At 69.6% G+C, this 57,671-nt stretch carries 45 protein-coding genes, 2 pseudogenes and 1 riboswitch (1 of these 48 cut by a window edge); of the genes and pseudogenes, 23 read left to right on the top strand and 24 right to left on the bottom strand.

What is annotated here, in order from left to right:
- Nucleotides 1-34: 34 nt before the first annotated feature.
- The 5 genes from C1A33_RS00680 to C1A33_RS00660 form a co-directional block, all read right to left on the bottom strand.
- Nucleotides 35-805: an SDR family NAD(P)-dependent oxidoreductase gene (locus C1A33_RS00680; RefSeq protein ID WP_101829573.1), complete on the bottom strand. Its 771-nt coding sequence runs from the start codon at nucleotides 803-805 to the stop codon at nucleotides 35-37.
- Between the two features lie 45 nt (nucleotides 806-850).
- Nucleotides 851-2,362: an aldehyde dehydrogenase family protein gene (locus C1A33_RS00675; RefSeq protein ID WP_101829572.1), complete on the bottom strand. Its 1,512-nt coding sequence runs from the start codon at nucleotides 2,360-2,362 to the stop codon at nucleotides 851-853.
- Between the two features lie 110 nt (nucleotides 2,363-2,472).
- Nucleotides 2,473-3,669 (bottom strand): NAD(P)/FAD-dependent oxidoreductase, encoded by a 1,197-nt coding sequence (locus tag C1A33_RS00670; protein WP_101829571.1) that lies wholly within the window; start codon nucleotides 3,667-3,669, stop codon nucleotides 2,473-2,475.
- Nucleotides 3,669-4,571: an HpcH/HpaI aldolase/citrate lyase family protein gene (locus C1A33_RS00665; RefSeq protein WP_101829570.1), complete on the bottom strand. Its 903-nt coding sequence runs from the start codon at nucleotides 4,569-4,571 to the stop codon at nucleotides 3,669-3,671. The genes C1A33_RS00670 and C1A33_RS00665 overlap by 1 nt, the downstream gene beginning before the upstream one ends.
- Nucleotides 4,568-5,407 (bottom strand): alpha/beta fold hydrolase, encoded by an 840-nt coding sequence (locus tag C1A33_RS00660; RefSeq protein ID WP_101829569.1) that lies wholly within the window; start codon nucleotides 5,405-5,407, stop codon nucleotides 4,568-4,570. The genes C1A33_RS00665 and C1A33_RS00660 overlap by 4 nt, the downstream gene beginning before the upstream one ends.
- A gap of 249 nt (nucleotides 5,408-5,656) precedes the next feature.
- On the opposite strand from C1A33_RS00660, the gene C1A33_RS00655 reads away from it, so the two are divergent.
- A complete protein-coding gene (locus C1A33_RS00655; protein ID WP_101829568.1) occupies nucleotides 5,657-6,856 on the top strand; it encodes a CaiB/BaiF CoA transferase family protein in 1,200 nt (399 codons plus the stop codon).
- 54 nt (nucleotides 6,857-6,910) lie between these two features.
- Here the strand turns inward: C1A33_RS00655 and C1A33_RS00650 are convergent, their stop codons facing one another.
- Nucleotides 6,911-8,125 carry an acetyl-CoA hydrolase/transferase C-terminal domain-containing protein gene (locus C1A33_RS00650; protein ID WP_101829567.1) on the bottom strand — a complete coding sequence of 405 codons (1,215 nt, stop codon included), beginning with the start codon at nucleotides 8,123-8,125 and terminating at the stop codon, nucleotides 6,911-6,913.
- An 82-nt stretch (nucleotides 8,126-8,207) separates the two neighbouring features.
- On the opposite strand from C1A33_RS00650, the gene C1A33_RS00645 reads away from it, so the two are divergent.
- The 7 genes from C1A33_RS00645 (at nucleotide 8,208) to C1A33_RS33975 (ending at nucleotide 13,579) form a co-directional block, all read left to right on the top strand.
- On the top strand, nucleotides 8,208-9,041 hold the full coding sequence (locus tag C1A33_RS00645; RefSeq protein WP_101829566.1) for an HpcH/HpaI aldolase/citrate lyase family protein: 834 nt from the start codon (nucleotides 8,208-8,210) through the stop codon (nucleotides 9,039-9,041).
- A gap of 52 nt (nucleotides 9,042-9,093) precedes the next feature.
- Nucleotides 9,094-10,266, top strand: coding sequence for an acyl-CoA dehydrogenase family protein (locus C1A33_RS00640; protein WP_243407038.1), 1,173 nt, complete (start codon nucleotides 9,094-9,096; stop codon nucleotides 10,264-10,266).
- Nucleotide 10,267: 1 nt separating this feature from the next.
- On the top strand, nucleotides 10,268-10,789 hold the full coding sequence (locus C1A33_RS00635) for a MaoC family dehydratase (protein WP_101829565.1): 522 nt from the start codon (nucleotides 10,268-10,270) through the stop codon (nucleotides 10,787-10,789).
- Between the two features lie 143 nt (nucleotides 10,790-10,932).
- Nucleotides 10,933-11,733 (top strand): FadR/GntR family transcriptional regulator, encoded by an 801-nt coding sequence (locus tag C1A33_RS00630; protein ID WP_101829564.1) that lies wholly within the window; start codon nucleotides 10,933-10,935, stop codon nucleotides 11,731-11,733.
- 87 nt (nucleotides 11,734-11,820) lie between these two features.
- The gene (locus tag C1A33_RS36085; RefSeq protein ID WP_243407037.1) at nucleotides 11,821-12,324 is read left to right on the top strand and encodes a hypothetical protein; all 504 of its coding nucleotides are present in this window, start codon (nucleotides 11,821-11,823) and stop codon (nucleotides 12,322-12,324) included.
- A gap of 154 nt (nucleotides 12,325-12,478) precedes the next feature.
- A complete protein-coding gene (locus C1A33_RS00620; protein WP_243407036.1) occupies nucleotides 12,479-12,733 on the top strand; it encodes a hypothetical protein in 255 nt (84 codons plus the stop codon).
- 321 nt (nucleotides 12,734-13,054) lie between these two features.
- Entirely contained in the window at nucleotides 13,055-13,579 is a 525-nt protein-coding gene (locus C1A33_RS33975) for a hypothetical protein (RefSeq protein ID WP_133150529.1), read from the top strand.
- A gap of 168 nt (nucleotides 13,580-13,747) precedes the next feature.
- On the opposite strand, the gene C1A33_RS36080 is transcribed toward C1A33_RS33975, so the two are convergent.
- Nucleotides 13,748-14,422, bottom strand: a complete 675-nt coding sequence (locus tag C1A33_RS36080) for a toll/interleukin-1 receptor domain-containing protein (protein WP_243407035.1) — start codon at nucleotides 14,420-14,422, stop codon at nucleotides 13,748-13,750.
- Between the two features lie 116 nt (nucleotides 14,423-14,538).
- On the opposite strand from C1A33_RS36080, the gene C1A33_RS00610 reads away from it, so the two are divergent.
- Nucleotides 14,539-16,374: a hypothetical protein gene (locus tag C1A33_RS00610; protein ID WP_133150528.1), complete on the top strand. Its 1,836-nt coding sequence runs from the start codon at nucleotides 14,539-14,541 to the stop codon at nucleotides 16,372-16,374.
- Here C1A33_RS00610 and C1A33_RS00605 read toward each other — a convergent pair.
- Nucleotides 16,362-18,749: a PEP/pyruvate-binding domain-containing protein gene (locus C1A33_RS00605; RefSeq protein ID WP_101829561.1), complete on the bottom strand. Its 2,388-nt coding sequence runs from the start codon at nucleotides 18,747-18,749 to the stop codon at nucleotides 16,362-16,364. The genes C1A33_RS00610 and C1A33_RS00605 overlap by 13 nt on opposite strands.
- A complete protein-coding gene (locus tag C1A33_RS00600; protein ID WP_101829560.1) occupies nucleotides 18,746-20,341 on the bottom strand; it encodes an MBL fold metallo-hydrolase in 1,596 nt (531 codons plus the stop codon). Before C1A33_RS00600 ends, C1A33_RS00605 begins: the two co-directional genes overlap by 4 nt.
- A gap of 133 nt (nucleotides 20,342-20,474) precedes the next feature.
- On the opposite strand from C1A33_RS00600, the gene C1A33_RS00595 reads away from it, so the two are divergent.
- The 5 genes from C1A33_RS00595 (at nucleotide 20,475) to C1A33_RS00575 (ending at nucleotide 35,609) form a co-directional block, all read left to right on the top strand.
- Nucleotides 20,475-27,452: a non-ribosomal peptide synthetase gene (locus tag C1A33_RS00595; RefSeq protein ID WP_101829559.1), complete on the top strand. Its 6,978-nt coding sequence runs from the start codon at nucleotides 20,475-20,477 to the stop codon at nucleotides 27,450-27,452.
- An 81-nt stretch (nucleotides 27,453-27,533) separates the two neighbouring features.
- A complete protein-coding gene (locus C1A33_RS00590) occupies nucleotides 27,534-28,250 on the top strand; it encodes a phenylalanine 4-monooxygenase (protein WP_133150527.1) in 717 nt (238 codons plus the stop codon).
- An 8-nt stretch (nucleotides 28,251-28,258) separates the two neighbouring features.
- Nucleotides 28,259-29,890 (top strand): MBL fold metallo-hydrolase, encoded by a 1,632-nt coding sequence (locus C1A33_RS00585; RefSeq protein WP_101829557.1) that lies wholly within the window; start codon nucleotides 28,259-28,261, stop codon nucleotides 29,888-29,890.
- Entirely contained in the window at nucleotides 29,887-33,804 is a 3,918-nt protein-coding gene (locus C1A33_RS00580) for a non-ribosomal peptide synthetase (RefSeq protein WP_101829556.1), read from the top strand. Before C1A33_RS00585 ends, C1A33_RS00580 begins: the two co-directional genes overlap by 4 nt.
- Before the next feature lie 17 nt (nucleotides 33,805-33,821).
- Nucleotides 33,822-35,609 (top strand): NAD(P)/FAD-dependent oxidoreductase, encoded by a 1,788-nt coding sequence (locus C1A33_RS00575; protein WP_133150526.1) that lies wholly within the window; start codon nucleotides 33,822-33,824, stop codon nucleotides 35,607-35,609.
- On the opposite strand, the gene C1A33_RS00570 is transcribed toward C1A33_RS00575, so the two are convergent.
- The 8 genes and pseudogenes from C1A33_RS00570 to C1A33_RS00535 form a co-directional block, all read right to left on the bottom strand.
- On the bottom strand, nucleotides 35,537-36,895 hold the full coding sequence (locus tag C1A33_RS00570) for a diaminopimelate decarboxylase family protein (protein WP_101829554.1): 1,359 nt from the start codon (nucleotides 36,893-36,895) through the stop codon (nucleotides 35,537-35,539). The two genes, C1A33_RS00575 and C1A33_RS00570, sit on opposite strands and share 73 nt — an antisense overlap.
- 24 nt (nucleotides 36,896-36,919) lie before the next feature.
- Nucleotides 36,920-37,849, bottom strand: a complete 930-nt coding sequence (locus tag C1A33_RS00565) for a 2-oxoglutarate and iron-dependent oxygenase domain-containing protein (RefSeq protein WP_165818172.1) — start codon at nucleotides 37,847-37,849, stop codon at nucleotides 36,920-36,922.
- A 328-nt stretch (nucleotides 37,850-38,177) separates the two neighbouring features.
- Nucleotides 38,178-38,318, bottom strand: a complete 141-nt coding sequence (locus tag C1A33_RS34480; RefSeq protein WP_165818171.1) for a hypothetical protein — start codon at nucleotides 38,316-38,318, stop codon at nucleotides 38,178-38,180.
- A 466-nt stretch (nucleotides 38,319-38,784) separates the two neighbouring features.
- Nucleotides 38,785-38,868 (bottom strand): annotated as a pseudogene (locus C1A33_RS36075) (IS6 family transposase); the annotation flags it as partial.
- Between the two features lie 74 nt (nucleotides 38,869-38,942).
- Nucleotides 38,943-39,713, bottom strand: a complete 771-nt coding sequence (locus C1A33_RS00550) for an SAM-dependent methyltransferase (RefSeq protein WP_207770093.1) — start codon at nucleotides 39,711-39,713, stop codon at nucleotides 38,943-38,945.
- A gap of 122 nt (nucleotides 39,714-39,835) precedes the next feature.
- The gene (locus C1A33_RS00545; protein ID WP_101829551.1) at nucleotides 39,836-41,041 is read right to left on the bottom strand and encodes an ISAs1 family transposase; all 1,206 of its coding nucleotides are present in this window, start codon (nucleotides 41,039-41,041) and stop codon (nucleotides 39,836-39,838) included.
- Nucleotides 41,042-41,238: 197 nt separating this feature from the next.
- Entirely contained in the window at nucleotides 41,239-42,042 is an 804-nt protein-coding gene (locus tag C1A33_RS37790) for a reverse transcriptase domain-containing protein (RefSeq protein WP_165818170.1), read from the bottom strand.
- 103 nt (nucleotides 42,043-42,145) lie between these two features.
- Nucleotides 42,146-43,027, bottom strand: a complete 882-nt coding sequence (locus tag C1A33_RS00535) for a DUF6444 domain-containing protein (RefSeq protein WP_101829550.1) — start codon at nucleotides 43,025-43,027, stop codon at nucleotides 42,146-42,148.
- Nucleotides 43,028-43,349: 322 nt separating this feature from the next.
- On the opposite strand from C1A33_RS00535, the gene C1A33_RS00530 reads away from it, so the two are divergent.
- Nucleotides 43,350-43,655 carry a hypothetical protein gene (locus tag C1A33_RS00530; protein ID WP_101829549.1) on the top strand — a complete coding sequence of 102 codons (306 nt, stop codon included), beginning with the start codon at nucleotides 43,350-43,352 and terminating at the stop codon, nucleotides 43,653-43,655.
- Between the two features lie 97 nt (nucleotides 43,656-43,752).
- On the opposite strand, the gene C1A33_RS34470 is transcribed toward C1A33_RS00530, so the two are convergent.
- From C1A33_RS34470 to C1A33_RS00520, 3 genes are all read right to left on the bottom strand, one after another.
- The gene (locus C1A33_RS34470; RefSeq protein WP_165818169.1) at nucleotides 43,753-43,917 is read right to left on the bottom strand and encodes a hypothetical protein; all 165 of its coding nucleotides are present in this window, start codon (nucleotides 43,915-43,917) and stop codon (nucleotides 43,753-43,755) included.
- 126 nt (nucleotides 43,918-44,043) lie between these two features.
- The gene (locus tag C1A33_RS36070; protein ID WP_243407044.1) at nucleotides 44,044-44,709 is read right to left on the bottom strand and encodes a hypothetical protein; all 666 of its coding nucleotides are present in this window, start codon (nucleotides 44,707-44,709) and stop codon (nucleotides 44,044-44,046) included.
- Between the two features lie 942 nt (nucleotides 44,710-45,651).
- Nucleotides 45,652-46,125, bottom strand: a complete 474-nt coding sequence (locus C1A33_RS00520) for a hypothetical protein (protein ID WP_101829548.1) — start codon at nucleotides 46,123-46,125, stop codon at nucleotides 45,652-45,654.
- A gap of 1,227 nt (nucleotides 46,126-47,352) precedes the next feature.
- Here C1A33_RS00520 and C1A33_RS00515 point away from each other — a divergent pair.
- Nucleotides 47,353-47,565: pseudogene (locus C1A33_RS00515) on the top strand (DUF6444 domain-containing protein); the annotation flags it as partial.
- 370 nt (nucleotides 47,566-47,935) lie between these two features.
- Here C1A33_RS00515 and C1A33_RS00510 read toward each other — a convergent pair.
- A complete protein-coding gene (locus C1A33_RS00510) occupies nucleotides 47,936-48,901 on the bottom strand; it encodes a C40 family peptidase (RefSeq protein ID WP_101829546.1) in 966 nt (321 codons plus the stop codon).
- A 417-nt stretch (nucleotides 48,902-49,318) separates the two neighbouring features.
- On the opposite strand from C1A33_RS00510, the gene C1A33_RS00505 reads away from it, so the two are divergent.
- The 3 genes from C1A33_RS00505 to C1A33_RS00495 all read left to right on the top strand — a co-directional run bounded on the left by C1A33_RS00505 (nucleotide 49,319) and on the right by C1A33_RS00495 (nucleotide 52,126).
- Nucleotides 49,319-49,708, top strand: a complete 390-nt coding sequence (locus C1A33_RS00505) for a BlaI/MecI/CopY family transcriptional regulator (protein WP_480014300.1) — start codon at nucleotides 49,319-49,321, stop codon at nucleotides 49,706-49,708.
- On the top strand, nucleotides 49,705-50,631 hold the full coding sequence (locus C1A33_RS00500) for a M56 family metallopeptidase (RefSeq protein ID WP_101829545.1): 927 nt from the start codon (nucleotides 49,705-49,707) through the stop codon (nucleotides 50,629-50,631). The genes C1A33_RS00505 and C1A33_RS00500 overlap by 4 nt, the downstream gene beginning before the upstream one ends.
- A gap of 232 nt (nucleotides 50,632-50,863) precedes the next feature.
- Nucleotides 50,864-51,020, top strand: a riboswitch (cyclic di-AMP (ydaO/yuaA leader).
- 143 nt (nucleotides 51,021-51,163) lie between these two features.
- A complete protein-coding gene (locus C1A33_RS00495; protein WP_101829544.1) occupies nucleotides 51,164-52,126 on the top strand; it encodes a C40 family peptidase in 963 nt (320 codons plus the stop codon).
- Nucleotides 52,127-52,396: 270 nt separating this feature from the next.
- On the opposite strand, the gene C1A33_RS34465 is transcribed toward C1A33_RS00495, so the two are convergent.
- Entirely contained in the window at nucleotides 52,397-52,558 is a 162-nt protein-coding gene (locus C1A33_RS34465; RefSeq protein ID WP_165818168.1) for a hypothetical protein, read from the bottom strand.
- Nucleotides 52,559-53,031: 473 nt separating this feature from the next.
- On the opposite strand from C1A33_RS34465, the gene C1A33_RS00485 reads away from it, so the two are divergent.
- The 3 genes from C1A33_RS00485 (at nucleotide 53,032) to C1A33_RS00475 (ending at nucleotide 55,503) form a co-directional block, all read left to right on the top strand.
- Complete coding sequence (locus C1A33_RS00485; RefSeq protein WP_133150524.1) at nucleotides 53,032-53,460, top strand: hypothetical protein; 429 nt, start codon at nucleotides 53,032-53,034, stop codon at nucleotides 53,458-53,460.
- Between the two features lie 214 nt (nucleotides 53,461-53,674).
- Nucleotides 53,675-54,862, top strand: a complete 1,188-nt coding sequence (locus C1A33_RS00480) for a PLP-dependent cysteine synthase family protein (RefSeq protein WP_101829541.1) — start codon at nucleotides 53,675-53,677, stop codon at nucleotides 54,860-54,862.
- Nucleotides 54,760-55,503, top strand: a complete 744-nt coding sequence (locus C1A33_RS00475; protein ID WP_133150523.1) for a hypothetical protein — start codon at nucleotides 54,760-54,762, stop codon at nucleotides 55,501-55,503. Before C1A33_RS00480 ends, C1A33_RS00475 begins: the two co-directional genes overlap by 103 nt.
- Before the next feature lie 2 nt (nucleotides 55,504-55,505).
- On the opposite strand, the gene C1A33_RS00470 is transcribed toward C1A33_RS00475, so the two are convergent.
- Nucleotides 55,506-55,790, bottom strand: a complete 285-nt coding sequence (locus tag C1A33_RS00470) for a hypothetical protein (RefSeq protein WP_207770087.1) — start codon at nucleotides 55,788-55,790, stop codon at nucleotides 55,506-55,508.
- Between the two features lie 208 nt (nucleotides 55,791-55,998).
- Here C1A33_RS00470 and C1A33_RS00465 point away from each other — a divergent pair, with 208 nt between their 5' ends.
- Nucleotides 55,999-57,012, top strand: coding sequence for a ferritin-like domain-containing protein (locus C1A33_RS00465; RefSeq protein WP_133150522.1), 1,014 nt, complete (start codon nucleotides 55,999-56,001; stop codon nucleotides 57,010-57,012).
- Nucleotides 57,013-57,459: 447 nt separating this feature from the next.
- On the opposite strand, the gene C1A33_RS00455 is transcribed toward C1A33_RS00465, so the two are convergent.
- Nucleotides 57,460-57,671, bottom strand: partial view of a tyrosine-type recombinase/integrase gene (locus tag C1A33_RS00455; protein WP_243407034.1) — the 3' portion only. It continues 409 nt past the right edge of the window; the window shows 212 of its 621 coding nt (coding positions 410-621); the start codon falls outside the window, past its right edge; it ends in the stop codon at nucleotides 57,460-57,462.

Genomic DNA, 57,671 nt, shown 5'->3' with positions numbered 1-57,671 from the left:
TGCCCCGGGTCAGCTCCGGTCGGCACGCACGGTGTCACTTCGCGACGAAACCGCCGTCGACGGGCAGGGCGACACCGGTGATGAAGCTCGCCCGGTCGCTGGCCAGGAAGAGCGCGGCCTGCGCGATCTCCTCCGGTCGGCCACGCCGACCGAGTGGGATGTCCTTGGCGAGCCAGGCGTTCATGCGATCGTCCAAGCCCTCCGTGGTCTCCCTGGACCAGAACTTCGGCAGCATAGGAGTGTCGATCGGCCCCGGGCAGATCACGTTCACCCGGATCTTCGGGGCAAGCGCCAGCGCCAACGATTTCCCCAGCATCACGACCCCACCTTTGGAGGCAGAGTAGAGCGGGCTCAGGTGGGAGCCTACGAGGCCGGCGGTCGAGCTGGTAAAGATGATCGAACCGACGTTCGCGGATGCCTGCAGCAGCGGGATCGCCTGCTGCGCGGCGAAATAGGCGCCGGTGAGGTTCACTGCGACGGAGATGTCGTACTGCTCACGCGTCACGTTGTTGCCGGTGGCGCCAGGTGTGCCCGCATTCGCGTAGACGATGTCCAGCCGGCCGTACCGCTCGCCGATGACGTCATAGCAGCGCTGGATGGCCGCGTCGTCCGTGACGTCGACCTGGAGGGCGAGCGCGGTCCCGCCGGCGGTCTCGATCTCGGCGGCGACCGCCTTGGCCTGCCCCTCGTCGAGGTCACCGATGACGACCGTGGCCCCCTCCCCCGCCATCGCAAGCGCGCTGGCGCGCCCCATGCCCGACGCGCCGCCGGTGATGAACGCGATGCGGTCCTGCAGCTCTGCCATTCTCAGCTCCATTCTGACTGCGACCGGGACCCTGCCGTTGGCAGATCAACCGGTCGTCTCGAATGCACGCAGCTCGATGTACTCGTCGAGGCTCCAGCGACCCCATTCCCGTCCGACACCGGTCTGCTTGAATCCCCCGTGCGGGCCCGCGGTGACGTTGGCCAGGCAGTTGACCCCGACGTTCCCGGTGCGAATCGCACCGGCCACCCGCCAGGCCTTCTCCAGGTCCTGGCTCCAGACCGCGGCGTTGATGCCGTAAATCGAGTCCTCGGTGATTCTCACGGCGTCGGTCTCGTCATCGAACGGGATGGCGACAAGGACCGGGCCGAATATCTCCTCCTGGGCGATACGCATCCTGTTGTTGACGTCGGTGAACAGCGTGGCCTCGATGAAGAAACCGGTGGGGTCGGCAACGGCACCGCCGGCCGCGAGGGTCGCACCCTCCTCCCTGCCGACGCGGATGTAGTCAAGGACCCGGTCGAACTGCGCCGCGTTGGCCACCGGACTCAGCTCGGTGCCGCTGTCCAGCGGCTCCCCTGGCCGCAACGTCGCCATACGCTCAGCCAGCCGCGCCGTCACCTTCTCGTAGATCGGACGCTCGACGAGCAGGCGGGTGAGCTGGCCGCAGCCCTGGCCGGCATGCTTGAGATTGGCCGGGTCCGTGGCGAAGAACGCATCGAGGTCCGCGTCCGCGAAGACGATGTTGGCGGACTTGCCGCCGAGCTCAAGCACGCACTTCTTGACCGTCCGCGCGGCGAGCTCCATGATTCGCCGCCCGGTGGCCGTCGAACCGGTGAAGCTGACCATGTCGACCCGGGGGTCGCCGACCAGCGCCTCACCGGTCTCGGGGCCGGCGCCGAGCAGGATGTTCAGCACACCCTCGGGCAGTCCGGCCTGCACCGCGAGCCGCGCCATGAGCGCGGCATCCCAGGACGTGGTCGGGTGCGGCTTGAGGATGACCGTGCAGCCGACCGCAAGCGCCGGAAAGACCTTCTGCACGTTGACGCGGAAGGGGTAGTTGAACGGGGTGATCGCGGTGACGACGCCCGCCGGGACGCGCTGCACGACCCGTACCCGCCGTACACCCGTCTGGCCGGACATCGGCGGGCCGCTGATGTCAGTGGACTCGGTCTCGGCGAAGCTAGCGGCGGCGTCGGCATATCCGTGGGCCGCTACGAGCGGCGCGCCGGTCTGCCATCCCTCGGCCAGCGGCAGCAGCGCGCCGGCCTGATCGATCGCGATCCGCACGAGCTCGTCGCGGTGCTCAGCGAGCAGGTCGGCGTACCGGTGCAGGACGGCAGCCCGCTCGGCCGGCAACATCCGCGGCCAGGGGCCCTCATCGAACGCCCGGCGCGCGGCCGCGATCGCGCGCTCGGCCTCGTCGGCTCCGGCCACCGGCGTCTCGGCGACCACCTGCCTGGTCCAGGGCGAAACGATCACGAAGCGTCCGGTCCCCGTCTCGAGCCGGCCGTCGATCAGGTGCCGGAGGCCCCGCGCGACGGGGGCGGGCTCAGCGACACCCGCCCCGGCCCGCACGGTCTGTGACTGACCGATCATGATCTGTCCCGCCCTCTCACAGTGCCTGGCCCCACGCGTCGGACCCTACAGCGCCGAATCCTGTTCACGTTGATAATTCGTTTCATAATCATAGATTCCGCTCATCGTAATTACACTGCGCATTCCAGGTCTTCAATCGAGATTCTGGACAAAACCTGCGAACGGTGGCCCATGACGGCTGCACTGGCGTGGATCCCCGCCACACTTAGAAGGCGGCCCGCGCGGGCATAGGCGACTACGAGCTTTGGCCCGTCGCTCTCGAGCGTCAGGGCCGCATCGTGGCCTAAGGACGAGCCAATGCTCTGCAACCTGGCGCCGTACTGATCGGACCAGAAGTAGGGCGCGCTCACGAATCCCGCTGGATCGTGCAGCCCGAGCAGCCGCCGGGCCGCATAGGCACCCTGCTCGACGGCGTTTGTCCAGTGCTCTACTCGCATGAGCCTGCTGTACAGCGGATTCCACCAGGCAGCGACATCGCCGGCCGCGACCACCCCGTCGGCGCCCGCAACCGCGCACGTACGGTCACATCGAACGCCGTCAGTGACGTCTAGTCCGCTGTCGATCAACCAGTCGACTCCCGGTAACGAGCCGATCGCGACGAGGACGACGTCCGCCGCGAGCGGCTCACCGCCGACCAGACGGACACCGGCGACCCGCCCCGACGGACCTGGGACGAGACCGGCCACCGAACCGCCGGTCACGATGCGTACACCATGCGAACGGTGCAACGCGGTCACGTAGGCGCCGAAGGAGGCACCGAGCACGCTGCCGAGCGGTACCTTGTCCTTCTCGACAACGGTGACGTCCTGACCGAGCTCGGCGGCGACGGCGGCCACCTCGAGGCCGATGAAGCCACCGCCCACGATCACCACACGTCGCGCCTCCCGAAGGTCCTTTCTCAGCCCGCGCGCGTCCTCGACGGACCGCAGCGTGTGGACTCCGGGCAGGCGCGGGCCGAACGGAACAGGCCTGGCCCGCGCTCCCGTCGCGATCACCAGACCGTCGAAAGGAACCTGGACGTCGCCACCATCCGCCCGGATAGCCTCGACCTGGCGACGCCCGAGGTCAAGGCGGACGAGGCGATGACCCATCAGCCGCTCGACCTCGAGGTTCCCCGGCCACTCGATGGCGACGCGTCCCTCATCGAGCTTGCCGCTCAGCAGGCCCTTCGAGACCTCCGGCCGCCGATACGGGGACTGCGCATCGGCGTCGAGAAGCACGACCCGCCCGTCGAAGCCGGCCCGACGCAGCTCGCGGGCGGCGCTCAGGCCGGCGTTGGAGCCGCCGGCGATCACGATCTGGCGCATCACGGGTGCCCCACCGGCTCTCCGGCCCGAGCCAGGACCAGGCCGGCGACCCGGTAGTCCGGCCTCGTCACCACCCGACCGTCGAGGAGGACCGCCGCCTCGCCTCGCAGCAACGCCTCCTCGTACCGCCGGCAGATCACGCGGGCATACTCGACCTCGGCCGGCGACGGCGTCATGATCTCGTTCACGATCGGCAGGTGACGGGGCGCCAGCGCGATACACGCGGTGTAGCCGACATCCCGCCAGGTGCGCACGAATCTGCGCACGACGTCGAGATCCTGGTAGTTCGGAACGAGGCTTCCCCCGGTCGCGAACAGCCCGTGTGCGGCCGCCGCGATCGCCACCGTCGAGCGCACCTGGCTGCCGGGCAGGTAGAGATCGTCACCCGCGTCGTCGAACGGCCGCGAGCCGACGTCCGCCGCGAAGTCGACATAGCCGAAATGCAGCCCCTGCACCGTCTCGACGGCCGAGATCGCGTCCAGTTCCTGGACGGCACCCGCGGTCTCGATCATGACGTGCAGGCCGAGCGGGCGCGCGTCCCGATGCTCGCGCAGGATGCCGGCCACGGCCACCACCTCGTCGGCCGAGCGCGCCTTCGGGTAGCTGACGAGGAAGTCGCCGTCAGCGTGGGCCAGAGCCACCAGGTCGCCCCTGGCCCACGGCGTCTCGAGGTTGTTCACCCGTACGACGACCTCGCGGGCGCCGAAATGCGATCGGTCGCCTAATGCCTCGACCACCCGCGCGCGGGCCCGCTCCTTGTCCGCGGGCGCCGCCGAGTCCTCTAGATCGATCATGATCGCGTCGGCCTGAACCGTGGGCACCTTGTCCCAGTACCGCTCGACCAGGATGGGGACCTCGAGCAGGCTGCGGACGTGCGCGTAGCGCTCCCGGCCGGCCGTCATGACACCTCCAGGAACGACCGCAGCACCTCGAGGAACTCCTCCGGCGCCTCCCGCGGGACGTAGTGGCCGGTGTCGAACCACCGCACCGTTGCCGCCGGCATCGCCGCAAGCATGCGGTCGACGACCTCCTCGTCGAGCACGTTGCTGCGCCGGCCGACCAGGAGCAGCGTCGGCATCGTGAGGTCCTTCGAGCGCTGCCACAGGTACTCGACATCCGGCAGGCTCACCGAGCCGGTGATCCACTGGACGTCCGGGTCCGCCTTGGGGACCAGTTTGCCGGCCCAGTTCCTGCGCAGCTGGTGCCGGACGTGCAAGTCGATGAAGTCCTTGCGCCATTCGGGATGCAGGCCCAGGTAGAAGGCCTCCGCCTCCGCTTCGTCGCGGAATCCGCGCAGGTTCGTCGTGGCCCGGATGAAGTCGCGCATCGCGATCGCGCCGGACCGGGAGTTGGCTGGTCCGGCGTCCGAGAGCGCGAGCCGGCGCACCGTCTCCGGCCGCTCGCCGGCCACCGCGATCGCGACCCGGACCCCGGCCGAGTGCCCGACAAGGTCGACGGGTCCAAGACCGAGCTGGTCGATGAGCCCGTGGACGTCACGGGCCATGGAACGCACTCGGTACCCAGCGGGGCACCAGTCGCTGTCCCCGTGCCCACGCAGGTCCATCGCGATCACATGCCGGTCGGGAAGGAGCCCACGGATGATCGGGTCCCAGGTGTGGCACTGGACATTGAGCCCGTGGAGCATCACGATCGGCGGCGCCGTGACCGGACCCCACTCCGTGTAGTGGAGCCGCAGCCCGTCAACCTCGACGAAGCCATCCGCATACTCGTGCAACATCCGCTACCCCTGACCTCTCAAACCGTTCAGGACCGGTGCATGATTATCATGCGCATGAATCGCCGTCAAGGGCGGACGTGAGCGCTCAGCCGTCTGTCTCCGCTGGTCACCCCCCCAGGACAGTCGACTGGGACCCCGCGCGGCCCGGATGCGGCCAGGCTCGCGCGGCCAGCTTCCGTTGACATCCACACCCACCGCTGGCTACTTTCATGCGAACTATCCGTATGAATTTGGCCGCGAAGGACATCGATGCAGAGCTCCCAGGCAGCCCTGGCCGGCCTCAAGGTCGTCGAGTTCGCCCACGTCATCGCCGGACCGCTCGCCGGCACGCTGCTGGCCGATCTCGGCGCGGAGGTCGTGCACGTTGAGGATCCGGGCCGTGGCGACCCACAGCGAGCGGCCGGTCCGCAGCGCAACGGTGCGCACCTGTGGTGGAAGGTCTCCGCCCGCAACAAACGATCGGTGACGCTCGACCTGCGCAGCCCCGAGGGCCGAGAGGTCGCGCGTGACCTGGTCGCCTGGGCGGACGTGGTCATCACGAACTTCCGGGTGTCCACGCTCGAGAGATGGGGGCTCGACTTCGCGTCGATCAACGCGGTGAGCCCGAAGATCATCGTGCTCCAGGTGACCGGCTACGGCGCGCGCTCCTCGCGACGCAACCAGCCCGGCTTCGGCAAGGTCGGCGAGGCGATGAGCGGCGTGGTCAACCTGACCGGGTTCCCCGACGGGCCTCCGGTGCACACCGGCTTCTCCCACGGCGACTCGGTCACCGGTCTCATGGGTGCCTTCGCGATCCAGGCAGCGCTCTACCGTCGGGCCACCGACCCGGACTTCGCCGGCGAATGGATCGACCTGGCGCTGTACGAGACTCTCTTCCGGCTCGTCGAGTGGCAGGTGGTATTCCGCGACCAGTCCGGCCAGGTCCCGCAGCGTGCCGGCAACCGCCTCGCCGCCGCCCCGGCCGCCGTGATCAACACTTTCCGGACCCTCGACGCCCGCTGGATCACCGTCACCTCGGGGACGCCCCGATCAGTGCAGAACGTCGCCCGTCTGGTCGGCGAAGACGTCGCCGACTACGCGACACCGGCGATGCAGGAGGAACGTCGTGCACGACTCGACGGCATACTGCGCGACTGGATCAGCCAGCGCCCGCTCGACGATTGTTTGAAGATCATGCAGGAGCTCGAGGTCGTGGCGTCGACGATCTACACCGTGGACGACATCCTGGCCGATCCGACCTACCGGGAGAACGGCAACATCGTCACCGTCGAGGACCAGGACCTCGGACCGGTACGTATGCAGGGCGTGGTGCCGCGACTCGTGAAGCACCCAGGCACGGTGTGGCGCAGCGCGCCCCCGCTTGGCGCGGACAACGACATTGTCTATGGCGACTATCTCGGCAAGAGTGAGGCCGAGGTGGCTCGGCTGCGCGAGCGCGGCATCATCTGACGCCAGGACTCGCCGGACCCGGCCGGGGCCGGGGCCGGGCAACCACCGGCCAGGTCAGAGGCCGGCCGCAAGACTCGGGCGGTCGTCCGGATGCGCGACGGCGACCAGGGCAGCCGCCCGGTCCGTGGCGGAGCGGCCGCGCAGGTCCGCGACGCCGTACTCGGTCACCACCAGGTCGACCTCGCCGCCAGGGGTGGTCGCGGGAACACCCAGATGCGCCACGATCCGGGGCGCGCCGGCCGACCGGGACGGTAGCGCGAGCACAGAGGCGCCCTCGGCTCCCAGGTGCGCGGCACGGACGAAGTCCGTCTGGCCGCCGCCGCTCGCGATCCGAAGCCCCTTGCGGTACTCCGCGTTGACCGCGCCGGTCAGGTCCACCTCGAAACCCGAGTTGACGGCCCACAGCCGCCACAGGCCGAGCAACCGGACCGGGTCATGGGTACGGCTCAGCGGCTCCAGACACACCTCACCCCAACCGCATGAAGCGTCTCCGAGCACGCCGGTGGCCACCATCGGCCCGACGGTCGAGAGTCGCCGCAGCGCGCCAGGCAGCACGCCCGAGTGGACACGCAGGTCATGGCGCCCGACCAGCGCGGCCACCACGGCCTCCGGCACGGCGCCGAGCCCGACCTGCACCGTGGCCTGGCACGGCACGAGGTCCGCGACCCTCGCGGCCACCCGCAGTTGCGCGTCGGACGGTGACCGGCCCGGCGGCGCGTCGGCGTCGGCCTCCCCCACCGGTGCGGTCACCACGACCTGCGCGCGATCCAGTGGGACAGGATCGGTGCCGGGAAGGTTTGCGTGGGCGGGTTGGAGCTCGAAACCTGCGCGTGCCGACGTTGTCAGCGCGGAGTGGGTATATCCGACGATATCGCCATAGCCGAGCCACCCAGGCCGGCCTGTGGGCCGCATCCTGGCGACCACCACGTCGAAGGGCAACACCCCCGAGGCAATCATGCCGTCGACGTCCCACATCGACGCGGGGACGTGGTCGACGTCGGCCGCCAGGTCGACCGGAACCGCGCCCGCGAGCACGACCACCCGCAGCCGGCCAGCGCGCACCTGCGCGCGGGCCGCGGCGTCGAGAAAGGCGAAACGGCCAGTCAGGTCGGCGACGAGCAGGGTGAGCACCCGATCAGTGCGGCGAGCTTCCCGGATGATCGCGGCGACAAGGCCGGCTGGAAGCTGCGGTCCCATCGCGGCTAGCACGCGGGGAGCAGGCAGGTCGCGCAGCAGCACCGCGGCGGCACGATCGTGCGTGACATGCATCAGGTCGCTCCATCGGTTTGCCTGGGAGAGAATTTACTGTAATCATACGCATGGATCGGCCGACTCGCGGACAAGGAGCCCGATGCGCCAGTCGCTCAGCAATGCTCGCTCGTTGCTTTTCGTACCCGGCGACGATGCCTACAAGGTCGACAAAGCGCTCAACGGCGCCGCCGACGCCGTGGTAATCGATCTTGAAGACGCGGTCCTTCGGGAGCGCAAGGACCAGGCACGCACGCTCGCCGTCGACGCGGTGGGCGCAGCCCGCGGCCTCGGGCCACTGGTCGTTGTCCGCATCAACGCACCCGACAGCCGGTGGGGGGCCGCCGACCTCGCCGACCTCGCGAACACGCAGGTGGACGCGCTGATGCTTCCGAAGGCCACGCCCGAGGCACTCGCGCTGATGCCCGCCGACAGCGCGCCTGTGATCGCACTCGTCGAGACCGCTGCCGGGCTGCGCTCGGCATACGAGATCGCACGCGACCCACGGGTGGCCGCCCTGGCACTGGGCGGCGCAGATCTGGGCGCCGAACTCGGGCTGGAACCGCTCGCCGACGGCGCCGAACTGATGTACGCACGATCGCGTCTGGTCGTGGACGCGGCGGCGGCGGGCTCACGCCGGCCCTTCGACGCCGTGCATCTCGCCGCCACTGATCCGGGCGCCCTGCGCGCGGAGGCCGTCCGCGCCCGCGCGCTGGGCATGGGCGGGAAGCTGTGCATTCACCCGGCCCAGGTTTCGGTCGTCCATGAGGTCTTTACACCGTCGAAGGCCGAGGTGGAACGCGCGCGGCGGGTGCTCGCCGCGCTCGACGAAGCCGCGGCCGGCGGGGCGGCGGTGGCCGTGGCGGATGGCCGCCTCGTGGACGAGCCGGTCGCCCGCCAGGCCCGCATGACGCTGCGACTAGCCGCTGTCCACTGAGGCCACCGCCTACCTCGATTTCGCCAGACCCGGACGTCTAGGAGACATAGCAGTGGAGCTGACGAGCGAACAGCGCGACATGATCGGGCTGGTGCGGAAGTTCGTCGACGCCGAGGTCGCGCCGCAGGCATCCGAACTCGACCACCGCGACCAGTTCCCGACCGAGATGGTCGAGCAACTGAAGCAGATGGGGTTGTTCGGCCTCGTGATCCCGGAGGAGTACGGCGGCCTCGGCCAGGATCTCGTGACGTACGCCCTGGTGATCAAGGAGCTCTCGAGAGGCTGGATCAGCCTCTCCGGAGTCGTCAACACGCACTTCATGGCCGCCTGGATGATCCAGCAGTACGGCACGGAGGAGCAGCGACGGCGACTGCTGCCGCGCATGGCGACCGGTGAGCTTCGCGCCGCCTACTCGATGACCGAGCCGCACGCCGGATCCGACGTTCAGGCGATCACGACCCGGGCGCGCCGAGACGGCGCTGAGTACGTCATCGACGGACGCAAGATGTGGGCGACCAACGGGCTGCGCGCCGACCTGGTGATGCTGCTCGCCGTCACAGACCCGAACGCCAGGCCGCGCCACCGCGGCATGACGGCCTTCGTTGTCGAGAAGCGGGCCGGCGCGCACGAGCAGCCCGGCCTGCTCGTGCCACCGCAGCTGAAGAAACTCGGATACAAGGGTGTCGAGTCGACCGAACTCGTCTTCGACGGCTTCAGGACGCCGGCATCCTCGGTCCTCGGCGGAGAGACCGGGCTCGGCCAGGGATTTGCCTATTTCATGTCCGCTGTAGAGCTCGGCAGGGTCAACGTCGCCGCCCGCGCCGTGGGGCTGGCGACCGCGGCCTTCGAAGCGGGTGTGAAGTACGCCCAGCAGCGCGAGGCATTCGGTCGGCCGATCAGCAACCATCAGCTCATCCAACAGAAGATCGCGCAGATGGGCACCAAGATCCGGGCCGCGGAACTCCTCCTGGAAGACGCCGCGCGAAAGAAAGCCAGCGGAGGGCGAGCCGACCTCGAGGCCGGGATGGCGAAGTACTTCGCAACCGAAACCGCACATTGGTGCACCGTCGAGTCCATGCGTATTCACGGCGGCTACGGATACTCGCAGGAGTTCGTAATCGAGCGGCTATACAGGGACGCACCGCTGCTGATCCTCGGCGAAGGCACCAACGAGATCCAACAGCTGCTCATCGCCCGCCGACTACTGGAGAGGGATGCGATCTGACATGACAATCCACCCCCCCGCGCTCGGCCGTTACTACGAGGATTTCGTGCCAGGCGACGTCTACCAGCATCCGTTAGGCCGGACGATCAGCGAGGCCGACTGCACCTGGTTCACGTTGCTGACCTGCAATACCAACCAGAATCACTTCAACGCCCACCTGGCACGGCAGAACCCCGTGTCAGGCGGCCGCATCCTGGTCAACTCGGGATTCACCATCGCGCTGATCCTCGGCCTCTCTGTCATCGACATGAGCCAGAACGCGGTCGCCAACCTGGGCATGGACGAGGTCCGGCTGACTCACCCGGTCTACGTCGGCGACACCCTCTACGCCGAGAGCCTGTGCACGGGGACCCGGCCGAGCGGATCGAGACCGGGCTACGGAATCGTCTCGATGACGACGCGGGGGCTCAACCAGGACGGCGAGGATGTGCTGTCCTGGCGGCGATCGGTTCTACTTCCCGGACGGGACAGCGGTGCCGAGCAAGGCTACTTCCCGCAGGCAAAGAGCGGACCGTTGGCGTGACCCCGCCACCCAGGTGACCGTCTGACACCACACGGACACCCAGGGGATCGCCTGTGGCACAGAACGGGACGATCATCGTACGCAAGCCCAGGTCCGGGGCATGGTCGACGGTGTCCACACCGACGTACCGTAAGGTGGGATTCATGGTGACGATGCGCATGGACGGCTCGTCGGGGCAAACGTCTGACGCCACTCCGGCGCAGCGCCCCTCGGCCTCGCCGCTCTCGAGATCTGTGAAGACCTCCGAACGTATCGCCGCGGCGCTCGTCGAGGAGGTGATCCGGAAGGGCCTCGGACCGGGGGACCGTCTTCCGAACGAGGCCGCAATGGTGGAGCAGTTCGGGGTAGGACGCGGTTCGCTCCGCGAAGCCCTGCGTATCCTCGAGATCCACGGCCTGATATCACTGAAGTCGGGCCCCGGTGGTGGCCCCACAGTGCTCGCGGTCGACCCGTGCAACGTCGGGCGTACGTTCTCGCTCTATCTGAGCCTTCGTCGCGCCACAATCCAGGAGCTCATCGAAACCAGAATCTTTCTGGAACCGATGGTCGCCCGCATGGCCGCAGAGAACCCCGACCCCCAGGCTAGACTTCAACTCGAGCACGCCCTCCAGATCGAGGCGAGCACCCCGACGGGGGACATGCGCTACATCGACGCCGCGAACGAGTTCCACTACGTCATCAGCAGCATGACGGGCAACAACGTCCTCAATCTTGTCGCGACCGCTCTCAAGGAACTCTACACCACGAAGGTCGTCTCGGGCGGTATCGCGCGCAACACGACGAGCGAAAGCATCCGTGACGAGCACCGGCTGATCGGACAGGCAATTCTCGACGGAAATGCCGACCAGGCCGAACGGCTGATGCGCGAGCACATGCAGAAATATCTCGGCCACATGCACGAGCGTGAGCCCTCGTTCACCTGCTCGCCGATCACCTGGGGCTGACCCGGCACCCAGGCCAGACGCCTCGACGGGGCCCCTCGGTGCCGCGGGTACACGATCCGCGCCCGCCCGAACGCGCTGCTCGACACGATGGAGGAGCTGTCCGGGATCAGGCCGGTGCTCGACTACGTCGACCGGCATTTCGTCGCCGGCGCGGACCGCCTGCGGGCCCAAGCCGCGCTGGGGCGGCTGGAGGCGGCGATGGGCCGGGGCACCGCGCCGTCCGCCGACGGGCGGCAGGTGCTCGACCGGGTCCGGGAGGAGATCGCCCGGCTGCGGCGGCATCGGCTGCTGCTGCAGATCGAGGCCGCCGCGGCCCTGGCCTCGCTGGTCGGCGCGGCGGGCACCGCCGCCGGTGGCCGGCTGGCGGCCGAGGGTACGGCCACCGAGGAACTGCTCACGCTCGCCACCAGCGGCGACCTGGCGTCGATGGTCGGCTGTGCGCCCGCGGCGAGCGGCGCCGAGGCGGCGGGGGCCGCCGAGGCCGCGCTCGGGCGCTGGCGCACCCGTGTCGACGTCCCCGCCGGCTCCGCCGCCCAGACGCGCCTGCTCGGCTTCATCGGCCGCGACCCGTCGTGGCAGCCGTCCCATTAGAGGCGCTCGACTGTCAGGGCTGACCGAAGGAGGGCGGCGCCCGGATGGCCGTCCGATGGCCCGTCCGGGCCTGGGCTGTCCACCGGGTGAAAAACGGAAAGAAGTTCCAGCGCGACAGGCACCCGAGCCGACAGGAACCGACAGGATGGGACCCATGCACACGCGCGGCAAGTCCCTGTTGTCGATCGGCTCCGAGGACTCCGTCCTCTGCCTGTGGTCGAAGGGCTCCGTCCTGTCGATCGGCTCGGTCGGCTCGGCGTTGTCCATCGGTTCGATCGGGTCGACCGCGTCGATCTTCAGCGTCGCCTCCTTCGCCAGCATCGGTTCGATCATGAGCGGCGCCTCCCGCTGGTCGCTGATGTCCTGGCGAACCCGGTGGGCGACGATGTCCGGCTCCTCCGTCCACTGACAGCGCAGCGGGTCCGACGGAACCGGTCGACTGAACGGGTCGGCGCGACGGTGCCTGTTCGGGGGCGACAGGCGGCCTGGGTATTTGACTGGTGGATGTGTCGAACCGACCAGCCGAAGACAGGCCGGAGGCGGGCGCCGGCCTGATCGGCGTCACCGGGGCCACCGGGCGGCTGGGTGGCCGGGTCGCTCGCCGGCTCGCTCAGCTGTCCGCCCCGTGGTCGCCCTTCCGTCAGGGCTGATGCATTGATCACCCCCAAGACTGCCGACTTCCGCCAGAATATAATCGTTGCTTCCCATGGCTACGATAAGGAGTGCTATTGTGAAAACAATTGGCGATGGGGGGCGCGTTCTCTTCTATGGCCCTAGAGGAATTGCCGACTGGGCCCTTCTTCTCTGTGACGCCTCTGTCACGTCCACCCGCATGTCCTTCCCGATTGATCCACTCTTGGCGGTCGAAGGGGGCCTCGTTCGCATTTTCTGCGCTTCGGATTCGGCGCAAGGCCCCGAAGCTCGCGAAGCGACTGTCAAGATTATCGCCCACGAAATCGCCCCGCCCCTCTGGGAAGAAGCGGATGACGCCATCGAAACGTCATGGTCGCCCACCGAGTCGGGGCTCTTCATTTTGGACACAGGTAGTTATGACCACAAGTATATCGATCCTCTCCCGTTTGGCGCAGACGACTATCGACTCCGCGTTGAGGCCAGGCGTAGCCCGTGGCCCGAGATCATCCGCATTTCCCTGTGGCCAGGAAAGCTGGCACCTAATCTCGTCCACAAGATCACCAGCGAGATTGGTAAGGCTCTGGCCGCCGAAGGACCTTATCAGCCAGGGCGGCCAGGATAGGGCATGCACGTGGTAAAGATCGTCGAGGTGAGGTTCGCGCCGGCTGACCGCGTCCGCCCTATCTGTCAAGATTCAGAAGCTCAGCGACGACCAGTTCGCGAATAGTAGTACCCTGCCAGTGAATAATCCAGATAGGGTCCCACTACGCAGGTGTCCGAGAAACGGGGCTCACCTCAGTGCGACCGTCTGGCAGCGGCAAGGCGCGGCCAAGGCGTGCACCCTCATTTCGTGGCCCCTGAGTGCGTGACGGCGCTGTCCGGTGGCGGGATCCCACAACCGCACCTGGTCATCGTTGGCTGCTGCGCTAGCGAGCAGGGTGCGGCCGTCGGACAGCGGCAAGGCAGCCAGGACCAGCACCGCGTCGATGTTGCCGGTGAAAGCGTGGTGGCTGGTGACGTCCCAAGCGGTATGGACCTCGCCGGGAGCGCCGGTGGGGTGGGATTTGGCGGAGGGGATCGTCGGTGCGTGGGCCGGGGAGGTCAGATGGCGTGTGGGGAAGCGTGGTGGTGTGACGGGTTTGGCGCGCCCGGTGACCGCGTGGCTGAGGTGGTCGAGGAGGTGCTGGCCGGCCTTGTCTGCGTCGTGATGGTCAAAGAGGTCGATGGAAACGACCGCGCCGAGGAGTCCGGGCCGCGGGCAGTCCTCCACGCGTACGGGCAGGAGCTTGCGGGCGAAGCCCTGGGGGTCCGCGGCATGCGCGGCCTGCCACTCGGCCTGGCCGTAGACCGAATTGAGGTAGGCGCCGGAGAGCACAGCTATGGTGCGTTGGGTGTCTCGTACGCCTTGCTGCATGCGGACCTGCCAGTTAGATCCCGCGACGAAGTCCCATGCCTGGACGAGCACACGGTAGCCGGCTTCTTCGAGCTGCCAGGAGATCCGACGTAGTTCCCGTGTGGCATGACGGAAACCTCCTGACCGACCTCACGGGTGCGTTGCGTGCGGGTGGCGTCGATGCCGTCGTGACAACCGGGGCCGTGCCACCCCTCCCCCGCGAGCGCGGCGGTGCGCCAGTGACGATGGTCGCCGGTAGTGGTGTGGACGGACGGCTGCTCCGTCTCGCCGGAGTGGTCAACGGTAGCGACGTCGTCGCGCTGCCTTCAGCGGGTGAGCCCCGCCGCGTGCCGAACGGGCGGCGCGCACTGGTCGTCGCCGACCAGGTCGGCACGCCGCGCACGGAGTTGCGCGTCGGCGTTGACATGCTGGACCGCGCCGGCGTCGCATGGGGCCTCGTCCTCGCCGCCGATCCGTTGCTCGCTCGCTTCGCGCTCCTCAAGGCACTGCTCGTCCAGATCGCTCCGACGACCGGGCGGGCCGCGGTCATCTCCGGCTCGTACGCCACACCGTTCGATATCGCCGGGCCGTCGACATCCGGCCATGCCGATGACCGTCCCGGGGCGCTGTTCACCTCGCGGTGCGACGTTCTCCTGCTGAACGGTCACGCCAACGCGTTCGACGCCTCGGTGGGCCCGGGCGCCGTGCTGTGCGCGCGGGCGGGACGCATCCACGATCGCGGCCCGGCGGTCCTGCCGTGCTTCAACGACGGCACCTGCTTCCGGCAACCGAGCTCGGGCGGGCGACGGCTGGTCGCGCTCATGGAGACCGATGCGACCGTCCTGGTGCTGTCGGGCTGCGAGCTGATGCCGCTCGGCCCGAGCTGGTTCCGCGCCGAGTCGAGCCTTGCGCACCAGGCCGCTGCCTCCCGGAGCCTGGCCACGATCGTCTCGTCCGACGTGAGCCAGGGCGTCCTCGAGCTCGACCTGCTCACGATGGCCCTGATCGCCGACGGACGACCGCTCGGTGAGGTCGTCCGGGCCGTCAACGACCGCCGCCGTCGCCACGGCGGGCCCGGGCCCGGAACCGGAACCGGCGCGAGCGGACCGTTCGTGTTGCTGGGCAACCCCGCACTGGTTCTGACGGGGTCGCCGCCGGTGCCGGTGCCCTGCCGATCCGTCCCCCTCGCCGACGGCGGGCGCAGATGGCACATCGACCTGACGGACGTCGGGCCGTTGCCCGCCGAGGGTGCCCTCGTGCGGGCGGAGATGACGCTTGAGGAGTCGGCGCCCTTCCTCCTCCTGCAGAGACGGTCCCCGGACGGTTGGTGTCGCGGCGTCCATCACGCGGGCGCCGGCGGTGGCGCGCTCTACGCATGGGTCGCCGGGGCGGGCGCCCAGGAGCTGGTGGTCGACACGCTCGGCCAGGAGCCGTGGCAGCCCGTGCGCGGTGTCCTTGCCGGGCACCTCGCGAACGGACCGTTCTGGACGCTCTTCCTCGAGGACTGCCGGCAGGCGCTGGCCGGCGCGGACCGCTCGACCGAACCGATCGAGCGGTTGCAGGCCGACACCCCGAGCCTGATCCGGACGCTCGCCAGCGGCGATGTCGCCCTGCGCGCCCCGGCCGGCGTGCTGATCGACGAGGCCGCCGGCGACGCGGTCTGCGCGGCGCTCTGGCGGATGTTGCACGGCTGGCAGCGGCGGCTGCTCGACGCCGTCGTCCACGGGGTGGCGGAGGTCGGCCGGTTGCACTCGTACGGCTCGTCTCCCTATCTGCACCTGGTGCGCTCGCTCGAATCGGCCGGCCCGTGCCCGTGCGGGGAAGGAACGCTGACCCGGCAGGTGTTCGAGACCTCCGGCGGCCAGGTGCGCCGTGTCGAAGCGCTCTGCGCGACCTGTGGCGGCGGCATCGACGACGACGGCAGGCATCGCGTGCTGCTCGAACGGCAACCCGTCGGCACGCTCGCCATCGCCCGGCGGATGGTCCAAGTCGCCGGGGCGCCCGGCGACCGTCACCCCTGGTGATCTCCGCCGGCGACAATTCGCACCACGCCGGCCACGCCGTCGACCTCGACCAGCATCCCATCGGCGATCGCATCGAGCGCGCCGCGCACCCCCACCACCGCTGGGATGCCCAACTCGCGGGCGACGATCGCCCCATGGCTGAGCTCCCCGCCGGCACTCGTCACGAGGCCGCCCGCGCGCGCCATCAGCGCGACCCACGACATGTTCGTGTTCGGGCACACCAGCACGCCGCCGGCCGGCGCGCGCGCCGCGTCCGCGCTCGTGCGCACCACCGTGGCGACACCCACCGCCACGCCGGGCGACGCGGCGACCCCGCGGAGCGGCGACACGGCCGGCAGCACTGCGCCGGCACGCTCCTCCGTTTCGGCGGCCGCTGCCACCGGGCCGACCGCCGGCATCAGGCGGCTCCAGTCGCGCCACTCGTCCCGACGCCGTCGAACCAGCTCGCGGCGGTCCTGCGGCCCGGCCATGACGTCGGCGACCTCGTCGACGTGGAGATACCAGATGTCGTCGGCCCGCTCGAGCACCTCGTCGGCGACGCAGCGCGCGCCCACCCGCAACAGCGCCGCCCGCGTGGTGGCGTGGAGCATGCGGTCGAGCCAGTAGTTGTGGTCCTCGACGAGCGGGAACACGGCGCGGGCGAGCGTGACCGCCTCGTCGAGGCGGGTTCGGTCCGCCTCGACGGCGACCCGCCCGCGCAGCTCGGCGAGGAACGCGTCGCCTGCGGCGAGCGTCGCGGCCCGCCGATCGCCCGGCGGCACGTCGGTGGCGCCCATCCGCCGGGCCTCGGCAAGCACCCGCGACGGCTCGTCGGCCCACGTGGTCGCGGCGAGGTCGTCGCTCTCCGCGCCGAGGTGACCATGGGCGGCGAGGCAGCGATCGAGCGCCCTGGCGAGATCCTCGCCGGCGTCCGGCGCAGCCGCCGCGCGCTGGATCTCGGCGAGCGTCCACAGGTCGACCTCCACCTGGTGCATCGTCTCGACCCGCCCGGCGGTCAACCGCCACGCGTTGGCGGCGGTCTCCTCGCCGAACAGGTCGCGGCAGGTCGCCGCCAGGTGGCGCACCCCGGCGAAGCACGGGTAGAGCACGACGAAGTGCCAGTACCACGCCTCCTCGATGACGTTCCAGACGGCGTGCCACGCGGCGACCCGTTGCCCGCCGGGCGGACCGTCGACGTCGAGGCACTCGATCTCGGCGTAGATCGCCCGCAGCCGTGGCACGACGGTCCGGTGCCAACGCGCGACCACCGTGCGAGCTCGCTCTAGGTTCTCCGCCTCCAGCCGCCGGCGTGCCTCGTCCAACTCGTCCACCGGCGACATGTAGTGCCAGCGCACGTACACCCTTCCGTTGAACACCACGGCATCGGCGCGGCTCGTCCAGCCGAGCTCGTCCTGCATGCGGCGCAGCCCCGCGTACATGCCGAGCCGGGCGTAGTCGCCCCCCATCGGCGTCACGACGGCGGGGAAGTGGATGTCCTCACGCAGCCAACTGGTGGCTTCCTCGTCGAGGCCGTCGAGCGGGAAGCGCGTGGTCCGGGTGATGGGGCGGGCCTGCAACACGAACAGCGAGTCGCCGACCCGGGCACCCTCGACGTCGACGGGCTGGCCGACGAGACGCTCGATGCGGAGCACCAGGTCGGTGACCTCGCGCAGGGCGCCGGAGTCGAGCGGGGGTTCGGCGCGCTCGCGCGCCGGGAGCGGCTCGGTCGCGACGCCGCCACCTGCCGACGCGACCAGGCGAACGGACTGATCGCCACGACGGTGCTCGATCGTCTCCCCCGTGTCGCGCAGCAGGAGGTACGTGTCAGGCCGCGCCGTCCCGTCGGCGATCACCGCGCCGAGTCCCCGCGCCGCGCTCACGACGAGCTCAACGCCGTCCTGCTTCGGCAGCGGGTTGCTGCTGAACGCCACGAACGAGACGTCCGCCGGCACCATCACCTGCACCAGGACGGCGATGCGCACCTCGCCCGGCACGCCGAGGCGGGCGCGGTACGCGAGCGCCACGTCGGCGACCGCCGAGCGCGCGCACTCCCACACGGCGGCGACGACGTCGTCCGCCCCGACGACGTTGAGGAAGGTGTCGTGAATGCCGGCGAACGAGGCCGCCGCGCCGTCCTCGTCGAGCGCCGACGAGCGCACGGCCACGGCGAGGGCGCGCTCTCCGGCCAGCGACTCGTAGGCGCGCCGGATGTCGCGCTCGACCGTCGGGTCCGGCACGCGGCGGGGGTCGAGGGCCGTGACGCAGAACCCGGGCGGGACCGGCGCGGCCGCGACGAGCCGCGCCAACGCCGCCGCCTTGGCGCCAACGAGGTCGTCCCGCTCGGTGCCCGGCGCGCCCAGCGTCAGGACGCTCGCGAAGGTGCGGTGGAGGCTCATGGGAGCACGATGTCGCAGCCGCCGTGCAGGCGGTCGACTGACATCCCGCGCCGCCGGGCCTCGGCGACGAGCCGATCGGCCGCCAGAACAGGCCGCGCATCGGGGCGGAACGCCGTCGCGGTGAGGAAGTGCACCCACGGCTCGTGGCCCATCGCGTAGACGAACGCGCGCTGGCACCCGAGCGCACCGAGTAACGCCAGCGCCTGCACGTCGTCGGAGCCGGCGAGGCGCCGGGCGGCGGCCCGCTCGCGCGACGGTTCACGGCGGAACAGCGGCCCGTACAGCCACGTCAGCGGGGCGCCTTCGCACTCCATGCCGAGGAACACGACGTCGACGCGTCCGACTACCTCGCGCAGCACGTCGTACAGCGACGCGTCGAGGACCGCCGAGTCGGCGGCGAAGAGCAACCGTGTCCCCTCGGTCTCGATCAGCCAGCCGGCCTTGGCCGCGATCGCAAGGTCGCCGTGCTCGCCGAGGAACGGCACGGCGACGATGCGGCCGCGCCCGTCGGCGACGACGAGCTCGTCGAGGTCGCCCAACTCGACGACGTCGTGAAACCCGGCGTGCTCGAGCGCCAGGCGCGGTGAGGGGTCCTGCAGCGCCCCGGTCCCGCCGCGCGGCACGACGACGGTGCCCAGGCGGTGACGCAGCCGCAGCAACGTTTCGAGCACCAGGTGGTCGTGATGCGCGTGCGTCACGAGGGCGAAGTCGATGCGTTCCGGGAGGTCGGCCGCGCTGACGCGCGGCCCGGCACCTTCGAAGGCATCGGGGAGCAGGGGGTCCACGAGGAAGCTTGTCCCGGCCATCTCGACGAGCACGCACGCATGCCCGATGTAGCGCACGCGGAGCGCGGTCCGCGGAGCGCTGTCGCCAGCGACGGGCGGAGTCGCAGTGACCAACCGGCGGAGCTTGGCGGCACCGTCGGCATCGAGCTCGAGGCAGCTCGCGAGGTCGTCGAACGGCATCGGAGCGCGAACGCTGGCGAACAGGGCGTCGACGCCGGGGTGGTGGAAGGGCACGCCGGCCAGCAGCACGTCGGGAGCGTCGAGGCGCGGGGTGCTCAGCGCGAACGGCCGATCGTCCGAGCCTGCGAGGCTCAACGCCAGCGCCTGGTCGCGGCCGCCGGCGTAGTAGCGCTCGTAGAGCAAGGCTTCGAGCAGGCGGAACGAGCAGTGGTCGTCGAGGTCGTACGTCAACTCGACGCATCCACGCAGAGCGGGCGGGAGCGACGCGTACAGCGGGCCCAACGGGACGCCGGCCGGCGCGGCGACGATGTCGGCTAGTTCGTCGAGCGCCGCGCTCAGCGCGACCAGGTCTGCGCGCTCACGGCGACGTCGTTCGCCGAGCGCGGCGACGTCGGCCGAGCGGTCACCGGCGACGTCGACGAACGGGCCACCCGCCAGCGCTGGCGATCGGGCGGCCTGCTGGTGCACGCTCGGCGCGGCGACGTAGGAGTCGATGATCGACTGGTGCCGATGAGTGAGGTGGCGACTCGCCGTCGCCGGTGCGACGAGGTGGGACCACGCGTACCAGCCACCGACGAGTGGCTCGACGCGCACATCGACGCGCAGGCCCACCGGTGCCGCGGTCATCGCGGATACGTGCTGCCTGCGAGACCAACCCGCCCGCAACCGGCGAACTCGCACGAGCGCTCTCGGCACACGATAATCTAGTATACGCACTACGGACGCCCTGGCTGCCGGACCAAGCAAAGGCGACGAGCTGATGACCGTGCCAGCCGCGACCCCGGAATGGGAACGTGTCGTCGCGCAGATCCCGGCGCGCCAATCCGGCCCGATGGCCGCGTTCGATCTCGGCACCGTGGCGGTGGCAGCCGTGGCGGCACTCGTGCATCGTTACCACGACCGCGACGACGTCACGGTCCCCCTGAGCGTGCGCGTCGGCGCCCGATGCGACGACTGCTCGGTGTCCACGGCCATCGACGCGGCGACCACCTTCGCCGAACTCGTCGAGCAGGTCGCGCTCGTCGAGCGGGTCGCGCGGCCGCAGCCCACGCCGCCGGCCGGCCGGCCGCTCGGCAGCGGCGACCTCGACCTCGCGTGCACGCTCGCCGACCGGACCGACCTCGGCCCACCCCCCGGCTGGCGCGGCGACGTCCATCTGCTGCTCGTGCCCGGCGACAGCACCGTCGAGCTGACCGTCGCTCACCGCCGGGCGCAGGTCGCTCCGAGCGAGGCAACCGCGCTGATCGGCCACTACGAACGCCTGCTGGCCGTGGCGCTGTCGGCTCCGACGAGCGCTGTCGCCGACGCCGCCCTGCTGTCGCCCGCCGAGGTGCACATCCAGGAGGCGTGGCTCGAAGGCACGGCCGTCGACCTGCCCGCCGATGCCACGATGCACGGCCTGTTCGAACGCCAAGCGCGCCGCTCGCCGGACCGCCTCGCCGCCGTGTGCCCGGCGGAGCGCGTGACGTACGGCGAGCTCGGTCGGCGTGCCGACCGCACGGCCGCCGCCCTGCGCGCCGCCGGCGTGCGGCGCGGCGACGTGGTCGCGGTCGCGGTCGCGCGCTCCTGCGCGCTGCTCGTCGCCACGCTCGGCGTCCTCAAGGCCGGCGGCGTGTTCATGCTCGTCGACGTCACACAGGCGGCGACCCGGCGCGAACGCCTGCTCGACCTGTCCGGAGCGCGGGCGATCGTGACGGCGCCGGAAACCGCCGGGGCGATCGCGCCCGGCGCGCACCGCACGATCGTGACCGTGGCCTCGTCGAGCAACGGTCACGAGGACATGCCGCCACTCGACATCACGGGCACCGATCCGGCCTATCTCACGTTCACGTCAGGATCGAGCGGAGAGCCCAAGGGCGTACTGATCCGGCATGAGTCGTTCGTGAACCGTCAGCTGTGGCTGATTGAGAATCGCCAGCTCGGGAGCGACGACGTGTCCCTCCAGCGCACCGCCGTTTCGTTCGACCCGGCGATCTGCGAGATGTTCCGGTTGTTGCCGGTCGGCGGCCGCGTGTGCTTCCTTCCTGCCGGCGCGGAGCGCGATCCGGCACTCGTCACCGATGCCATCGAGCGCCACGGCGTCACGATCGTCGACCTGGTCCCTTCCCCCTTGATCGCATTGCTCGAGTACGCCGAGGCCGCCGGGCGGGCTGGGGCGGTCAGCTCGCTGCGGTGGGTGCTGGCCGGCGCCGAGACGCTCGACCCGTGGGTTGCCGAACGCTTCGACGAGCTGCTCGGACGCCGCAGCGGCACCCGGCTCGTCAACGGCTGGGGCGCCACCGAGGTCACGGTGGACGTGACCGCGTTCGTGTGCACCGGCACACCGTCCGGCAGGCGGGTGCCCGTGGGCCGCCCGATCGACAACGTCGGGGTGGCGGTCCTCGATCGGCGTGGCCGGTTCATGCCGATCGGCGCGGCGGGCGAGCTGCACGCCGGCGGCCGGTGTCTCGCGGCCCGGTACCTCGACCCCGAGCTCACCGCCCGGCGCTTCGTCACGCGCCCCGCCGGCGGCACGCGTCGCCTGTACCGCAGCGGCGATCGGGCCCGGTGGCGTCCGGACGACCAGCTCGAGTTCCTCGGTCGGTTCGACGACCGGTTAAAGATCCGCGGCACGCGGTTCGAGCCGGGGGAGATCGAGGCGGCGCTGCGCGCTCATCGCGCCGTCCGCGGCGCCGTCGTGCGGGCCATCCCCGCACGCCCCGACGCCGACGCCGACGAACACGACGGACGAACGCGCGTCGCCGCGTTCGTCACCGTCGCGGTGGGCGCCGACGCGCCCGATGTGACGGCGCTGCGAGCTACGGTGCGAGCAGCTGTCGGTGCCTCGCTCGTCCCCGACGAGATCCACGTCGTCGCCGAGCTCCCGGTCACCGCCCACGACAAGCTCGACGTCGACGCGCTCGCCGTGATCGCTGCCAGCAGGCGAACGCGCGTCCACGCTCGGACGGACGTGGACGCGTCGCCGACCGAGCGAACGGTCACCGAGATCTGGCAGGAGCTACTCGGCCCCATCGACCTCCCGCCCGACGCCGACGTGTTCGACCGCGGCGCGGACTCGTTGTCTGCCGCCCGCTTCGCGGCCCGCCTGCTCGGCCGGCACGGCGTCGATCTGCGCGTCTCGGCGGTGCTGGACAACCCGACAGTGCGGGGTCTGGCCGCGCTGATCGAGAGCCACCAGCGCGGCGACCAACCGGATGCGGGGCCGCAGATCGTGCCCGTCGCCGATGCCGCCTCCTACCCGGCGTCACACAGCCAGCGGCGGCACTGGATCGTCAGCCAGTTCGACGGGGCGTCCGAGGCGTATCACGTCGTGGCCGCGCTGGCCGTCCCGGGCTCGGTCGACACGGCGGGGCTGAGCGCGGCGGTCGCCGACCTGGTCGGGCGGCACGAGATCCTGCGCACGACGTTCCACTTGGAGGACGGCGAACTGCGGCAGCGCGTCGCCGCGACCGGCGCCGTCACGCTCACCGTCCACCCCGACGGCGCGACCCGCGACGTGCTCGAGCAGGCCGGGCGGGCACCGTTCGACCTCGCCAGGGGACCGCTGCTGCGGGTCGGCCTCATCCGGCCCGACCGCCGATCCCGCGGTGGCGCGGACGAGTCGATCGTCTACCTGGCCGCCCACCACATCGTGATGGACGGGTGGTCCTTGTCGATCTTCTTCGGCGAGCTCTTCGAGCGCGCCCGGGCGCACGCGCGCGGCGACGCCGGCCCGCTCCCGCCGCCCCCGCTCCAGTACCGCGACTTCGCGGTGTGGGAACAGCACATGCTGGCCAGCGCGGCCGGCGAGCGCTCGCGACGCTTCTGGCGGCGCGAGCTGGCACCTACGCTCGCACCGCTCAGCCTGCCTCTCGACGCCCCGCGCCGTCCCGACCGGTCGCATCGCGTCGGCACGGTTCGCTTCGAGGTGAGCGCCGCCGCGACACGCCGCCTGCGTGAGCTCGCACGCGCCGAGCAGGCGACGCTGTTCGGGGTGCTGCTGACGGCGGTGTACAGCTGGCTGCACGCTCTCACCAGGCAACGCGACATCGTCGTCGGCACGCCGGTGGCCGGCCGCAGGCGGGTGGAGCTCGAGGATCTGCTCGGCTCCTTGGTCAACAGCCTGCCGCTACGCGCCCGGCTCGATCCCTCCGAGACCGGTCGGCAGCTCCTGCGGACAGTCCGCGACGTCGTCGGCCGCGCGCTCGACCACGACGCGTATCCGCTGGACCTGCTCGTCAGCGAGCTGGCGCCCGAGCGCGCGCCCGCTCGCTCGCCGCTGTTCGACGTGATGCTCGTGCTCCAGAACGTGCCGGGCATGGCGGTGGAGCCGGCCGTTGAGGTCACCGGTGCCCGTGTCCTCGACGTCGACGCGCGCATGGGGAAGCTCGACATGATCGTCACGTTCACCGAGCACGACGGCGGTCTGCGCGGCGAGATCGAGCACGACCGTGATCTTTTCACGCCCGCGCGCGTCGTGATGAAGTGCGAATTACTCCAGGCGACGCTCGAGCGCCTCAGCCGGAACGCGGACGTCTCGGTCGACGCGCTCGACGCGCTCGACGCCACGGTTACCGAAGTCGTCGCCACCACGGCGCCGCAGTCGCCAGGGCTGCTGCACGAGCACGTCGAGGCCGCGGCACGGCGCTCTCCCGACCGTCCCGCCCTCACCTGTGCCGGGCGCACGGCGACCTACCGCGAGCTCGACGCCCGGGCAACGCGCCTCGCCCGCCACCTGCGCCACCGGTACGGCGTCGGCCCCGAGCACATCGTGGCCACGGCCCTGCACCGCTCCGAGTGGATGGTCATCGTCCAGCTCGCCATCCTCAAGGCGGGCGGCGCCTTTCTCGGGATCGATCCGAACGACCCGCCCGAGCGCCGTCGCTTCATCCTCGACGACAGCCGCCCCTCCGTCGTCGTGGTCGAGCGCCGTCACGACGCGGCCGCGGCGGGCGCCGGGGCTCGCGCCGTCCTCGTCCTCGACGACGTGGTCGACATCGTGCTCGCCGACGACGGCGACAGACCCGGACCCATGCCCCGGATCAACCGGCCCAGCGACCTCGCATACGTCATCTACACCTCCGGCACGACGGGTCGGCCGAAGGCCGTCCTCGTCGAGCACGGCAACATCGTCTCGCTGCTGCGGGTGGCCGGCGAGCGGTTGACGCTCGGCGAGGACGACGTGTGGACGCTGTTCCATTCGATCGGTTTCGACTTCTCCGTCTGGGAGACGTACGTCCCGCTGTCACGGGGCGCCCACCTCGTCGTCGTGCCGACCGATGCGACGAGGGACCCGCGGCTGCTCGTGACGCTCCTCGAGCAGCACCGCGTCAGCGTGCTCTGCCAGGTGCCGACCGTGTTCGAGGGAGTGGCGCCCGAGCTGATCCGCCGGCCGGCTGCCGGGGAGTCCCTGCGGTACCTGATCTTCGGCGGCGAGCAGGTCAACCCGCTCCGCATCCGCGAGTTCCTGGCCCGCCATCCTGACTGCCACGTGGTCAACGGCTACGGCGTCACCGAGGCGACGATCTTCTCGTCGTTTCACGTGACAAGCGGGCTCCCGGGTCCCGACGACGAGGCCGGCAACGTCGGACGACCGCTCGGAAACCAGCGGCTCGATGTCGTCGACGAGCTCGGCGCGCCGGTCGGGCCCGGCGTGATCGGCGAGATCGTCGTGTGCGGTGCGTCCGTCGCCCGCGGCTACCTGGGCCGTCCCGAGGCGACGGCTTCCGCGTTCGGCACCGCCGCCGGACCCGGCCGCGAGGTGCGCAGCTACCGAACCGGCGACCTGGCCTGGCGCACGCCGCTCGGCGAGCTTGTGCATGCCGGCCGGGCCGACCGCCAGGTGAAGGTCCGCGGCTTCCGGGTCGAGCTCGACGGGATCCGCGAGGTGATGCTCTCGACGGGTCTGCTCACGCGGGACGTCGCCGTGACGGTCACCGACGGCTCCGGCCCGACGATCGTCGCGTTCCTGCGCCCCGACGACGCCGGCTGTGTGGACGAGCTGCGACGACGCCTCCACGAACTCCTGCCGGACTACATGGTTCCGGGACGGTTTGTGGTGGCGCCCGACTGGCCGCTCGCGCCGAGCGGCAAGGTCGACGTGCGCGCGCTCGCCGCGCTCGATGCCGAGCCGAGTGCACCCGCCAGCGCTCCCACGGGCGACGACGACGTGGCGGGCGTGGTCCAGGAGGTCTGCCGGTCGCTGCTGGGACGCCAGGACCTCGGAGCCGACGACGACTTCTTCGCGGCCGGCGGCCACTCGCTGCTCGCCGTCGTGCTGGTCGCCCGGATCGACGAGGCACTCGGCGTGACGATGACGGTCGAGGACGTGTTCACGCACCCGCGCCTCGGCGACCTCGCCCACGCCGTCAGAGTCCGCTCGGGCCGAGAGGCGGCACCGGCCGCGGCAGCCGGGCACGATCTCGTCGCGATGACGCTCCCGGCGCGCCATCATCCCGTCTCACCGTTGCAGCACGAGATCTGGCTGCTCGAGCAGTACCGCGACCCGGCGAGCCCACGGACCGCCGAGGTGATCGACCTGGGCACACCGTGGGATCCGGCGATCGCCGAGGCGACGTTCGCCGACCTCGTCGCCGGCTTCGAGGTCCTGCGCACCACGTTCCCGCTGGTCGACGGCCAGCCACGGCAACGGGTGCACTCCGACGGGACGGGCATCAGCGTGCTCGCGTTCAGTGACCTCAGCGACCGTGCCGACGCGGGCGCCGAACTGCAGGCTCTCCAGGAACACGACGAGCACCAGCCTCTGTCGGTGACGAGTGGGCCGCTCCTGCGCCTGCGCGTCGTGCGGATGCCGCCGGACCGCACGGTCGGCCTCCTCGTCGCGCACCACATCGTGTGGGACGGGGAGTCGTTCGACGTCTTCGCGAGCGCGTGGCGCCGACGGTTCGCCGCCCGTCGCGAGGGCGCGGGCCCGCTGGCTCCTCCCCGGCGGCAGTTTCGCGACTTCGCCGCCTGGCACGCCGCCTGGTCGGGGACCGAGCGCGGGGCGAGCGACGTCGAGTGGTGGGCGGGCACGCTGCGCGGTCTGCCCCCGGGTGACGCGGCCGGTCCGCACTCGTTCGCCGGTTGGCGCACCGGCGCCCGTGTCGATGCGGCGCTGGCGGCCGGCCTGCGAGGAGTGTGCAGCGACGCGTCGGCCACGCTCTTCATGGGGCTGCACGCAGCCGTCGCGGTGTTCCACTTCGTCACCACCGGCGAGCCCGACGTCGCCGTCTGCTCGCCGGTGTCGCTACGCGGGCTGGCGACGCTCGACGGCCAACTCGGCCCTCACCTCAACATGGTGACGGTGCGCGACCGGATCGACCCGGCAGGCTCCTTCGCCGAGCTGATCGGCTCTGTGCGAGGTCGCGCGATCGATGCCTTCGACCGGCGGCTGACACCACCGGGTGACATCGCCCGCCGTCTCGGTCGGCCGGCCGATCGACCGCTTGCACAGGTCGGCCTCACGTTGCAGTCGCAGGAGCGCGCGGCATGGCTCGCCGGGCTGACCCGGCCGGCGACGGCGGTCGACGACGCCCACACGCCGCTGTGGTTCGACGTCCGGGAGGACTCCGCGGGACTGTCCGTCGAGCTGACCGCCCAGCGGTCGACCTGCGACGAGCAAGAGGTGCGCGACCTCGCCGAGCTCTTCGTGGCGCTGCTCCGCCGGTTCGTCGAACGACCGGCCGCCCCGATCTCCGAGATCGCCGCCGAGCGCTGGTCGGGCGCTCGGCACCTGCCGATCGACCTCGACCTCTGACGAACCGCCACGGCGAGCCCGAGCGTAGTCGTACGATGACCTAACTTGACCGTCGGTCCGCCGGTCGCCGAGGGAGTGTCGATGGCAGCACAGCTAGTGACGCGAACCGCCGAGCGATACCGTCCGGACGATCACCTCGTGTGGTCGCTGTTGCATCGCCAGCAAGCGCCGCTCGTCGCGGCGAGCGCGGTGGACGACTACCTCGACGGCCTCGACCGTCTGGGCCTGCCCGCCGACCACGTGCCCGACCTCGACGCGGTGAACGACGGGATGGCCGTCCACGGTGACTGGCGATTCGTCGGAGCCGGCGGGATGGTCGACGGTGCGACGTTCTTCGGCTTACTCGCCGATCGGCGCTTTCCCGTGACGGTCGCGATGCGGCGGCGGGACGAACTCGCGTTCGCCGAGTTGCCCGACCTGTTCCACGACCTGTTCGGCCACGGGCCTTACCTCGCCAACCCGCGGACGGCCGACCTGTACCACCGGTTCGGCCGTCTGGGTTCCCGGCGCGCCGACGATCCGGTATTCGTCGAACAACTCCAGCGCTTGCTGTGGGCGACGCTGGAGGTCGGGCTCGTCCAGCACGGCGAGCAACGCAAGGCGATCGGTGGCGCGATCCTGTCGTCGGCGAGCGAGCTCGCGCGAGCCCTCGCGCCCGGTGCACTGGCACCCCGCTTCGACCTGGACACCGTGCTGGCCGGCCCCGTCGACAGCTTCCGGCTCCAGCAGCACTACTTCGTGCTCGGCGGCACCGACGAGATCACGACGGCGTTGGATGACCTCGAGATGGCCGGCTGAGGGGTCCGGTGACCGACCCGGACCCGCGGTACCTCGCCGGCGACGTCGTCGTCGAGCCGTTAGTCGATCGCTGGTACGCGTGGATCCAACTGCTGACGCCGGCGACCGCGGCCTTCCACGTCGTCGATCGGCACCTGCGGATGATGGCCTCCTACGTTCGGTCGCCGGCACTCCACGCCGCGGCCGCCGCCGACTCGGCGACGCGGAGCGGACCGTTCCTCGACCTCGGTGGCGGTCATGTGCGGGAGGTCGCCGACCTGCTCGACGCGACCCAGGCTCGGGCCGCCGGGCAGATCGAACTTGTCGACACGTTGCGCGCGCTCGACCGGATGCTCGGCGAGCGCGCCACCGGCGAGCCCCTCGACCCCTGGTATCAGTGCGTCCCCGAGGCGTTGCGAGGGCTGGTCGAGCTGACGTACGACCGCCATCACCGACCGGACGTCCGCGTCCGCGAGGAGTTGATGTACGCCAGTCCGCTGTGGGACACCTCACGGCAGTGCGTCCGGCTGGACCGGGGCCGTACTCGGCCGTTCGTCATGTCCACGCCGCGCCTCGCCGTCGTCGATGACGACGACGACACGGCGGTCGACGTCGCCGTGCCGTTCCACGCGCCCGCGCTCGACGCGCTGTTCCGAGCCCGCACCGAGCCCACCGATGTGGCCGCGCTGTCCGCCCGCCTCGGTCTCGCGCCGAGCTCGCCCGCGACCGACCGGTTCGCCGCGCTGTTCACCGACACCCCACCAACGCCGCTCGGACCGCCCGCCCGGGCCGCCGGTCCGCCCCCACGCGGCGGCGGACGCGTCACCTACTTCGGCCATGCCTGCCTGCTGTTCGAGGACGGCGACTCAAGCGTCCTCGTCGACCCCGTGATCGCCTACGACGAACCCGGTGTCCCACCCCACGCGGGCTACGCCGACCTGCCCCCGCACATCGACTACGTGCTCATCACCCACGCCCACCACGACCACGTGGTGCCCGAGACGCTGCTGCAGATCCGCCATCGCGTGGGAACCGTCGTCGTACCCGCCAACGACGCGGGCAATCTCGTGGACCCGTCGCTGCGCCGGGCAATCGAGCACCTCGGATTCGATCGGGTGATCGAGGTCCGGGCATTCGAGCAGATCCCGCTGAACAGCGGAGTGGTGACGGCCGTCCCGTTCGTCGGGGAGCACCACGACCTCGACATCGCGACGAGGGCGGGGTACCACATCCGCATGGCGGGCCGGTCGTTCCTGGTCGCCGCTGACTCCGCGAACGTCGACCCTCCCGTGTACGCGCGCGCCCACGCGCTCGTCGGCGACGCCGACGTCGTGCTCCAGGGCATGGAGTGCATCGGAGCACCGGCGAGCTGGGTGTACGGGCCCTACTTCTCGCGCCCCCTCGACCGCGACCACGACGCGACCCGGCGCGGCCGGGCGTCGAACAGCGTCGAGGCCATCGACCTCATCGAACGGTTCAACGCCGACGAGGTCTACGTCTATGCGATGGGCGCCGAGCCGTGGCTCGCACATCTGCTCGGTCTCGACGAGGGCGGTGCCTCGGCGGCGACGGTGGAGTCCGATCATTTCGTGGCCGAGTGCCGGCGCCGGGGTCTCGTCGCCGAGCGGCTGTACGGGCACAAGGAGCTGCGCTGGCCGTGACCACACCCCGCGTCCCGTCGCCCGACGACCCGCCGGCGGGCATCGGCGGCGGCCCTCCCACCCGCCTGGAGGCGTTGCACGCGCCGGGCGCCGACGCCGACCGGTCATTCTGGCTCGGCGCGATGGTCGCGCCGAGCGATCTGCTGCGGTGGTCCGAGCACTTCGTGTTCGACGCGGCCGGGGTGCCCGGCTCGCGTCACCGGCTCGGTCTCGACGCCGACTCGCGTCGCATCGTCGGGCGCATCGGGCGAAACCAACCGCTCGGCGAGTTCGTCGTCGTGCTCGCCGCGGTGGTCGCCCTGCTCCACCGGACGACCGGCCGCGACGTGATCTGGATCGAGTCGCCACTCCTGCGGCACGCGCCGAGCCGGTACCGGTCGGCGGCCACCGTACCGCTCGTCTTCAGGGTGCCGCGGCCGGGCACCCTGCGGAACCTGCTCGAGCACGTCCGGGACACGGTCGCTCGCAGTTACGCCGCGCAGGGCTATCCGGTTGGCCAGCTGTGGGCGCAGGGCGCCGTCGAGGCCACGGCCACGATCCTGGTCACCACCGCCGGGTTGCACGCCGAGCCGGCACCGACCGCCGACACCGAGGTCATGATCCGCATTGACCCGGCGGCGGGCAGCCTCGACATCGAGGACCTCAGGGGCATGTTCCCCGCCGAGTTCCTCGACCGCACCGGCGGGCACATCAACGGGATCCTGCACCAGTTCGATGCGCCCAACGGCGACCTGGGCGACCTCGCCGTCCTCACCGACGACGAGCTTGAGCAGCTCATCGCCTTCACCGACACCCGCGAACCGGCGTTACTCGGTGGCTCGCTCACCGCGCGGCTGCGCGCCGCGGGCGCGGCGACGCCCACCGCGCCCGCGGTCGTCGCGGCGGACGGCCAGGTGGTCTCGTACGGCGAGCTCGTCGATCGCGGCGAGCGGCTCGCCCACCACCTGCGAGCCGAGCTCGGGGTCCTCCCCGGAACGCCGGTGGCGACGGTCGTGACGCGCACCGCCGACACCGTCGTGGCGCTCATCGCGACCCTCTTCGCCGGTGGCGTCTACCTGCCGGTCGACCCGGCAACGCCGACGGCGCGGCTGCGAGCACTCGTCGACGCCACCGGCGCCCGCGCGCTGCTCGTACACTCCGCCCAGCTCGGGCGCGCCCTCGAAGTCCCCGAACTGCCCGCGTGCTGCGTCGACCTGCAGGTCCCGACCCTGCCACCGGCACCGTCGTCGTCGGGCCTGGACGACCGCGGCGGCACCGACGTCGCCGCCATCATCTCGACGTCGGGATCGGCAGGACGGCCGAAGCCCGTCGAGCTGGACCACGAAGGGCTCGTCAACGTCTGTCTCGACCACGTCCGTGAGCTGGGCCTGGCGGCGGGCGACCGCTATCTCCAGTTCATGTCGCTGTCGTTCGACGGATCGCTGCTCGACATCGGTATGACCCTGCTGGCCGGCGCCGCGCTCGTGCTGCCGGACGCCGCAACGCTGCTCGACCCGCGACGACTCGAGGACATGATGGTGGCCGAGGGTGTCACCGTCACGACCATGACACCGTCGTACCTGGCGCTGCTCGACGCCGGCCGCCTGACGACGTTGCGGGTGGTCGTGTCCGCGGCCGAGACCGCCCGACGCCGCGATGCGACCCGCTTCGCTCGGTCAGCGACGGTCTTCAACGGCTACGGCCCCACCGAGGCGTGCGTCAACACGACCCTCCATCGCTTCGATCCCGACAGCCCGTCGGCGACCGTGCCGATCGGGCTGCCGCGCGCCAACAAGGAGGTCTACGTCGTCGACGCCGACCTCCGTCTCCTTCCCCGCAACGCGATCGGCGAGATCGCCATCGCCGGCTGCGGGGTGGCGCGCGGCTACCGCGGCACCGCGCCCGTTGCGGACCCGTTCGTCGCCAACCCGTTCTCCCCGCATCCGGTGCTGTATCGCAGCGGAGATCTCGGCGCGTGGAACGATCGCGGTGAGCTCGTCCTCGTCGGGCGGCGCGACCACCAGGTGAAGATCCGTGGCTACCGCGTGGAGCCCGGCGAGATCGAGCACATCCTGCTGGACGACAGCGAGGTGACCGACGCCGTGGCAGTGTTCGACCCGGCGGCTGCGCAGCTCGTCGCCTGCGTCGCCGCGCCGGAGGCCGCGACGGAGGATGCGTCCGGCGCGCTCGCGGCACGGCTGCGCGGCGAGCTCGCCCACCGGCTGCCTCCCTACATGATGCCGGCAGCGATCCACGTCATGGCGACGCTGCCCCGCAACGAACACGGCAAGGTCGACCGTCCCGGGCTCGTCGAGTTCCACCACGCCGCCCGCAACCGCCAGCGGGCCACAACCGCGCCGGCCAACGAGCTCGAGGCGCAGCTCGCGGCGTTCTGGGCCGACGCCCTAGAGGTCGAGCAGGTCAGCGTCGAGGACGACTTCTTCCTCCTCGGGGGCGACTCGATCCGCGTGATCCGTGCGGTCCACCAGGCGCGCCAGGCGGGACTGGACGTGGCCACGCACGACGTCATCGAGCACCGCACCATCCGTGCGCTCGCCGCCGCGCTCGCCGAGCGCGGCGACCGCCCGCCGGACGGGATCGATGCCGAGCTCGCCGTTCTCAGCGCCTCGGAGCTGGCGGAGCTGCCACCAGGCGCCGAGTCCGCCTATCCGCTGTCGGCGATGCAGCAGGTGATGGTCGACCGCTACGAGTCGCTCCGCGACGAAGGCGCGTACCACTGCGTTTCGCGCTGGCTCGTCGAGGACGACGCCCTCGACATCGACACCCTGTGCCGTGCCGTGCAGACACTCGTCCACCGTCACCCGGCATTGCGAACGACGATCCGGCGAACCGGCGCCGGGCGGCTGGCCCAGGTCGTGCGGGCACCCGACGGCGCGATGCCCCGGTACCTCGACCTGCGGGGCCACCCTGAGAGCGACGAGCTCCTGGCGGCCGACGTGCTGAACGGCTTCGAGATCGGAGCCGACACGCCGTTCGCCCGATTCCTGGTCGTCCGGCGCACGGACGCCCGTGCCGACATCTACCTGTCCGCCCACCACGCTGTCCTCGACGGCTGGAGCCAGATCGTGCTCCAGAACGAGCTCTTCGATGCCTACGAGCGACGGGTCGCCGGGCTCCCGGTCGACGACAGGCCCCCCGCGATCGACTCCCGCCGGCAGTTCGTCGCACTCGAGCGCGAGCTCGCCGAAGATCCCGACGCGGGTGGCTTCTGGACCTCCGAGCTGGACGCACTCGCGGCCCTGCCGCGCCCGTGGCCGGGGCCGATGCAACGCGGCGCACCGGCCGAGCGCATCATCGACGTCGATCTCACCGCCCGGGTTCGCCGTGCCAGCCGTTCCCTCGCCGTGTCCCCCAAGGCACTGTGCCTGAGCGCGTTCGTGGCGGCGCTGCACCGCAGCGCCCACCTCGACACGTTCGCGGTCGGTGTGATCAGCAACGGCCGCTCGGAGCGCCTGGCCGACCCGCTCGGTGCCACCGGCCTCTTCTGGAACGTCCTGCCCGTGCGGTGCGCGGCCCGCGACCGCGGGTTGCCCGAGGCGCGCGACGTCCAAGCCGTGCTCGATCGTTACGACGCTCGCGCCGGCTATCCGATCGCCGATCGTCTCCCCGACGAAGCCGTCGCGGCGTGCTTCAACTTCGTGCACTTTCACCACGCCCGCGCGGGAGGCGGCCGCCTCCGGTTCCGTGGCGAGCGGATCGTGCACGATCGACTGCACTTCCCGATCTGCCTCACCGTGTCGATGGAACCGGTGGAGCCGACGCGCCCGCACGACCTCGTCCTCGCGGTGCGCGTCGATCACCGCCTGGGGGACGACGGCGATGTCCTCCTGGGCAACCTGCTCGTCGCGTTCGAGCTCGACCTGGCCGCGCGCGCTCTCGTCGGAGACGCCGGCGAGTCGCCGCCCAGCCGCTGACGATTTGGAGCCCAGCCTTGGCATTGTTCCCGCGGCCGACCGGCGATCCCGCCGATCCCGCCGACGCGGTCGACATGTGCGACACGTACGACATCGCCGTGTGCGGCGGCGGGCTTGCGGGCGCCACGCTCGCCCGCCAGGTCAAGCTGCGCCACCCGGGCGCCACTGTCCTCGTCGTCGACAGCCAGGCGTACCCCGTGCCGGTGGCGGCGTTCAAGGTCGGTGAGTCCACGGTCGACATCGCCGGCTTCTACTTCGCCGAGCTGCTCGGGCTGCGCGACTACATGGCGCAGCGCCACCTGCCCAAGCTCGGCCTGCGCTACTTCTTCGGTGCGCCCGACCGGGCGCTGTGGGAGGCGCCCGAGGTCGGGCTCAGCAGGTTCAGCCGGTGCCCCACCTACCAGATCGACCGCGGGGTGCTGGAGAACGATCTCTACGAGATGAACGTCGCCGCCGGGGTCGAGATCGCGACCGGCGCCAGAGTCCTCGACATCGAGCTCGCCCCCGGGGCGGAACCGCACCGGGTTGCGTTCCGTGACTGCGACGGTAACGAGCGTACCGTTCGGTGTCGATGGGTCGTCGACGCGATGGGCCGGTTGCGGTTCCTGCAACGCAAACTCGGACTCCAGCGGGAGACCGACGGCATGTTCAACGCAGCATGGTTCCGGGTCCGGGGCCGGCTCGACATCGAGGACTTCGTCCCCGACACCCAGGTGGAGTGGCACGCCCGCGTCCCGGGTCGGGTCCGCTACTTCTCGACGAACCACCTGATGGGGCCGGGCTACTGGGTATGGCTGATCCCGCTCGGGTCCGGCAACACGAGCGTCGGCATCGTGTCCTCGGGTGCCCTGCAGGCTATCGGGGAGATGGACACCCTCGAGCGGGCGATCGACTGGCTGGCGCGCCACGAGCCCGCCGTGGCCGCGGGAGTGGCGCGCCACGAGATCATGGACTTCGTCGTCGCGCGTGACTTCAGCTACACGTCGAGCCTGGCGATCTCCGCCGACCGGTGGGCGTGCGTCGGCGAAGCCGCCGCGTTCGCCGATCCCTTCTACTCGCCGGGCTCCAACATGATCGCCTTCGAGAACACGGCGGTGGTCACACTGCTCGGGGAGGACGCAGCCGGCGCGTTCGACGAGACGCGGGCCGCCGAACTGAACTCGTTCGTCCTCGCCCAGAACGACTGGGTCGAGTACAACATCCACAGCTCCTACTCGTACTTCGGCGAGCCGCTGATCATGACGGTCTCGTTCATCTGGGACACGCTGCTGGCCTGGACGACGGCCACGCCGCAGATCTACAACGGGATCTACCTCGATGCCGCCAAGTCCGCGGCGGTGCGTGCGGAGACCACAAACCTTTACCCGCTCGCCCTGCGGGTCAAGCGTCTGTTCAAGCAGTGGGAGGGCCGCGCTCGACGAGGACGCCGCTTCGTGTTCGTCGACTACGCCAGCATCCCGTTCCTCCAGGAGGCCTACGAGCGCAACCTCGTGGCCGGCAAGACGATCGACGAGCTCGTCGCCGACCACCGGATCACGATGGCGGTCGTCGAGGAGGTCGCTCTGGCGATCTTCCTCATCGCTGTCGACGACACCATGCCGGCGCGGCGGCGGACGTTGGACGCGGCGCCATGGCTGAACGCCTGGGCGATCGGGCTCGACCCCGAACTATGGGCCCACGACGGGCTGTTCGCGCCGACGACACCACCGCGGGACGTGTCCGGTGTGCTCGGTCAGCTCGAGCGGCTGTTCGAGCCCGACGCCGTGGACGCCGTCGGCGCGGCGACGATCGACCTCGACCTCTGAGACCCGCCCGCCGGAGTGAACCGTCGGGACTCGAAGTCGAGCTGGGTCCTGAGATAGTCGTCCACAGTTTCAGACCGGCGGATGAGCTCGACGCTGCCGTCGCGCCGGAGCAAGAGCTCCTGAGGTCGCAGCCGGCCGTTGTACTGGAATCCCATCGAATGCCCGTGGGCCCCGGTGTCGTGGATCACGACGTAGTCGTTCTCCCGCACCGGTGGCAGCAGAATGTCTGTCGCGAACTTGTCCCGGTTCTCGCAGAGCGAGCCGACGACATCGACGGCGCCGAGAGGCCCGCGCAACTCCTGGCCGGCGCGATCGACGACCGTGATGTGGTTGTACGTCGACCGGTACATCCCCGGGCGCATCAGGTCGGACATCGAGGCATCGACGCCGACGTAGGAGCGGTACTTCGACATCACGTTCAGAACACGCGTGACCAAGACCCCGTGCGGCCCGGTGATGAGTCGGCCGCACTCCATGTACATCTTCGGCCGGTATCCGTGCTCGCGCTCGAACGCATCCAGGAGCTGGACCGCCAGATCGGCGAACGCCTGCAGTTTGAACGGTCGCTCGCCGGGGCGGTAGGCGATCGCGATGCCGCCGCCCACGTTGACGAACTCGAACCGGATGCCGGTGGCTGCCGTGACCTCGCCGCAGACCTCGAGCAACATCTGGAGGATGGCTGCCATCCGGCGGTGACGACGTTCGTTCGATACGACCATCGCGTGCAGTCCGAAACGCCGCGCACCCCGGGCGCGTGCCTCGGTGTACGCGGCGATCACCTGATCGTGCCGCAGTCCGAACTTCGCCGATCTGGGCGCCCCGATGATCGAATTCCCGAAGTTAGACGTTCCCGGGTTGTAGCGGAAACAGATCAGCTCCGGCATGCGCGGGAGCTTGCGGACGAAGGTCAGATCGTCGAGGTTGAGGATGCACCCACCGTGATCGAGGGACTGCTCGTACTCGTCGGCGGACGTGTTGTTGGAGGTGAACATGATGTCCTCCCCCGATGCACCGAGTTGTCGGGCCATCGCGAGCTCCGCCGTCGAGCTGCAGTCGAAGCCGAACCCGAGTTCGTTTCGGAGGATCTCCAGGATGCGGAGGTTGGGGAGCGCCTTGACGGCGTAGAACTCGCGGAAGCCGTCGAGGCCCGAGAATGCCGCGTTGAACTCGTGGCCGCTCTCGAGGATCCCGAGCTCGTCGTACATGTGGAACGGCGTCCCGAACTCCTGCGCGATCGAATGAACGTGAGGCAGGAGACGCTGGGCGAACGAGGCCGACATAGGCATGGTGTGAACGCCAGTTCTCGGCCGCTACACGCCGAGCAGGGACCGCAACAGTTCGGCGTATTGACGCCCCGTGTCGAACGGCTCATATCGCGATGGGTGATCGTCGTCGACGAACTGGGACGGCTCGATGATCGCGCCGTAGGAGGGTCGGTGCTTGAACTGGAGCGATATTCGGTCCGTCGAGACGTCACGCACCCGGTGATAGGTCGCCCGGTACCCGCCGTTCGTCCATCTCTCGAGGTAGTCACCGAGGAACACGAGCGGCTCATGAGGGCGAACGGGGACGTCGATCCACCGGCCGTCGGACCCCAGGACTTCGAGACCCGGCGCGTTCTGCGTCAAGATCGTGAAGAAGGCGTGATCGACGTGCGACGTCATCGAGTAGTGCACCCGGTTCCCCAAGGCGCTGCCGGCACCGACGGGATAGTGGTTGAGGCCCAAACGATGCACCGGCTTCTCCATGAACGGGTCGAAGACCGTGGCCGGCAGATTCAGAGCCAGCGCGCTCAACAAAAGGATTTCGTTGCCGATCGTCGCCAATCGTTCAAGCAGTCGAGTCGCCGCACCGAAAGGTCGATGGTAGTGACCGGCCCAACCCCCCGCCGGCGGATCGGCGACGTAGCCGATTCGATACTGTTCACACGCCTCGCGCCCTGAATGCGTGAGGCTCCTCTCGGCCCCCACCTCGCGATACCCGAGATACTCGGTGTCGGCGCTACAACTGAATCGTCGCTTGTCGTCGAGTGGTTGCGAATAGAATCGACGCGCCTCCGCGTACACCGCTTCCAGAAGGCTCGGTGGGATGCCGTGGTTTCGCAGAAAGAAGAACCCGCTCTGCTCGCAGGCGGCATGGATCGCTCGGCTCAGTCGCCACTTCTCGTCGTCGGCCGGACCGCCGGCTGTCACCGACCACTCGACGACAGGTATCGTCGTCAGAAGTTGATTGTTCGCCAATCTGAGAGCACCTCCGTGGCCGTGGGCATCCATGATCGAGCGCCCGGGTCGTACTCCGGAACCCCAGCAAGGGTCGGCCGCCGAGCTGTGCGGTCGACCGAGACGATGATGTCATGGAAGTCGGGCGATCGACCGGTAAATCGGATGCCATGCCCTGTAGATGGCCTCCTTGCACAAACCAAGTAGCCATGTGGGTGATCGCGCCCACGATGACGCCGACCAGCGGACAGAACCGCTCGTGACCTCGGACGCCCACCGCGGGACCCTCAGGTGCGCGCCTACCGGCAGAAACTCGTCCGGCTGCGGTCCGAATCGGCGGCGGTGATGCTCAGGCGCCCCGGCACAGGGCGTGGTCCACCAGGTTCCACGCCGCCTGGCGGGTGGCGTCGTTGTCGTTGTCGTTGACGGAGATCACGGCCGAGCGCCCACCGTCACCGGTGACCGCGCCCACCGTGTGGAAGCCGGGCACGTCGCCGTCGTGGGTCCTGTGGGGTGCCGGAAACCGGCCTGGGCCTGTGACCTGGGCTGATACGACGGTACGGGACCGTCGGCATGATGGTCAGCTATGTCCGTGCGACTGCTCTATCTGATCTTCGTTCGAGTGTGCGGCTGGCTTGTCCTCTTCGGTCGTTCGTCGGCGTCGAAGGACATCGAGCTGCTCGTGTTACGGCACGAGGTCGCGGTGCTGCGCCGTACCCAGCCCAAGCCCCGGTGGGACTGGGCGGACCGGGCGGTACTCGCCGCGCTGATCAGGGTTCTCCCCAGGACGCTGCGAGCGCACCGGCTGGTCACCCCCGGCACCGTCCTACGGTGGCACCGCCGTCTGGTCACACGGAAATGGACCCATCCGCGCCGGGCAGGACGGCCACCGATCAACCCGGAGATCCCCACGCTGATCGAGCGGCTCGCGACCGAGAACACGACATGGGGCTACCAGCAAGCACGATCACCTCGGGTGGGAACCGGAACCCGGCGAACTCCGACACCGGAACCAGTGGACGGACACGACGTCGACGCATCAACCGATCATGACCGATCGGACGCCCCGCGATGGCCGACTTCGCCGATGCAACAGACCCTACCGTGCTCATTGTCAGGATTTGCGACCGATTCCTCCACCGATCATCTTCTCGGTGATCCGCAGCGTTTCGGGAAGCGGACCATCCGGCCGCCACAACGGGTTGTAGACGACACCGGGTTCGACGAGTTCCAGGCCATCAAAGTAGGCGGTGATTTCCTCCAGGGTACGGAACCGGCCGGTACCAAGGTCCGCGAGGAGGGCCTTCTGGAGGTCGTCGGTCTGGGCACCGTGATCGACGAAATGGGTGAGAAACAGGTAGCTGCCGGCAGCCACCGCATTTCGGTACCGGGTAACCAGACCGCCCGGGTCCTCCTCGTCGTTCAGGTGATGGATGATCCCGAGCATCAGAAGACCGACTGGCTGGTCGAAGCCAATCAGAGACCGCAGGTCGGGGTGGCTGAGGATCTCCTCCGGCTCTCGCACATCGGCCGTGATGACCGTGGTGTACTGGTTCTCGGCGAGTAGGGCCCGGCCATGAGCCAGCACGATCGGATCGTTGTCAACGTAAACGACCCGGGCCTCGGGGAGGATCTCCTGTGCCACCTGATGCGTGTTGCGGGCGGTCGGCAAGCCGGAACCGAGATCGATGAACTGGCGGATTCCCCGCTCCGCCAGGTAACGGACACCACGGCCGAGCACAGCCCGGTTGTAGATCGCGGCCTCACGCCCGTCGGGGACGAACGCAACGAGCTGCTCGGCGATGGCTCGGTCCACAGGGAAGTTGTCCTTACCGCCGAGGATCGCGTCATAGACGCGGGCAACACTCGGGATGGAGACTTCGATCCCCTTCGGCAGTGGAGTCCACCGACGTGATGTACGGATCGTGATCGTCTGACGACTCGCCGGAGTGGCGGTCCGTGACGTGGGACGCAGGGCTTCTTCATGTGGGGGGTCTGCCTGGTTTGTCAGGGGAAGCTGTGGAGATCGAGGGCGGCGGTCGGGGTGGTGTGATCACGTCGGCCGGGTGGGACGAGGGCGTAGCCGACCTGGCGTAGGGCGTTGATGACGGCGGAGCGCAGGGTCGCGAGGTTCATCGGCGCGTTGCCGGTCCGGACCGTGGAGTGGTCCTCGCGGAAGGACACGTCCCGGGTGTAATGCGCCTTGTTCTCCACATGCCAGTGCGACCGGGCGAGATCGCCCAACAGGACGCCGCCGGCCTGGTGGAAGGTCAGGTCGGTGACCGCGTAGACGGTCTGGCGGCTCGGGGCTGTGCCGCTCTCGCGGCGCCAGCGGTGGATCCGGATGACCTGCGCCGCGTGGGGGAAGTCCAGGCGGTCCACGGTGGTGACCTTCACCGTGCGGGTCTCGTCACGGCCGTGGCCGTGGTCGCGGGTGACGTCGGCGACCGGGATGTCAGCCCATGGCAGGGCCTTGAGCTGGGCGAACAACCGCGGCTGGTTGGCTTTGATCACTGCCAGGTAATGGGCCTTCTTCGCCGTGACGAGCCATTCGAGGTTCGCCCGGACGCTGTGGAGCGCATCGAAGGTGACGACCGTGTCGGCCAGGTCCATCGGCGCGAGCAGCGGCTGGAACGCTGTCGTCTCGTTGCTCTTACGGTCGACCTCGACATGGCCGACCAGCAGCCCGTCCCCGTGGGTCACCGCCCCGACGAGATGGACCCGCGTCCCGTCGCCGCGACGGGCGCCCCGGCACGACTTCCCGTCAAGCGCCACCGCCCCCATGACCGGCGCCCGCGCGGCGCACACCCGCGCCGCCGGGGTCGTCTCGATGTCAGCCTCATCCCGGCGCGGCGCGTCCGGCGCCAGCACAGCCTCGACCAGCGCATCCGGGTCGACCCCCATCAGCGCCCGGCGGATCGTCGACGCCGACGGACACCGCGGCCGGCGTGTGAACGGATCCCGGGGCACCCGCAACCGAACCAGCTCGGCCTCACTCGCCCTGCCGACCCATTGGGCGATCGCGTCGATCCCGTCATGCCCCGCCGCGCTCAGCGCGCACAACCCGATCGCCAGCAGACACGGCAACGGATAGAACCGGTTACCCGCCCGGAACTCCGGTACCTTCTCCAGCCGCGTCCAGATTCCCGGACGCGACACACCACCGGCTCCCGCCACGGCGATCGCGACACGGGACAATACCGCCACAGGCACGCCGCACCCCAGACCACGCAGACATCAGACATCTCCGTGATCTACAAGCGGCGTGCCTGTCCTCGTCCCAGCGACACGTGCCCCCACCGTGTCCACCCCGACAGACACCCACGAACAGCGCGCACCCGACGGACGGCATCAACCGGTCACATCGCACACATGAAAGAGCCCTGCTGTGAGCCCCCACCGCTGACAGGTTATGCGCAGCGATCCAGCCCCGATCGGGCCCTCACCAGGCACGACAGGCCAGCGCTGCGCATAATCCAGCACTGTTCATTAGGCGGTTTATGCACAGCTTCGCATAATGATCCCTGGGGAGTACCAGACACAGAGTCCCGCAGGACACCGACGTCCAGCACGCCAACCCGAAGCCAGCACCGCAGAAGTCTCAGCATCCGCCGGTCACAGACTCGGCGGGCCACCTGTTCCATGACCGCGTCGTGGTCCAGGGAGCCGAAACAGTCCGCAATGTCAGCGTCGACGACCCACTCTCGGCCCCGGTTCGCCTCGACCCTGACGACCTCGCAGGCGTCCAGGGCGGACCGGCGCGGACGGAACCCGTGACTCGACGGCAGGAAGTCCGCCTCGAACACCGGCTCCAGAACAATCTTCGCAGCGGTCATAGCGACCCGGTCCCGAACCGTGGGAATCGACAGCGGCCGGGTGGCTCCCCGCTCGCGTTTCGGTATCTCCACCCTCCGCAACGGAGCCGGCCGGTACGAACCCGCACGCAGCTCTCTCGCCAGGGCGTCCAGAAATCCACTCACTCCGGCGCGTTCGACGTCGGCGATCGACACACCGTCGACACCGGGCGCACCCCGATTCGCACGCACGTCGCCCCACGCCCGCCACAATACATCGCTGCGGGCGACATGGCAGTAGACGGCATGGAAACGACGGGCGGGATCACACTTGGCACTGCGGTAAAACACCCACTGAAGAGCACGAACTGTGTCCAGACTCTCGGCCTGGCGGACGGACCTAGCCGTGACGGCACTCATCCGAGTTCCTCTCTCCAACAACGTGCGCCGATGAAGCAGGGGCCCTTCGCTAAGACCGGGTTATGTTGTCCCGACCCTCAGGCACTACTACGACCCCCTCCGACTACCTTCCGGCCACCCGCCACTTCCCGGGACCACCGGTTATAGGCAGGCAAGCTTCCCGGGCCGCAGACCCGGGGCCGGGGAGGCTCTCTCCAGTTCCGCCACCGGAAAGACCACCGGACCCGGAACGGTTCATCTTGTCGAACCCGGCGACCGGCTCGGCGGCGATCCGCTGTTCGATCGCCTCGACCGGCTTCTCCACGGCATCCGCGCCGAGCGCGAACACCGAGTGCAGCCAGCCCGTCGAGACCGCCACCCCACACAGCTCGATGATCACCTCCCAGGTCCGCTCGACCGGCAGGTGCTGACGCACGAGGAAGTACAGCGCGAGCGCGCGGATCTCCGGCCCGGAGGACACCGCCGCCGCGGACAGCCCGTCGGGCCGGGCGGCCACATGACGGCGCCCGCAGCCACAGATGGCCTGTTGGAGGTCATGCTGGACCACCGTCGGGCGGGCTGGCTCGACATCGTGCGACTGGTGCGAGCGGGCGACCCCGGCCGGCGTCGCCGCATCCAGCCCGGCCCCGCAGGCACACGCCCCAGTCGGGAAGTGCCCCTCCACCCGGTCTGGGTCCTCCCGCCAGGCCAGCGTCAACCCGTCCGCGCCCGGCTGCTTGCCGCGCTTCTTCTTCCCCGCCCCGCCACCGCCTGCCGGCGGCTCGGGCGGCTTCCGACCCGGGATCGCGCCGTCGTTGGACGGCGATAACGACGAGTTCCGCGAGTTCCGCGACGCCTTCCGCTCCAGGTCAGCGACCTTCGCCGTCAGCTCCGCGATCCGCCGGGCCTGCTCGGCGACCATCGCCCGCAACTCCGCGATCAGCTCCGCCTGGGCGCGCACCACCACGAGGAGGCCCTCAGGGGGCATCTCCTCGACCGGCGCCATGCCTCCACCTCACCACACCCACTAGACCTGGCACGCCACGCGACCACCAACATCAGCACCTGACTCCGAAGCCAACGACCCAAAGCAACATCAACAAAGCACCTGAATGTTTACCCTGCGACCGACCCCACCTGCGCAAATACAGTCAGCGAGCCTGTCACCCGAGCTGAACAGCTACGAATGGACACGGATGCCAGAGTTGCACGGAAAAATTCACATCGAAGATCGAATTTGACTCCGACTACGGGGGTCGCGGTAACGTCTCACCCCGGCCTCGGTCGACGCGCTTACGGAAGTGATCTCAAAGAGGAGAAACCACGTAATGGCTCAGCAGCAGCAGACACAGCAGTTGGAGAAGCAGTTTCGCCAGAACTGGTGGCAGGCCCGTTACCGCATTCTCGACCAGTTTGCTCAGGTAAGCGCCGCGGACCTCGACGCCGCGACCAACGTGAACGACCTCGTGCAGCGCATCGCGGACAAGACGCACCACAGCGAGCGGTACGTGGAGAACCGTCTCCTGGACCTCGCCGGAATCGGCGGCGGTCAGGCCGGCGACTCCGGCGAGCGTTTCAGCTCGAGTCAGGGTAGCGGCCGGCAGCAGGGCCAGCCGTTCGGCTCTCAGCAGTAACAAACTGTCCGAGTAGGGCCGCTGACCGTCTGGATACGATATTTCAGCCGCGTCATCGGAATGGTAGTTTGGGGTCCGGTCGTTCCCGAAACGTAACTCAGCCTGTTGCGAGAAGGAGCGACCGGCACTCAAGCAGGTCATCGATCAAGCTACACATTTTTTCGTCACGTGGCAGTCTGCGTAGTTCATCGAGCATCGCATCTGTTTCCTCGATGGTGGGAAAGTCGTCGATGGATGCCGCCAGCCTGGCGATATCGGTCACAATGCACACTCCGCATTAGGGGTCCAATATTCCTAAAATCCCCAGCTCATCGTTGGGCCGGATACCGCAGAGTTGACAGGATTACACGCGAACATTTCCAAAACGTGAACACATATCTCGTCGGTGTTACCGTGGCCCGCGTGTCGGGTGCGGAGCGTGACGTGTGGCTTTGGGATGGGACGGGCGGCTATCGGAGGGGGTCTGGCCGGCGGGGGCCATGCCGCAGCGCAGCCTGCGGACCGTGGGGCGGTAGGCGGTCCGGTGGGCGCCGTATGGAGTCTCCTTACGGACCTGGTAGACCCAGCTTTTGCTGACCGTGATGCCCTGGGTGGCGAGGACGGCGACGGCCGCGGTGGCCGACCCTTCGGTCTGGTCCAGCGCCCGTATGATCGCCTCCCGTTTCGCCGACAGGTCCGCCCCGCCGTCCAGCTCGGCGGACAGCGTGCCGTCCATCGGACCGGTGCCGCCGCCCGGGTTGACCGAGGTCTCGGGGCTATCGGCGCGGCTCGGGTAGGCGGCCGAGCCCGGCGTCGGGGTGGGCGGTGCCGCCGTGCTGGTAGCGCCGGTGGGGGCGAGCGTCGGGTCGCGTTGCGGCGGGATCGACAGGGCGGTGGCGGCCGGATCGTCGGCGCCGCGGTGGCCGGCAGGGTGGATCTGGCGCATGAGCAGCTCGTAGGAACCGAGCAAGGCCAGCGGCGGCCAGCCAGCGATGATCCGGGCAGCGAACGTCGGTTCGGCGTGCAGCACGTTCGCGGCCAGCGACGCGCACGCCCCCCAACCCCAGCAGGCCATAGGACAGCCAGGAACGGCGTAGCCCGGCACGGCGGTCGGCCAGCATCGTCATCGACGCGGCCACGATCAGCCCGTCCACGCTGAACGGCAACACCGCCGCGGTCGTCGGATCCCCCCGTGCTGTACCGCGACCCCGCGCATGTGCTGGTAGGACACGAAGGCCGCCACCAGTGCCACCGCGACCACCGTGGTGACCCGGATCGCCCGCTCCGCCCGCTCCCCGCGGGACTGCCCCCGCCGCACCAGCTGACCGTCGTCCACACCGAATCTCCCCACCACGTGAATGCCGTGTCCGGGCGCATCCTCAACTGGACCCGGTCGGGTGACCGCAGGCCACGGCCGGTCCGAAGCATCCGCATCCGGCCTGATGCTGACGGTGAGAGCATCGGCCTGATCGCAGGTCTCGTCCCGCCACCATGCGTGGTCACCTGGCCCAGCCCACCGAACCCGACCAACCGAACCCAGCCCACCGAACCCAGCCGGGCCCGGTTCAGCCCAGGGAACGTCCCGTGGCCGGGGACATCCTGGACCCTCGGCGAGGACCTGGCCGAGGGCACCGAGTGCAGGCATGGCCGGCCGCCCACCGCGCGGGGTCAGGGCATGAGCGGCCAGAGTCCGTAGTTGCTTCAGGGCGCCGATGCGCGTTCAACGGACGATGGACCGGAGTCAGGGTGGACGCGTGGGTCAGGATCTCCAAGTGCGAGAGATCATCCGGGACCAGGCGGATGCGCGCAGGCCCATCTTGCCTGGTCAGCGCCCTAAAGGGATGAATAATGATGGATCCGACCACCCTTTTGGGCCGGTGCGGGGTGGCGGGACATCGCGATGGGTGCGGCGGAGTACACGGACACCGACAGCTCGGCGAAGAGGGCACACGGACCGGCCCGCCCGGCCGCCCACGCCGCTCGGCGAACGCCATCCCCGCGGGTACGTCGCCCCCGGCTATGCAACCGATCCGTTGGCGGTATGAGGATGGAAGGTCCGTAGATCGCCGGGAACGTCGCGGCGGTCGGGTGCGGTGACAGCGCCGAGAGTGTCGGGGAGGGCGTGCCTGCCCGTCATTACGGAGTCCGCCTTCGCGGTCTCCGATGGCGGGATGGTTAGTATGCTGCCTGTAGGTGACAGCGGTCCGGTCACCGGCGAGGCCGGCACCGCCGCGTCGTCCTCTGGTGCGGCTTCTCCCGGAATTGTCGGGTCATCGTCAGCCGTGTGGGACAGAATCAACCGGACGGCCAGGCGGACCGTCTCCTCCGCGGGGAGCCCGGCCGGCAGCAGATCGAGCATCTGCTGGATGAGCTGGGTGGCCTCGTTATCGTTGAGGGCTGCCGGGGACGCGAAATGCCGGTGTCCGTTGGCGTTGTCAAACCAGAGACGCCGGGAGCCGGGCATCCGCAACACGTGAATGGGGCCGTTCATGCGTGCAACCTGATGACGGTGAGCAGGTATTGATAGTCTGGGGCCCCGCGCTTGGTGGACATGTCTCCCGGGAGGGTCGACACCGAATCCACGGGGGCCGCGCCCACGAGCGAAAAGTCGCAGTCGGTCCCTGCCGCACTGATTGACCTGGATTTCCCACGCATGTTTGTGTCCTTTCAGGCGTGTATGCGGGAGGCAGGATCATCGACCCGGCCGCCGGTTCAGACCTTGGAATGTGGCTGATATCGATGTAGGTACCGGGAGCTGCGCGGGCCGAAGCGGCGCGGCGATGTCGATTCCAGCTTGTGCGGCTTCCCGGACCGCACCGATCCGGGAGAGGGATCGGTGCCGGAAGTGGATTGGTGTGGTGCCCGGCGGGCGGGACCGCCCGTGCGAGGGGTGGCCGGCCTGGTAGCAGGAGCTCTGGGGCGTCACGCATGATGCCCGTCCTGGACCAGGGGGCGCCGTGTGCGGCCGGGTCGTTTCCACCGCGCCGGGGTGGGGCATCCGTGGGGGATACGGTCCCGCCGCGTCCCATTTCGTCTGGCGCCGAACGGTGGTATCACCGGAGCAGGGTGGACGCTGACCGGACCGGTTTTGCGGCTGCCATGAGGAGCGGGCCGCCCGCCGGCGTCGCCCAGGCACGTACCAGCCCATGGGTAGCCGGGATGACAGCCAGACAGACGATCTCCTAAGCACACCATGCCCCCTCACCTGAGGTTGGCGCCAGCACCAGGAGGGAGGACCGTGCCCCGGTAGCTAGCTGTGATACAGCAGTCCTACTATCATCGCTGATTGTATTCAAGTATTGACGCTAGGTAGTCATGCGCGTTTCGCTGGCCCCTGACGGCCAGCGACACGGCCGTCGCATATGGCCCATGTCCGACACGGTGCTCCGGACAGGGCAGCTCGTGCTGAGCAGGGACAGCCGGTGGTTCTCACCGCCAGCCCTGTCTCACCGCCGAACGCGACAGACTGTCCGGCACCGCGAACTACCGGCTTCACTTTCCCGCTTTCCCGCCGATGGGCTTCCATCAGCGGGCCCAGGCGGATTCTGGTCCGTCACGCTGTACGGCGAGGACGTAGCTGTTCAGCTGGGGTCACGGGTTGTGGCTGCCTGTTCGCTGGATCTTGTTCTGTGATCGCTCTGGCGGTTGCGTGACGGTGGGCCATGATCGCTAGTTTTTGGGTGTGGCGTCCAGCGACCGACCGACGTACGACGAGCTCGTGCGCCTGCTCGCGGACCGGGACGCGACGATCGCCTCGCAGGCCGCGCTGATCGCCGAGCAGGCCGAGCAGCTCGCGCGGGCCACCGGGCTGATCGAGCAGCTGGCTGGGCGGGTCGCCGAATTGGAACGCCAGGCGGGCAAGGACAGCTCGACATCGTCGAAGCCACCGTCGTCGGACAGCCCGTACGCGAAAAAGGCACCGAAACGAAGGCGTCGCGATTGAGGGCCGACCGCGTAGGGGTCGCCCAGCTGGGCAGCGACATCCGCACCCAGATCGAAGGATTCACTGGCCCCGTCTGAAGGTGGTCCTCAGCTGAGGCCGCGAGCCCGTAGCGAGGGCGTTCGCGGTAGGCCGACCGATTGGGCCTGTGTGCCCCGATCCGCAAGTGGGACACAGGACTGGCCGGTCAGGGATCGACCTGGCAGTCGAGCTGGATCCTCAGCGGAACAATCTGTGTGCTTCGCAGCCGGGCCTTGCGGTCGGGTAGGCGTAGAGAACGCTGCTGCGTTCCGCAGGGCAGCGCGCCGTGGCTGCCGCGCTCGGGGCGCCGGGCCAGTCACCAGTGGACGGGCGAAGCGTGTCAACTGACCCGGCCGACGTAGTACGTGCTGGAGTAGATGGGTTGCAGGTTGATGGTGCGCCCCGACTGCGGCGCGGCCCACATGTAGCCGTTGCCGGCGTAGATCCCCATATGGGTGATGTTGCCCGGCGTTCCGAAGAAGATCAGGTCTCCGGGCTGCTTGCCGGATTTTGGTATCCGGATCGTGGCCTGGAACTGTTGCTGGGCGGTACGTGGCAGATTCCGGCCGAGCTGCCGGTAGACGTACTGGGCGTAGCCCGAGCAGTCGAAGGCGTAGGGTCCCGCCGCCCCCCAGACGTAGGGTTTTCCCTTTTGCAGCGAGGCGAGGTAGACGGCTTTCGCGCCGATCCCGCTCGCGGGTACTTCGGTCACCACCGATGGTGTGCCCGCGATCGAGGTTGCCCCGCCGGCGTCGGCGGAGGCTGACTGCGGGCTCGAAGCGGTGACGGTGACCGTGGTCGCGTCGGCGAGCGAGGGGCGCAATGCGTCGGAGCCGTCGAACACGGCGGTGAGGGTGGTGGTCGACAGCAGCCGGGCGGAGATGTATGCCTCACCCGCGCCGTTGGTCCGCAGCCGGGCGGTGGTGGTCCACTTCGGGCCGTCGACCACGGCGATCCGCACCGTCTCCCCGGCGAGCGGCGTTCGTCCGTCCGCGGCGACCACGCGCACGGTGAAGATCACGGGTGCGTTCGGGTTGATCGCGGGGTGATCGGGAGTGATGGACAAGGCGGTGAAGCCGGACGCCGGCGTCAGATCCGCGATCGCGCCGGCGAGGGGCGCAGCCTGGAGATGCGGGGCGGGTGGGCGCGAGCCGGTGACCAGGTCAGCCGTGGTGACCGGCATGGTGGGCACGGCCGGAACGTTGTCGGAGGTGGCCAGGGCGAACCCGGTGGACGCGGCGGCGAATCCGCCGGTGGTCATCATCGCGACGGTGGCGGCCCGGCGCTGCGCTGGCGTGAGCCGCATCCCCCGCCGACTGAACCGACCGGCCTGACGCAGAGGGCTGAGTTCCCGTGCAAGTGTGCTGTCCTGCGCTGGATGGCCGCTCCTCGCGGTTCGATCCACTGAAAATCCTTCCTTCGCCCCATCTGGCCCTAGCTACTATGTCATGTAGCAGATCGGGTGAGAATGGGCGGCTCGGGACGAGGCGGTCTCGGGGCGGGTGGCGCATCGAGCGCCCCCCGAGCGCCGGCCGTGAGGTTGTGGGGTCGGTCGATGCCCCTCGCCGAGGCGGTATCGCCAGGTGCCAGAGACTGAGAGCGCATTGGCGCGGCGGTCGTGCAGGCGATGCGGATTGCGCTTTCTGGTGCGGGCTCGGGCGTCGGCGTAGCGGATCGCTGCCGTGCGGGTGGGATGGGACGTGCGGACGGGAGAGGAACGGGCGTGGTGGAACAGCTCGGTGATCTGGAGGCCGAGATCATGGATCGGGTGTGGTCGGCCCGGGAGCCGGTGGCCGTGCGGGACGTCCGGGGGCTGCTCGACCGGCCGCTGGCCTACACGACGGTGATGACCGTGATGGACCGGCTGTACCGCAAGGGCTGGCTGACCCGGGAGCGGTCGGGGAGGTCGTATCTCTATCAGCCGGCGCTGAGCCGCAGCGCGTACACGGCCCGGATGATGAGCGAGGTGCTCTCGGGGGCCGAGGACCGGGGCCTGGCGCTGCTGCACTTCGTCGAGACCATGAACCCGGCGGAGTACGAGACGTTGCGCGGCGCCGTGCAGTGGCACGAGAGCCAGCGGACGCCGGGCAGTGAGAGGACGCCGCCGGCGTGATTTCCACCGGGCTGATCGCCTACGCCCTGCTCGTCACGGTCGGACTCCCGCGCCCGCTGTCCGCGGCCTCGTGGACGTCCCGCGCGCCCCGGCTGGCGATCAGCATGTGGCTCGCCGCGGCGGCATCCGCCGTCGCTACCGTGATCCTCGCGCCGCTCCTGCTGGTCGTGCCCGTTCACGCTCTCGGTGATCTGCTTGTCCTGCTGGTGCAGTGGTGCGACTGGGCGGACCATCAGCTGCCCGTACCCACCTGGACAGTGCCGCAGGCGGTGGGCGCCGCCGGCGTCCTCGGCGTGGCGCTGCGGCTCGGGTACGCCATCGTAGCCGTCACTGTCCTGCAGCGCCGGGTGCGGCGCCGCCACCGCCGCGAGATCCGCCTCGTCGGCCGCTTCCACCCGGCGCTGGACGTCTTCGTCCTCGACCACCCCCAACCCAGCGCGTTCTGCCTGCCGGGAAGGGACGCCACCGTCGTCCTGACCGCGGGAGCGCTGCACGCCCTGCCGCCCGGCGAGCTCCACGCGGTGATCGCCCACGAGCGGACCCATCTGCGCGGCCGGCACCACCTCATCCTGACCGGCGCCGCGATCCTCGACCGCGCGTTCGGGCCCGTCCCCCTCTTCGAGGACATGCCCGGCGAGCTGCGGCGGCTCGTCGAACTCGCCGCCGACGACGGCGCGACCCGCCACTGCCCCCGGCACACCGTCGCCCACGCCGTCCTGCGTCTCGCCGCCCCACCCGTGTCCGCCCTGGGCATGGGAAGCACCGCGGTCCGCCAACGGGTCCTGCGCCTGCTCACCGCGCGGGAGCCGCTTGGCGGCCCCGCCGTCGCGGCGCGGGCGCTGCTGATCGCCGCGCTGCTCCTCACACCACTCGCGGCCGTCACCATGCCCGCCCTGAGCGACCTCGGCTACCACTGCCTCTGAGATCCCGACGGTCTCCGAACCAGGCTCGGTGGGTCGACGCTCCGCGCCCGTCTGGTGGCGAGATGATCCCTCCTGGGGAGAGCGGGCCGGCTGGCCGTCCCGGCACGAGGTGGTCACCCCTCCCGCCCGTCGACCCCGGCCTACTTCTGTCTACTATGCCGTGTAGTGGTAGTTTGTCTCCGCCTAGCAGCATCGGACCGCACGCCGAGTCCTGTCCCCGGTCCGGTGCCCCCTCCACGCGCGGCCGGGACAGGAGCGGGGGAACCACGTTCCTCCGGGCGTCCTGCCTCGGCAGGCGTCCTTGGGGTGAAGCCAGCTGCCTTGATGTGCTGGCCGGGCTCCCCGCCCGAACCCGACAGCTCACCTCGTAGGCGCCCGGGAAAGGGCTCATGTGTATTCGGCCGAGATCTACTCCTCCGAAGACCAACCCGCAGGATCAGGGCGGGGACGACACCGCGCCTCCGCGTCTGCCCGTTCGCTGCTCGCACGGACCTCGGCCCGGGCGACGGTCGCCGCGATCACGACGGGCACCATGGCGATCTCAGGCATCGCCCTGGCCAGTACCCACGGGGACTCCTCTGGTGATCCGGAAACCGGGGAGACGAGGATCGCCGCCGCGGGCGCACTCGGCGCCGCGGTGGGAAGCAGGACCACCATCCCCGCGGCCCCGGCGGCGCTGGTGCCGCGCCAGGCCACTCCGTCCACCACGACCGTACGCGCGTCGGCCACAGTCGCCCCCGTCGTCGCCGACATGACGGTCGGCGCCGAGGAGCCGATCGATGTCGGATTCCGGCTGACTGACGGCACCGGCAGGGCGGTGGCCAACCAGGACATCCTCGTGCAGGCACAGTTCCCGACGGGATGGACGACGTTCAAGATTCTCCGGACAGATGGGCGCGGCTACGCCGGCTATACCGCGAGGGTCCTGACCACCACGTCCGTCAGGGCCCTGTTCACCGGGAACGACTCGTTCGGGGCCGCGACATACGGACCAGCGATCGTCCGGGTTCGCCCCGAACCGCAGCCGGCCGCGGCGTCGACCTCACCAACGCGTACGTCCGGAGGCGCAACGCGAACCTCGGTTGCCCTGCCCCAGCCCGAGCCCGAGCCCGCATCTGCCGGAGCCGTCACCGGGGCGACGAGTATCGGGGAGAAGGCAGTCTATCTGGCGTCGCTGCAGGCCGGTAAACCATACGTGTGGGGTGCGACCGGGCCCAGCAGCTTCGACTGCTCCGGTCTGGTGCAGTACATCTACCGGCAACTTGGCAAGACACTTCCCCGCACCACCGATCAGCAGTACGCAGCGACCACCCGCATCGCCCAGGGATCCGAACAGCCCGGGGATCTTATTTTCTTCGGTGCACCCGGCGGCATTTATCATGAAGGAATCTATGCGGGCGGAGGGAAGATGTGGGTGGCACCGAAGTCCGGCGACGTGGTGAAACTTGAGAAAATCTGGACGTCGTCCTACTCCGTAGGCCGCGTCCACCAGTAACACGGCCGGACGCCGCGTGGAGTTCACCGCCCTGTTTATGATCGTGATCGTCTGACAACTCGCCGGAATTCCGGTCGGTGACGTGAGACGGCCACCGCGTGATCCTCACGAGAAGCTGCACAGCAGCGTGTCGAGGGGGAATCGCGGTGGCCGTGCCACGGCCCACCCGTGCACCGTGACGTGAGGCGCTTCTTCTTCCTCACCGATCGCCGAATCGGGGGCGCTGACGCCGCACACGATCGGCAGACAGGTACTGATCCACCTCCCGCATCATTCGGCGTCGGCGTCGGCGTCGGCGTCGAGGTCGGTAGTCGGCACGGCCGTCGGGTTGGCCTGGTCCGCCTGCGGCTTGCGGGCCACCAGCCGTTTGACGATTCCGCGCTTGCACCGTTCGCGCCGTTCGAGCTGAAAGCCGGCCGCTTCGACCTGCACCAGCGGCCGACTCAGGAGGTGTTCGCCACCGACCCGGACTGTGATCGTTTCGAGGAGGCGCGGCGCGGCCGGACATCCCAGCTGGCACCGGCGGAAGGCCGCTGAGCGAACTCTACTTCAGCCAAGACGACCACTATCCATTCGGCCCGCTCACCATCCTACCGGGCAGGCTGTGCGCGACGGGCGGCCACCCGCAGCAGGTCCGCCGACTCGCGCTGATGGCTGTCCCTTTCCGGTGGCATCGATGGCCTGTCTACCACTTTCAGGAAAAGTAGTTATATTGGTAATCGGCGCCGGTGGCGAAGGTGCACAGGTGCCTACGTTTTCCATGCATTGGACGAGCTCCGGGGAGGCTATCCACGTCTAGACTACCTCTTCTGAGGCGGCGACAACTGTGGCCTTTGCGGTCAGGCCGGGCCCGGTGGCCTGACAGTGCTAGCCGTTCTCTCTCGGTGAGATAGCCTTACGCTGTGATGGCCAGTCGCGACAGGATGCTGGGATGGCGAACCGCCACGGCTCTTGTCCTGCTCGCGGCGCTCGCGAGCATGCTACTCTCGGCGTCGCTGTGCGGGTCTGCGGAGCACTCGGAGCGCGGCTTTGAGGCGCTGGGCGGCGCCAGCCTCGTGAGCGTGGGAGAACACCATCATGCTTCATCCGCGGTGGGCACAGAGAGCCATCATGATGGCGGATTTCATTGCCCCGACCGGATCGCCGATCTGGTTCTCTTGGGCGCCACGGGTTTGATCCCCGCTGTGGGTTCGGTGTTCGCGTTGACTGCAGCCGCCTTCCTGCTGTCCGCCCTGGTCTTGTTCGTTTCAGGCCGTCCCCGCGCCCGACTCCAGACGGTTGCTCCTGACCGCCTCCCGTGCCAGCTGGCACAGCTGTGTGTGCTGCGGACCTGATACTCGCCTCGCTTTGAGTGCGAACGTCTGATCGCCCCTCCGTGCTGTGACCCGCGTGGTCGCCGCCGCCGAAGTTGAGCAGGTGGCCTGCCGACCCCGCGCCGGCTCCTCGTCGCAGCCCTCTGACGGGGGCGCGAAAATGTGGACCGCGACCGACGAATGCGTTCGGTATTCCATCATCTCGCGATGGTCTTACTTGTGAAGGATATCCGCTATGCGGAAAACCGTTGTTGCACGTATCCCCCCGATCCCGGGTCAGTCGCTTGGTACGCCGCCGATGGCGGACTCCCCAGCGAGCGTGGTCGGCGACACGCCAGTTCTTTGGATTCCCGACGTCTGTTTCGGTAGCGCTGGCGGGTTCTGGGCGAATTTGGAGGGCCACAATCCGGGTGGTATTAAGGACCGGCCTGCCCTGCACATGGTGGCTTGTGCCCGAGAACGCGGTGAACTCGCTCCTGGCCGCGCGGTAGTCGAGTCGACCAGCGGCACGCTGGGGCTCGGCTTGGCCCTGGCAGGAATCGTCTACGGCCACCCGATCATCCTGGTGACCGATCCGGGCCTGGAACCGCTCATGCACCGCCTGCTGACCGCCTACGGCACTCGACTAGAGATCGTCGACCGGCCTCATCCGACCGGGGGCTGGCAGCAGGCCCGGCGGGACCGGGTCCAGGCACTGCTCGGCGAGCATTCCGGCGCGTACTGCCCAGACCAGTACCACAACCCGGACAACGTGGCGGCCTATGAAGGCCTGGCACGAGAGGTGGCACAGCAGGTCGGCTGGGTGGACGTGCTGGTGTGCAGCGTCGGCACGGGAGGTCACAGCGCCGGGGTGTCGCGCGTGTTGCGCGAGATGTTTCCGGATCTGCGCCTCGTGGGAGTCGACACGATCAGTTCAACGATCTTCGGGCAGCCAGACGGACCGCGGCTCATGCGGGGTCTTGGGAGCAGTATCTTTCCGCGTAACGTCGCCTATCAGGAGTTCAGCGAGGTCCACTGGTTGGCGCCCGGCGAGGCGGCGTGGGCATGCCGGCGGCTGGCGGCAGCACGATTCGCCAGTGGTGGATGGAGCGTCGGAGCGGTCGCCCTGGTGGCCTCCTGGTTGGCGCGGCGCGAACCGAACGACACCCGCATCGTGGCAATCTTTCCCGACGGTCCACAGCGATATTGGAGCACCGTCTACGACGACGGATTCTGTGCCGAACACGGACTGTTGGGTGTGGTGCCCGCCCAAGATCCCGACCATCTTGAGCATCCGTCCGAACGGGCTGTTGACCGGTGGACCCGGTGCGCGAGGGCGAGGTGCGACTCAAGCTCTATCTGTGCCTGGCCCTGCTTGCCACCCGCGATCCGTACGACATCTGCGGCGTCCACCCCTGGTCGTGGGCCAGGGCCCTGGGACTGAGCGATCCAGACAAGGCCGGTACCCGTCGGATCAACGATGCTCTGGACTGGCTGCGGGCCGCGCGCCTCATCGAGCTGGAACGCCACTCCGATGGCAAGCCGACCGTGACGCTCCTAAGCCCGGCTGGCGACGGCGGCCGGTACCGCGACCGGAGCGGACCGGCCTTTGGCAACCGCTACGTGAGCCTGCCAGTCGGGTTCTGGATATGGGAGTGGATCACCACCCTGTCTGCTACAGGTGTGGCGCTCCTGCTCGTCCTTCTGGATCTCCAGGGCGGGTATGACGAGGACGACCCGCCGTGGATTAGTGGACACGACAAGAACCGCTATGGCCTGTCGGCGGCAACCTGGACCCGGGCCACGACGGAGCTGACGGATGCCGGCCTCCTGACGGTGCGCCGCGAGTGGCGCGGCCACGACTTCGATCGGCCGAAGTTGCGCAACACCTTTTGGATCGACGAGGAGCGGCTGGATCATCCGCTGGGCGAGCTCCTCACTCCGGACGAGGAGGACGCACTCCTGCCCCCGGAACTCGCGGCCTACCTTCGTAATGCAAGGCTGGCACAGGCGGACCGTCAGGCCGCCAGGTCTGCGTTCCGCACCCCGAGGCGGAAGCGTATGGCCTCCGGGGCGCGTCGGTAGCCCTACCGCGTCCCGGAGCCTGTCAATCCCGAGACAGCCGGGCAGGTCCTCGGCGGCCAGCCCGGGTAGGTGACCGGCGCCGGGTCGATGTTGCGATGACCTGCGCCGGTCAGGTAGGCGCGGACCAGCCGGCGGGCGACCGAGCCAGGCAGGGTGGCCGACAGCAGGACGACCGGGACGTCGAGGGCTCCGAGCCAGGTCAGCAGCCGGGCGAGGAGCATCTGCATGTAGGCGTCGTAGGCGTGGACCTCGTCGACGACCAGCACCTTGCCGGCAAGGCCGAGCATCCACCGGTCCCGCTCGCCGTGGCCGAAGGGCCTTCGGGGCTGAGCAGTGCCACGCTCGAGGAATGACGGAAGATAGCGGACATAACCGCCATTCGCCGTGGCGCGGAAAAACAGCGCATTCCCCAATTGCGCGAACGCCGGCCGAGACCGCCGCTAATCTGGCAGCGCACGACGGCGGAGCCCCCCATGCTCACGGAGAGGAAGCCTTGTGTCCTTCCGGCGAATGATCCGCGAGACGGTCGAGAACGGCATCAACACCCTCGAGGAGCTGCAGGCATCGCTGCGCACCGCGATCGCCCTGGAATTCTCGACCATTCCCCCGTACCTGTGCGCTCAGTGGTCCATCGTCGACGGCACGGATCGCGACAGTGTCGGCAGCATCATCGGCGGTGTGGCGGCGCAGGAGATGCTTCATTTCGGTCTCGTCTGTAACATGTACACCGCCACCGGCGGCTCGCTCAAGGGCGAGATCGCGACGCCGGAGCTGGTTCCCGCCTATCCGATCACCGGTCTGCCCGGCGGCGTGCACCCCGGCCTTGTCGTCACGCTGGCTCCCCTCGGCGCGGGTGCGCTGCGGACGTTCATGTCCATCGAGTACCCGGAGTCGGGTCCGGTGGTGCCGCAGCCGCCGACGCCACCGCCCCCGCTGGCGCCCACCGCGCCAGCGATCGGGCAGTTCTACGAGGCGATCGCCGCCGGCTTCACCGCCGTGTTTCCCACCGGCTCGCTCCCGCGGGATCCGTCCCCGAACCAGGTTGTCACCACTGTCGACGCCGACGGGCTTTTCGCCGTCAACGCGGTCGCAGATGCACTGCGCGCCGTCAGCGAAATCACCACGCAGGGCGAGGGCAGCAGCACGTCACCGGACGATGGAGCGTTCGATCCCGGCAGCTTCGCGCATTACTACTCGTTCGCCGAGATCTACTATGGGAGAAAACTCGTCCCCGTGGGCGCCGGATTCGCATATTCGGGCGACGCGATCGCGCTGCCGGACGCCCACGCCTTCGCGCCGGACCCCGCCCACGACCCGGACCAGCAGGCGTTCATCGACGAGTTCACGACCGTGATGAACGAGCTGGAAGCATGCTGGACCAGCGGTTCGTCGATCGACGCCGCCATCGGCCGGATGTTCACCCTGAAGCAGGCCGGCCTCACCCTGATCACGACCGGCACCACTCCCCCCTTCACCCTGCCCGCGAACGGCGACCCGATGGGTGCCTGACGCAGCAGGCCGCCGCGTCCGACGTCCCCCGGTCGCCCCATGCCTGGGCACGGCTGCCGCCTCGGCACGGTGGCGGCACGTCCGGCTCACGACCTCGAGACGGTGCCAGGTGAGTCGTGCCTGCCGGGGCGCACGCCGGCGCAAGGTGGGAGGACATGACGCGACGACCTACACGATGCACCTCAGCGTAACCGCCACGGCGATCCGCCCGGCGACCACACGAGGACCGTCATCACCTTCAACGCGAGCCGCTACCTGGACGGCGCCCCGGTCGACCTGAGCGTCAGCGGACTTCCGGCCGGGGTCACCGCGACCTTCGCTGTCTCACCCAATGATCGATAGGCCTTCCCCCGGAGGCGATCGGACACCTGTACCCCTACCGACTACAAGCGCTCTTGACCGGGACACCACCACGTGGATTATCGTGGCCATGGCGGATCGGCTGATCTACCTCGTCACTGGACCCGACCACACCGGCCACCCGGCCGACCCTCCACCTCCGCGGAGATCCGCCACCTGATCCTCCGCCTCGCCGAGGAGAACCCCCCGCTCGCAGGCTCTGCCCATGACGGCCCGGACCGACTCCGGTGTCAGCGGCCGGTAGGGCCGCCGGACCGTCACGAACACCGACCGCGACTCGCACGTCGGCCGCCCCTGCT

It is taken from the genome of Frankia canadensis, from assembly GCF_900197875.1.
GTDB classification, from domain to species: Bacteria; Actinomycetota; Actinomycetes; order Frankiales; family Frankiaceae; genus Frankia; species Frankia canadensis.
Note: the sequence above shows the minus strand (reverse complement) of the source record. Positions and strands in the feature narration are given on the sequence as shown.

Excerpts from the sequence above, each read along its gene's own strand:
- C1A33_RS00680 (WP_101829573.1), bottom strand. The coding sequence starts at position 805 with ATGGCAGAGCTGCAGGACCGCATCGCGTTCATCACCGGCGGCGCGTCG.
- C1A33_RS00675 (WP_101829572.1), bottom strand. The coding sequence starts at position 2,362 with ATGATCGGTCAGTCACAGACCGTGCGGGCCGGGGCGGGTGTCGCTGAG.
- C1A33_RS00670 (WP_101829571.1), bottom strand. The coding sequence starts at position 3,669 with ATGCGCCAGATCGTGATCGCCGGCGGCTCCAACGCCGGCCTGAGCGCC.
- C1A33_RS00665 (WP_101829570.1), bottom strand. The coding sequence starts at position 4,571 with ATGACGGCCGGCCGGGAGCGCTACGCGCACGTCCGCAGCCTGCTCGAG.
- C1A33_RS00660 (WP_101829569.1), bottom strand. The coding sequence starts at position 5,407 with ATGTTGCACGAGTATGCGGATGGCTTCGTCGAGGTTGACGGGCTGCGG.
- C1A33_RS00655 (WP_101829568.1), top strand. The coding sequence starts at position 5,657 with ATGCAGAGCTCCCAGGCAGCCCTGGCCGGCCTCAAGGTCGTCGAGTTC.
- C1A33_RS00650 (WP_101829567.1), bottom strand. The coding sequence starts at position 8,125 with ATGCATGTCACGCACGATCGTGCCGCCGCGGTGCTGCTGCGCGACCTG.
- C1A33_RS00645 (WP_101829566.1), top strand. The coding sequence starts at position 8,208 with ATGCGCCAGTCGCTCAGCAATGCTCGCTCGTTGCTTTTCGTACCCGGC.
- C1A33_RS00635 (WP_101829565.1), top strand. The coding sequence starts at position 10,268 with ATGACAATCCACCCCCCCGCGCTCGGCCGTTACTACGAGGATTTCGTG.
- C1A33_RS00630 (WP_101829564.1), top strand. The coding sequence starts at position 10,933 with ATGGTGACGATGCGCATGGACGGCTCGTCGGGGCAAACGTCTGACGCC.
- C1A33_RS36085 (WP_243407037.1), top strand. The coding sequence starts at position 11,821 with ATGGAGGAGCTGTCCGGGATCAGGCCGGTGCTCGACTACGTCGACCGG.
- C1A33_RS00620 (WP_243407036.1), top strand. The coding sequence starts at position 12,479 with ATGCACACGCGCGGCAAGTCCCTGTTGTCGATCGGCTCCGAGGACTCC.
- C1A33_RS00605 (WP_101829561.1), bottom strand. The coding sequence starts at position 18,749 with ATGAGCCTCCACCGCACCTTCGCGAGCGTCCTGACGCTGGGCGCGCCG.
- C1A33_RS00600 (WP_101829560.1), bottom strand. The coding sequence starts at position 20,341 with ATGACCGCGGCACCGGTGGGCCTGCGCGTCGATGTGCGCGTCGAGCCA.
- C1A33_RS00595 (WP_101829559.1), top strand. The coding sequence starts at position 20,475 with ATGACCGTGCCAGCCGCGACCCCGGAATGGGAACGTGTCGTCGCGCAG.
- C1A33_RS00590 (WP_133150527.1), top strand. The coding sequence starts at position 27,534 with ATGGCAGCACAGCTAGTGACGCGAACCGCCGAGCGATACCGTCCGGAC.
- C1A33_RS00570 (WP_101829554.1), bottom strand. The coding sequence starts at position 36,895 with ATGCCTATGTCGGCCTCGTTCGCCCAGCGTCTCCTGCCTCACGTTCAT.
- C1A33_RS37790 (WP_165818170.1), bottom strand. The coding sequence starts at position 42,042 with ATGAGTGCCGTCACGGCTAGGTCCGTCCGCCAGGCCGAGAGTCTGGAC.
- C1A33_RS00535 (WP_101829550.1), bottom strand. The coding sequence starts at position 43,027 with ATGGCGCCGGTCGAGGAGATGCCCCCTGAGGGCCTCCTCGTGGTGGTG.
- C1A33_RS00530 (WP_101829549.1), top strand. The coding sequence starts at position 43,350 with ATGGCTCAGCAGCAGCAGACACAGCAGTTGGAGAAGCAGTTTCGCCAG.
- C1A33_RS36070 (WP_243407044.1), bottom strand. The coding sequence starts at position 44,709 with ATGGCCTGCTGGGGTTGGGGGGCGTGCGCGTCGCTGGCCGCGAACGTG.
- C1A33_RS00520 (WP_101829548.1), bottom strand. The coding sequence starts at position 46,125 with ATGAACGGCCCCATTCACGTGTTGCGGATGCCCGGCTCCCGGCGTCTC.
- C1A33_RS00510 (WP_101829546.1), bottom strand. The coding sequence starts at position 48,901 with ATGCGGCTCACGCCAGCGCAGCGCCGGGCCGCCACCGTCGCGATGATG.
- C1A33_RS00495 (WP_101829544.1), top strand. The coding sequence starts at position 51,164 with ATGGCGATCTCAGGCATCGCCCTGGCCAGTACCCACGGGGACTCCTCT.
- C1A33_RS00485 (WP_133150524.1), top strand. The coding sequence starts at position 53,032 with ATGGCCAGTCGCGACAGGATGCTGGGATGGCGAACCGCCACGGCTCTT.
- C1A33_RS00480 (WP_101829541.1), top strand. The coding sequence starts at position 53,675 with ATGCGGAAAACCGTTGTTGCACGTATCCCCCCGATCCCGGGTCAGTCG.
- C1A33_RS00470 (WP_207770087.1), bottom strand. The coding sequence starts at position 55,790 with ATGCTCGGCCTTGCCGGCAAGGTGCTGGTCGTCGACGAGGTCCACGCC.